Here is a 57,671-nt window from a genome sequence, read left to right on the forward strand (position 1 = left end):
TCCGAGGCCAGCATGCGGTCGAAGCGCGCGCGTTCCACGTTGAGGATCTTGCCGCGCAGCGGCAGCACCGCCTGGTTCTTGCGGTTGCGGCCCTGCTTGGCCGAGCCACCTGCCGAGTCACCCTCGACGATGAACAGTTCGGACAGCGCCGGATCCTTTTCCTGGCAGTCGGCCAGCTTGCCCGGCAGGCCGGCGATATCCAGCGCGCCCTTGCGGCGGGTCAGATCGCGCGCTTTGCGCGCCGCTTCACGGGCACGCGCGGCGTCCACGATCTTGCCGGCGATCGCCTTGGCTTCGTTCGGGTTTTCCTGCAGGAACTCTTCCAGGCGCTGGCCGAAGGCACTTTCCACGGCCGGGCGCACGTCCGAGCTGACCAGCTTTTCCTTGGTCTGGCTGGAGAAGCTCGGGTCCGGCACCTTCACCGACAGTACCGCGATCATGCCTTCGCGCATGTCATCGCCGGTCAGGTTGATCTTGGCCTGCTTGGCGATGCCGTTCTGCTCGATGTAGTTGTTGAGCACACGGGTCAGCGCACCACGGAAGCCGGCCAGGTGGGTACCGCCGTCCTTCTGCGGAATGTTGTTGGTGAAGCAGTACATCGTTTCCTGGTAGGAATCGGTCCACTGCAGCGCCACGTCCACGACGATGCCATTGGACTCGCCGGTGACCGAGATCACGTTCGGGTGCAGGGGCGTCTTCAACTGCGCCAGATGCTCCACGAAGCTGCGGATACCGCCTTCGTAATGGAAGTCGTCACGGCGGCCATCGCCGCGCTCGTCGACCAGCACGATCTTGACGCCGGAATTGAGGAAGGACAGTTCGCGCAGGCGACGGGCCAGGATGTCGTAGTGGAACTCCACGTTGTCGTGGAACGCCTTCACCGACGGCCAGAAGCGCAGGGTGGTGCCGCGCTTGCTGCTGGCTTCGACCTGCTTCAGCGAGTTGACCGCCGCACCGTCCGCGAATTCCTGCTGGTAGTGGAAGCCGCCCTGGTAGATGTCGAGCAGCAGCCTCTGGGACAGCGCGTTGACCACGCTGACGCCGACGCCGTGCAGGCCGCCTGAAACCTTGTAGCTGTTGTCGTCGAATTTGCCGCCGGCGTGCAGGACCGTCATCACGACTTCGGCCGCGGAGACTTCGCGATCGAGCTTCTTGCTCATCTGCTCGTGCTTGCCGGTCGGGATGCCGCGCCCGTTGTCCGACACCGAGACCGAGCCATCGGCATGGATGATGACCGAGACGTTGTCCGCGTGACCGGCCAAGGCTTCGTCGATGGAGTTGTCGACAACCTCGAACACCATGTGGTGCAGACCGGTGCCGTCATGGACGTCGCCGATGTACATACCAGGACGCTTGCGGACAGCCTCGAGGCCTTCCAGGGCGGTGATGCTGTTGGCGTCGTAGTTGCCGCTGTTTGCGGGGATGTTCTGTTCTTCAGTCATTGCGCTTGCCGTAGGCTCCGCAGGTCGGGCCACCGCGGTGAGGCGGGGCGCCGGGTAATAAGGGGTTGCAACAGCAATTATACCAGCCGGGCACCGTGGCCCCTGGGGGGACCACTATGGCACAGGCTGGACCTGTCCATGTTCCACGTGGAACCGGGTGATATCCGGTGCGTCCATCAGGGCCGCCGGGACTTCGGTGGCTGTGATGAAGATCTGCGCCGGGCCCGCCTTCAAGCGCTCCAGCACGCGCGCCTGGTGATGGCGATCCAGTTCGGAAGAAAGATCGTCCAGCGCGATGACCGGCCATTCCCCGCGCTGTTCCGCGTAGTCCTCGGCCTGGGCCAGCAGGCAGGTGAGGGCGGTCAGTTTGGCCTGTCCGCGCGAAAGCGCATCCCGCCCGGGGATGGTCTCGAACCCGACACTCCAGTCGGCCCGGTGCGGACCCACCGAGGTGTAGCCGGCCATCCGGTCGCGCTCGCGGGCCAGGAGCAGGGCGTCGGAGAGGGACAGCTCCTGTTTGCGCCAGCCAGGGCTGAGGTTCAACGACTGGATGCCCAGATTGGGCGCCAGTACGGCGGCCAGTTCCACGGTCCGCTCCTGCAGCCGCTCCAGGTAGTGCTGACGGCGGGCCGTCAGGGGTTCGCCCGCTTCGGCCAGCTCCCGATCCCATGCATCCAGGGCATGCGGGTGCCCGCCCTGCTTGAGCAGGGCATTGCGCTGCTTCAGGGCCCGTGAGTACCGCCGCCACAGTCCCATGAAGTCTGGTTCCACGTGGAACAAGCCCCAATCGAGGAATCGGCGGCGGGGTTCACCGCCGCCACTGACCAAGGCGTGGCTGCCAGGTTCAAAGGTCACCACGGCCAGGGCTGCACAGAGCGTGCCCAGCTGGGCGACGTCTTCCCCGTCCAGCCGCCCTTTCCACTCCTGGCCGCTGTGGCGAAGCCCCGCCTTTCGACGAGTCGGCGTATCGGCGCCCTCTCGCTGCTCGTCCCATTCGACGAACACATCCAGCGCCTCCCGCCCCTGGCGTACCAGGCCATCCCGCACCCGTCCGCGGAAACTGCGGCCATACGCCATCACATGCAGCGCCTCCAGGACACTGGTCTTGCCGGCGCCATTGTCACCGGTGATCAGATTGATGCCCGGTTTCGGCGCCAGTTCGACGGTGTCGAAGCGGCGGACCTGGTGCAGGGACAGACGGCGGATGTGCATGCGGACGATCAACGCCGCACGGGGCGGCAGACGGGTAGAGGAATCGATCAGCTTACTGCATTGTCCTGGTTCCACGTGGGACACCGCCTCCCGAAGAGTAGGCCGCGGTAAGGATGTCGGCTCTTCCAGAAGGATGTCTGGCGCCAAAGGCATCCATCCGAGGGCGCGAGCCACTATGCGAACCCGCTCGCTGCGGCACCGCCACCCAGGCCGGGACGGGCATACACGGTGCGCCACGTGGAACATGTCCCTGGATGAGCAGCAACGAGATCCAGAAACGCCTTGAATTTCTTCAAATCTGAGGCGTGCGCAGCAGGGAGGCCCTGCAGATTTCAAGAAATTCGCGCCGATCTCCACGCGTCAGGACGGCTCGATCCGAGCAGACCGTCCATTTCTTTCAATTCTGCGAACCAGCGGTGGAGACGGCTGTCCAGAATCCAACGGACGCCACGCAGACCCAAACGAGACTGTCCACATCCCCCATGTATGACTTATGCACAACCCATGGGCAATCTGTGGATAAAAAGCACCCCTCGGAGGGCCTTGAAAGATATCCACAGGATCACCCCCAGGCTTAGACCCTGTTTTACCGGGGGTTTCGAGGCTATATTTGCCTTTAAAACCAATCACTTAACCTACTTTTCAACCAAATCTGGCCCTACCACCACCACCTAGCTTTAGATTTATATACAGTTTTTAAAAGCATAGAGCTGTGATTCAGCCGTTCAAAAAGCAGGCTGTAACCGCGCTCCAGGGCAAGAGGTAAATCCCGCTCGTTCACGACCTTGGATCTTCGGGAATCGACATCGGCAGCAGCGGGCTACCGACCGGATCCGAGATCGCCCTTTGGTTGAACGCCAGCGCTGGATCTATGCTGGCGTGTGCGCGTCGCGCTAGGAGACGCACCGCTGCCAATGACCGCTTCGACCGAGCGCACTGCCGACAAGGCGTTGCCCTGGAGGTGCGAAGCTTCAAGCAGGCGGCACACCGGTATCGATATCCGCCCATTTGCTGAATGCTCCACGTGGAACATCGTTTCTTCCACCCAAAAAGAAACCCGGCATTGCCGGGCTTCTCTGAATCACTCGGTTCCACGTGGAACCTGCGTCTCAGGTCACAGACGCAGCGGCATCACCACATGACGCGACTTCTCGCTGCTGGCCTCACGGACCAGGGCGGAGGAGTTCGAATCGCGCAGCTGGATCACGACGTGCTCATCGCGCAGTGCCGACAGCGCGTCCAGCAGGTAGTTCACGTTGAAGCCGATGGCCAGATCGCTGACCGTGGTGTCGGCCTCGATTTCTTCCTGGGCTTCTTCCTGCTCCGGGTTGTGCGCGCTGATCTTCAGGTTGCCCGGCGAGACTTCCACGCGGATGCCGCGGTACTTCTCGTTGGACAGAATCGCAGCGCGCTGCAGCGAGGCACGCAGCGCTTCGCGATCGACCTTCACTTCGCGGTCGGCACCGATCGGGATGACAGCCTCGTAATCCGGGAAGCGGCCGTCGATCAGCTTCGAGGTGAAGGTCACATCGTCGCGCTTGACGCGGACATGGCTGCGGCCGACTTCCAGCTCGATCTCGCGATCGCCGCTTTCCAACAGACGCTGCAGTTCGGTCACGCCCTTGCGCGGCACGATGATCTGACGCTTGGCGCCGCTGGCTTTTTCCAGTTCGGTTTCGCACAGCGCCAGGCGGTGACCGTCGGTCGCCACAGTACGCAGGGCATCGCCGCGCAGGTCGAACAGCAGGCCGTTGAGGTAGTAGCGCACGTCCTGCTGGGCCATCGCGAACGCAGTGCGCTCGATCAATTCCTTCAGGGTCGCTTCGCCGATGGCCACGCGCTCGGTCGCTTCGACTTCGTCTACCGACGGGAAGTCGTTGGCCGGCAACGTTGCCAGGGTGAAGCGGCTGCGCCCGGCCTGGACGGTGATCTTGTCACCGGTCTGCGAGACGGTGATCCGGCTGCCATCGGGCAGGGCGCGGATGATCTCGAACAGCTTGCGGGCGGGGATGGTGGTCTCGCCGTCCTGGGCATCTTCCACCGCGATCCGCGACACCATTTCCACTTCCAGGTCCGTGCCGGTCAGCGACAGCTGTCCGTTCTGGACCTGAACCAGGAAATTAGCCAGAACCGGCAGGGTCTGGCGGCGTTCGACCACGTTGACGACTTGTGCCAACGGCTTGAGAAAGGCTTCGCGCTGCAGTGTGAAACGCATGTGGTTCCGTGCCCCTATGCTTTAAAAAAATGTGGAATAAATCAAAAGCTTGGTGGTGCTGGTAGGGCCAGAATCGCGGGAAAACACGACTAAGCCTTTGTAAACAAAAGGATTTCTGACCTCGAAACCCTCTGCATTACTAGCCCCCAAGGGGTGGGGAAAGCTGTGGATAACTTTACCGTCGAATCGACCGGGTTTCTTATCCACAACCTATCCCGCGCTTACTACCGGATTCTGCACCGTTTTATGCGATGACGCCTTAGCGGCGTACATGCATCATTCGCTCAACTTCCGGATCAGCTTGTCCCAGTCTTCCCGCAACTTGCCGTCCGCTTCCATCAACGTCCGGATCTGCCGGCAGGCATGCAGCACCGTGGTGTGGTCCCGCCCGGCAAAGGCGTCGCCGATTTCCGGCAGGCTGTGCTCGGTCAGTTCCTTGGTCAGGGCCATGGCGACCTGACGGGGACGGGCCAGCGACCGGGTCCGACGCTTGGACAGCAGATCCTTGATCTGCAGCCCGTAGTAGTCGGCCACGGTTTTCTGGATGTTGGGAATGCTGATCGCCTGCTGCTGGGCGCGAAGCAGGTCGCGCAGGGTTTCCTGGGCGAAATCAGTGGTGATCGCACGGCCGGTGAAATTGGCGCGGGCGGCCAGGGTATTCAACGCACCTTCGAGGTCGCGGACATTGGAGCGCATCTTCTTGGCAATCAGAAACGCCACATCGTCGGGGATATCGGTGCCACGCTCGCGGGCCTTGGCCAGCACGATCGCTGCACGCGTTTCGAAGTCCGGCGGCTCGATCGCCACCGACAGGCCCCAGGCCAGCCGCGACTTCAGCCGTGCTTCCAGGCCCTCGACTTCGCGCGGGTACCGGTCGCAGGTCAGGATGATCTGCTGCTTGCCGTCGAACAGGGCATTGAACGTATGGAAGAACTCTTCCTGGGTACGGTCCTTGCCGGCGAAGAACTGGATGTCATCGATCAGCAGCGCGTCCACCTGCTGGAACTGGCGCTTGAACTGGTCCATGGTTTTTTCCTGCAGCGCACGGATCATCGCGCTGAAGAACTGCTCCGAACGCAGGTACAGCACCTTGGCTGCCGGATTGGCCTGACGCATCGCATTGCCGGCCGCGAACATCAGGTGGGTCTTGCCCAGGCCGGTCCCGCCGTACAGCAGCAACGGGTTGTGGGCCCGGTCGCCCGGCTTCTGCGCCGCCTGGAACGCCGCGGCCAGACCCAGCTGGTTGCTGCGGCCTTCCACGAAGTTGGCGAAGGTGTAGTGCGAATCCATGTTGCCGGCGAACGGCACCAGCGGTTCCGCCGGGGCTGCGGGCGCCGACAGGCCCGGAATCGACGCGATCTGCGCCTCTACCGGACGCGGACGCGAGCCGATTTCAAGAAAAACGTCGCCGAAACCGGCGAAGTGCGCCACCAGCTCCTTGATGCGCGGCAGGTACAGCTCGCGCACCTGGTCGACGATGAAGGCGTTTGGCGCATAAAGCACCAGGCTGTCCGCGCGCAGATCTGCCTGCAGCGGCTTCAACCAGGTGTGAACATCTTCGGGCGGGAACTCCGCTTCGAGGCGTTCGAGGGAACGAGACCAGGCATCCATCGGCAATAATCGTCTGAGGCCAGCGGATAGGCGAACAAAAGCGCCGCACCGCAGGCCGGAAGGGGGGAAGAATGGATGGCGCAGACTACCACCGACGAGGGGGGCCGGGAATGGTTGTCCCAAAGTTATTCACAAAATGATCCACAGCTATTGCACAGCCCGGTGAATTCCCGTAGTGACAGACACTTGACGGGACCTCGATGAGGTCTATAGAATTTCCGGTTCTTTCCGTCCCCTTCATATAGAGGCCCGCATGGCCACCAAGCGCACTTTCCAACCCAGCAACCTCAAGCGTAAGCGCGACCATGGCTTCCGTGCCCGTATGAAGACCGCTGACGGCCGCAAGATCCTGTCGCGTCGCCGCGCCAAGGGCCGTAAAGTCCTGAGCGCTTGATTGCAATGCCGCTTTCCGCGGCAGACGCAATCCTGACTGTGAGCAGTTCCGACCCGCGCAAGCGATTTCCTCGCTCTGCGCGGGTTCGTACGCGTGCCGAATATACAACGGTCTTCAACGGCGCCCGCCGTGTGTCCGATCCGCTGATGACCCTGCACTGGCTGAAGAGCGATACGCCAGCCAGGTTGGGTCTTGCGGTGTCGCGCAAAGTCGATCCCCGAGCCGTGGGTCGCAACCGAGTGAAGCGTGTGCTGCGCGATGCCACACGCCATCTACGGCCGTGGATGAGTGCCGGCGATTACGTCGTCGTTGCCCGCAGCGCCGCCCGTACCGCCAGCAATCCCGAAATCCGCCAGGCCTTTGAACGCCTGCTGCGCCGCCTTGGCGCATTGCCCATGCCGGGCGCGGACGGCACAATGCCGCCGCCCCTGGGCGTTGCACCCCTTTCCCAGTCCGAGCCGGCATTGCGTGCCGGCCCCGCCGAGCCTGCACGCTGATGAACCAGACCCGCGTTTTCCTGATTTTTGCCTGGCTGATGGTGGCCGTGTTGCTGTGGATGGAGTGGGGCCGCGACAAAGCCGCGCCGCCGACCCCGGCCGTGGCCGCCCAGACCACCCAGGCCAGCGTGCCGGGTGCCGCTGCCGGCAGCATCCCCGGTGCCGCCGTGCCCCAGGCCGACGGCACGCTGCCGGCGGCCCAGCCGACCGCGCAGGCCGCGACGGGCCCGGCCCGCGTGACCATCACCACCGACGTGCTGCGCCTGGTGCTGGACGGTGGCACGGTGCTGGACGCCGAGCTGCTGCAGTTCCCGCAGACCAAGGAAGAAGGCAGCCCGCCGGTCCGCCTGCTGACCGAAGAGGCGACCCACCCGTACCGCGCGGTGAGTGGCTGGATCAGCGAAGACAAGACCATGCCGGTGCCGGCCGCCAACGGCTTCAAGCTGGTCGGCGACAACCACGACTTCGAGCTGGCCAAGGGCCAGGACGAGGTCACGGTGCCCTTCGAATGGACCGGCCCGAACGGCGTGACCATCCGCCGTACCTATTCGCTGGGTCGCAACGAGTACGCGATCACGGTGAAGGATGAAGTGGTCAACGGCGGCAGCGCTCCGTGGAGCGGCTACGTGTTCCGCACCCTGGACCGCACCCCGACCATCCTTTCGCGCAGCATGACCAACCCGGACTCGTTCAGCTTCAACGGCGCGACCTGGTTCAGCCCGCAGGACGGTTACGAGCGTCGCGCGTTCAAGGATTACCTGGACGACGGCCACCTCAACCGCACCATCACCGGCGGCTGGCTGGCGATGCTGCAGCACCACTTCTTCACCGCGTGGATTCCGCAGGCCGACCAGGCCGCGCAGTACTCGCTGGCGCAGAACAACGGCCGCGACCAGATCGAAGCGCGTGGCCCGGCCTTCACCGTGGCCCCGGGCCAGCAGGTCAGCACCGAGGCCCGCCTGTGGGTCGGCCCGAAGCTGGTCAACCTGATCGCCAAGGAAGACGTGAAGGGCCTGGACCGCGTGGTCGACTACAGCCGCTTCTCGCTGATGGCGATCATCGGCCAGGGCCTGTTCTGGGTGCTCAACCAGGTCCACAAGGTCGTCAACAACTGGGGCTGGGCGATTGTCGGTCTGGTGGTGCTGCTGAAGCTGGTGCTGTATCCGCTCTCGGCCGTGCAGTACAAGTCCGGCGCCAAGATGCGTCGCTTCCAGCCGCGCATCGCGCAGCTCAAGGAACGCTATGGCGATGACCGCCAGAAGTTCCAGACCGCGATGATGGAGCTGTACAAGAAAGAGAAGATCAACCCGATGGGCGGCTGTCTGCCGATCCTCATCCAGATGCCGATCTTCTTCGCGCTGTACTGGGTGCTGGTGGAATCGGTGGAACTGCGCCAGGCCCCGTGGCTGGGCTGGATCCAGGATCTGACCGCGCGTGACCCGTACTTCATCCTGCCGGTGATCAACGTGGCGGTGATGTGGGCCACCCAGAAGCTGACCCCGGCGCCGGGCATGGACCCGATGCAGGCCAAGATGATGCAGCTGATGCCGCTGGTGTTCGGCGTCATGATGGCCTTCATGCCGTCCGGTCTGGTGCTGTACTGGGTCGTCAACGGTGGCCTGGGCCTGCTCCAGCAGTGGTGGATGACCAAGCGTCATGGCAGCGATCCGCTGCCGGTCGTCACCGCCAAGAAGTAAGCCGCACAGGAAACCCGCCGCAAGGCGGGTTTCCTGCATCTGCGGCCGCGCAGCCGCGTGGTCCGTAGAATGCCCCCTGATTCCCCGCACGCTGCAGTGAGCCCGACATGACCCATGCCCCCGACACCATCGTGGCCATCGCCACCGCGCCCGGCGCTGGCGGCGTCGGCATGCTGCGGCTGTCCGGCCCGCAGGCGCGCACCATTGCCGAAGCCATCGGCGTGCGCGCGATGCAGCCGCGGCACGCGCACTACGCGCGCTTCCGCGATGCGGGCGGCGAGGTGATCGACGACGGCATCGCGCTGTGGTTCCCGGCCCCGAACAGCTTCACCGGCGAGGAAGTGGTGGAACTGCAGGGGCATGGCAGCCCGGTGGTGCTGCAGCAGCTGGTCGCGCGCTGCATCGCCTTGGGCGCACGCCAGGCACGGCCCGGTGAGTTCAGCGAGCGCGCCTTCCTCAACGGCAAGCTCGACCTGGCCCAGGCCGAGGCCATCGCCGACCTGATCGCCGCCAGCGACACCCGCGCGGCGCGCGCGGCCCGCCGCTCGCTGGACGGCGTGTTCTCGCGCCGCGTCGATGAGGTCGCGGAACAGCTTGTTCTGCTGCGGATCCACGTGGAGGCGGCGATCGACTTCGCCGACGAACCGCTCGATACCCTCGGCGGGGCGCAGGTGCGCAGTGGCCTGGTCACCGCGCTGCAGGCGCTGCTCCGGCTGCGCGACGATGCCGAGCGCGGCCGCAAGCTGCGCGACGGCCTGCATGCGGTGCTGGTGGGCCCGCCGAACGCCGGCAAGAGTTCACTGCTCAATGCGCTGGCCGGCAGTGAGCGGGCGATCGTCACTGACATCGCTGGCACCACCCGCGACACCCTGCGCGAAACCATCCGTATCGACGGCCTGGAACTGACCCTGGTCGACACCGCCGGTCTGCGCGAAGGCGGCGATGCGATCGAGCGGGAAGGCATGCGCCGGGCGCGCGCGGAGATGCAGCGCACCGACCTGGCCATCGTGGTGGTCGATGCGCGCGATCCGCAGGCCGGCCGCGCCGCGGTGGGCGACAGCATCGCCGAGGTGCCGCAGCAGCTGTGGATCCACAACAAGAGCGACCTGCTGGACGCGATCCCGTCCGATGTCCCGGCGGACGTGGTGCATGTCTCGGCCGCGACCGGCCTCGGCCTGGATCAGCTGCACGCGCGCCTGCGCGCGCTGGCCAGTGGCAGCGCCGGCGACAGCGTGGACGGCGAGTTCTCCGCGCGTGCCCGCCATGTGGAGGCGATCAGCCAGGCCGTCGGCCATGCCGAGCGCGCCGAATCGGAGCTGGTCCACGAGCACCTGGAGCTGGCCGCCGAGGAACTGCGCCTGGCCCATGAGGCGCTGGGCGAGATCACCGGGCGGATGAGCGCCGATGACCTGCTGGGGCGGATCTTCTCGAGCTTCTGCATCGGGAAGTAGGGGACGCCTTTCTTCGCGCTGTCACAGCCTTGCAGCAGACTGACCGGGTTCTTTATCGACAGGGGTTTGCAGTGTCCAAGCAGTTGTGGGGAGGTGTGTTGCTGGTGTCGCTGGCCGTGGCACCATCGGTGGCCATGAGCGCTGAATCGTCTTCCTCCACGCCGGCCAAGGCCGCCGTCTACGGCCACCGCGGTGCCAGTGCGCTGCTGCCCGAGCACACGCTCGCCGCCTATGCCCAGGCCATCGCCGACGGCGCCGACTACATCGAGCCGGACCTGGTGATGACCAAGGACGGTGTGCTGGTGTCGCGCCACGAGAACGAGATCGGCGGCACCACCGATGTGGCCGCGCATCCGGAGTTCGCCAGCCGCAAGGCGGTCAAGACCATCGATGGCGAACGCATCGAAGGCTGGTTCACCGAAGACTTCACCCTGGCCGAGCTGAAGACGCTGTACGCCCGCGAGCGCCTGCCGCAGCTGCGCAGCACCGCGTTCGACGGCCAGTTCCGCATCGCCACGCTGGACGAGATCATCGCCTTCCTGGTGCAGCAGGCCGGCCGCGCCAACCGCGGCATCGGGCTGGTACCGGAGATCAAGCACGGCACCTACTTCACGCGCATCGGCCTGCCGATGGAAGACAAGGTGGTCGCCGCGCTGCAGGGCAACGCCTACACGCGCGTGGCGCCGGTGACGATCCAGTCGTTCGAGGTGGGCAACCTGCGTTACCTGCGCGGCAAGCTCGGTCGCGACAGCAACATCCGCCTGCTGCAGCTGCTCGGTGACCCGAAGCAGCAGCCCGGTGACGTGCTGGCCGCCCAGGGCAGCCAGCGCTATGCCGACCTGATCACCCCGGCCGGGCTGCGCGAGGTGGCCACCTACGCCGATGGCATCGGCCCGAGCCTGCGCATGGTCATTCCGCTGGACGCGCAGGGAAAACTGGGCACCCCGACGTCGCTGGTGCGTGATGCGCATGCGGCCGGCCTGATGGTGGTGCCGTATACGTTCCGGCCGGAAAACTACTTCCAGGCCGCGGAGTTCCGCAGCGGCGAGCCGAATGCCCGCAATGCGGAAGGTTCGGTCGCCGAGATGCGGGCCTACCTGGCCACCGGCATCGATGCGTTCTTCACCGATGACCCGGCGCTGGGCCGGCGTGCGGTGGATGGGGATGGGACACCGGCGACCCGGTAGGTACCGACCGTTGGTCGGTACGATCGTGATCGGTGCTGCGCGCATCGACCTTGGTCGGTAGACGCGATATCGGAATGTCCGGCGCACGGCAGCCACGCATGGCGTGGCTGTACCTCGGCATGCCATCAGATGGCGTTGCGGTCAGTCCAGCGATGACCCTTCATCGCGCCGCCGGAACGGGAGCACCACGAAGTCGCGGCCCTCGCGCGGTTGCCACAGCACCGGGACGCGGGTCGGGGAGGGCGGTTCCAGATCGGCGTCGCGCGCTGCCTCGATGTCGTCCTCTTCCTCGTCCTCCCAGCTGTAGCGCTTGCGCGGCGCCATCGGGTCGGAGAGGCGGAACAGCAGTGCGCTGATGATGCCGGCGAAGGCACCGCCCATATGCGACTGCCAGGACACGCCCGGTTCGTGCGGGAGGATGGTGAGCAGCATGCTGCCGTAGAACAGGAAGGCGATCAGTCCGGCCGCGATCGCCGGCCGGTCGCGGCGCAGCAGGCCGAGCACGAACACCAAGAACATCAGGCCGTGGGTGATGCCACTGGCGCCCAGATGGTGGCTGCCCAGATCGCCGAGCAGCCAGGCGCCCAGCCCCGAGCCGACCCACAACAGGGGCAGCGCGCGCAGGGTGGCCTTGGGATAGACGCTGCCGGCCAGCGTGCCGAGGATCAGCAGGGCCGCCGCATTGGCACCGAGATGCTGGATTGAGCCATGCAGCAGCGGTGCACCGAGAATGCCGAGCAGGCCGGCCTTGTCCAGCGGGGCAACCGCCCACGGACGCCAGTCGAAGTGGCCTTGGGCGGTATAGACCGCCACCAGCAGCAGCACGAAGGCTAGGCTCAGGTTGAACGCCCGCAGCACACCACCACGGTCGTTGCGGGACGGGACCGGCGGCGCGCCGGCGGGCTGGGGCAGGTTGGCGTTCATAGCCTTAGGGATGGCGTCGCCCCGGATGAACACAAGGGCAACGCCGTGGGAGAGAGAGGTACCGCCTGCGGGACAATCCCGCAGGCGGCACGGTCGGTCAGGCGTGGCCGCCTTCCTTCGGCGGGTTCTTCAGGCTCAGCACCACGGTCGCGGCGATGATCACCGCCACCACGCCCAGCGAGATCGGGGTGGGGATCTTGAAGATGTCGATCAGCATCATCTTGATGCCGATGAAGGCCAGCACCAGGGCCAGGCCGTACGGCAGCAGGTGGAAGCGATCGGCCATGCCGGCCAGCAGGAAGAACATCGCACGCAGGCCCAGCACCGCGAAGACGTTGGAGGTCAGCACGATGAACGGGTCGGTGGTGATCGCGAAGATCGCCGGGATGCTGTCCACCGCGAAGATCACGTCGGTCACCGCGATCAGGATCAGCACCACGAACAGCGGCGTGAACCAGCGCTTGCCATCGCGCATGACGCTCATCGCGTTGCCGGCATAGTCCGGCAGCAGGCGCAGGTGCTTGCGCATCCAGCGCAGGGCGGGGTTGGTCTCGAGATCCGGCTCGCTACCGGCCGAGAACCACATCTTCCAGCCGGTGAAGAGCAGGAACGCGCCGAACACGTAGAGCAGCCAGTGGAACTTGGTCAGCAGCACGCTGCCGGCGAAGATCATGATCGTACGCAGCACGATCGCGCCCAGGATGCCGATGATCAGCACCTTCTGGCGCTGTTCCTCGGGCACCGCGAAGTAGCCCATGATCATCAGGAACACGAAGATGTTGTCCACGGCCAGGGCTTTCTCGACCAGGTAACCGGTCAGGAACTCCAGGCCGACCTTGTTGGCCACCACCTGGCCAGCGGTCTCGTTCAGGTAGTACCAGAGGCCACCGTTGAAGGCCAGGGCCAGCGCGACCCAGCCGATGGACCACCACAGGGCCTCCTTGAAGGTGACCTTGTGCGGCCCGCCGTGTCGCATCAAAACGAGATCGACCAGCAGCGCGATGATCACCACCGCGCCGAAGCCGCCCCACAACCACACATTACCGATCGTCTGCATTGGGTTTGTCCGTTGGAAAAATAGAATGCCTCAAGCCGGACGGCGAGGATCTGCAACGGAGGATCGGGGGGATCCGGGGACAGAGCTTCGCCATACGGCGAAGGTCTCGCTCGCAGTCCCGATGGGTGGGACTGCCGTTGCACCGGAGCCTGCGGGCTCGAATTGACGGCGACAACGTCTGGGAGCTACTCCCCTTCTGGGGCCGATTCTGCGGGGTGCCGGGGCCGGCGTCAAATGGCGGCCTGCCGGCCGGGGCCGGGGGCCGTTTACAATACGCATATGAATACCCCCCTTCCCGTTGTCCGCCTCAAGAACGCCTGGCGCTCCAGCCACCCGTGGATCTTCCAGAAACTGGTCGAAAAGCCGGCCGTCCGTCCCAAACCCGGTGCCATCGTCGACGTCGTCGGCGTGGATGGGGAGTGGATCGGGCGTGGCTTCTACAACGGTCACTCGCGCATCGCCGTGCGCATCCTGGAGACCGATCAGGCCATCCCGGTCGACGCCGGCTGGTTCTCGCGCAAGATCGCCCAGGCGGTGTCGCTGCGTCGTGAGGTGCTCAAGCTGGACGAGATCTCCGATGCGTGGCGCGTGGTCCACAGCGAAGGCGACGGTCTGTCCGGCCTGGTCGTGGACCGCTATGGCGATCTGGTCGTGGTCGAGTTCTTCGCCGCCGGCATGTTCCGCCACCGCGAGTGGGTCTACGAGGCCCTGCGCGAGCAGTTCCCGGGTTGCCGTTTCCACAGCTTCGCTGACGAACACGTGCAGAAGCAGGAAAGCTTCGACTTCCACGGCAACACCACCACCGAAGCCTCGGTGATCACCGAGTATGGCGTGAAGTTCCGCGCCGACCCGGCCGGTGCGCACAAGACCGGCTTCTTCGCCGACCAGCGCGAGAACCGCCAGTGGCTGAGCCAGCAGGTGGAAGGCAAGACCGTGCTGGACCTGTGCTGCAACACCGGCGGTTTTGCGGTGTATGCCGCCGCGCGCGGTGCGGCCGAGGTGGTCGGCATCGACATCGATGAAGACGTGATCGCCATCGCCAAGGGCAACGCCAAGCTCAACAACGTGCGTCCGAAGTTCATCCAGTCCGACATCTTCCCGTGGCTGCGCGATGCGTCCAACCGCGGCGAGCAGTTCGACGTGGTGATCCTCGACCCGGCCAAGATGACCCGCGACCGCGACCAGGTCATCACCGCGCTGAAGAAGTACCTGGACATGAACAAGCTGGCGCTGGGCGTGGTCAAGCCCGGTGGCCTGCTCGCCACGTTCTCGTGCACCGGCCTGGTGGCCGAGGACCAGTTCCTGGACATGCTGCGCCGCGCCGCGTTCTACGCCGGCCGCACCATCCAGATCCTGAAGGTGGCCGGCGCCGGTCCGGACCACCCGTTCATGGCCCACGTGCAGGAATCGCGCTACCTCAAGGCCGTGTTCTGCCGCGTGGTGGACTGATCCGCACCGGGATCCGGGCCACGTTAGGCATCGGTAGTGCCGGCCGCTGGCCGGCTCCTCCTGGTGTCCGATTGTCGCGGGGAGCCGGCCAGCGGCCGGCACTACCGCTTGTTGTCCTCTCGGCGCTATGGTCTGACGCTTCCCATCCAAGGTGAGGTGTCATGACGTTGCGCAGTCTGTCTTTGCTGGTTTCGCTGGCGTTGTGCACGCCACTGGCCGCCCACGCGATCGAATTCACCCCGCAGGAACTGGCCAGGGCGTCCACGCTGCAGCACCGGCTGCTGACCCTGGACAGCCACCTCGACACGCCCGCCAATTTCCACCGCGACGGCTTCGACATCACCCAACGGCACGATCACAACGCGCTGTCGCAGGTGGACTACCCGCGCATGGTCGAAGGCGCGCTCGATGGCGGCTTCTGGGCGATCTACACCGACCAGGGCGACCGCAGCGCGCAGGCGCACCAGCATGACCGCGATGCCGGCCTGCTGCGCCTGACCGAGATCCGCGAGATGCTCGCCGCGCACCCGGACACCTTCCAGCTTGCGCTGACCGCCGCCGATGCCGCGCGCATCAAGGCCGCCGGCAAGCGTGTGGTCTACATCAGCATGGAGAACGCCAGCCCCCTGGTCGACGACCCCACGCTGCTCAGCTATTACCACCTGGCCGGCCTGCGCCTGCTCAGCACGGTGCACTTCGCCAACAACGAGTTCGCCGATTCGGCCACCGATCCCAAGGGCGCCGAGTGGAAGGGCCTGAGCCCGGCCGGCAAGGCGCTGGTCGATGAAGCGGTGCGGCTGGGCATCGTCATCGACCAGTCGCATGCCTCCGATGCGGTGTTCGATGATCTGATCGAACGCATGCCGGTGCCGTTCGTGCTCTCGCACAGCTCGGCCAAGGCGATCTACAACCATCCGCGCAATCTCGACGATGTGCGCCTGAAGCGGCTGGCCAAGGCCGGCGGCGTCATCCAGGTCAACGCGTATGGCGGTTACCTGATCGATACCGGCAAGAGCGAGGCGCGCAAGACGGCCGAGACGGCCCTGATGGAACAGCTCGGTACCGATTACGACGGCATGAGCATCCAGCAGGGCGTCGCGCTGAAGAAGGGGCTGGAAGAGATCGACCAGCGCATCCCGCTGCGCAAGGCCACGCTCGACGATTTCTTCGCCCACTTCGAGCACATCCTGAAGGTGGTCGGCCCTGAGCACGTGGGCATCGGGCTGGACTGGGACGGCGGCGGTGGCCTGGCCGACCTGCCCGACGTGAGCCAGTTGCCCAAGATCACCGCGTGGCTGCTGCGCAAGGGCTACAGCGAGCAGCAGATCGCCGGTATCTGGGGCGGCAACCTGCTGAGGGTGATGGCGCAGGCCCAGGCGCATGCCCAACAGGCAGCTAAACCCTGATCCCGGAGCGGTAGTGCCGAGCCATGCTCGGCAACGCGCAATCGCGCAATCACGCAATGCGGCCGAGCATGGCTCGGCTCTACCAGACCATGGCGGCGGTAGGTGCCGACCGTGGGTCGGCACACACCCGGATCACGCCTTGCCCAGCACCGCATTGCGACGCCCATAGGCGAAGTAGGCGATCAGGCCCAGAACGTTCCACGCCAGGAAGTACAGCTGGGTCGTGCTCGGCAGGCTGAAGAACAGGTACACGCAGCCGATCACCGCCAGCGGGCCGACCACGTAGGCCAGCGGCGTGCGGAACTTGCGCACCCGGTTCGGCTCGCGCTTGCGCAGCACCACCAGGCACAGGCCCACCGCGGTGAACGCGGCGAGCGTGCCGGCGTTGGCCAGTGCGGCGATCTCATCCAGCCGTGCCACACCGGCCAGCGCCGCGACCAGCACGGCGGTGAACAGCGTGGTGGCGATCGGGGTGCCGGTGCGCGCGCTGACCTTGGACAGGCCACGCGGCAGCAGGCCATCGCGCGACATGACGAAGAAGATGCGGCTCTGGCCATACAGGAAGGCCAGCAGCACGGTCGGCAGCGCGATCACCGCCGCTGCGCCGATCCACTTGGCCGCGCCCGGGCTGCCCAGCTCGCGCAGGATCAGCGCCAGCGGCTCGGCGCTCTGGCCGAAGATCGTGTAGCTCATCGCACCCACGGCGGCCAGCGCCACCAGCACGTAGATGATGGTGCAGCCGACCATCGAGCCGATGATGCCGATCGCCAGGTCGCGCTCGGGCTTCTTGGTTTCTTCGGCCGCGGTGGAGATCGCATCGAAGCCGTAGAACGCGAAGAAGATGATCGCTGCGGCCGCCATCACCCCGCGTTCCACGCCATCGGCGCCCAGCGACTTGACGAAGCCGAACGGCATGAACGGCTCCATGTGGCCGGTATCGAAATGGGGCAGGGCGATCGCCACGAACACGGTCAGCGCGATGATCTTGATCACCACCAGGACCGCGTTGAGGGTGGCGCTCTCCTTGGTGCCGGCCATCAGCATGCCGGCCACCAGGAAGGTGATCAGCACCGCGGGCAGGTTGATGAAGCCGCCTTCCACGTGGGGACCGGCGGTCAGCATCAGAGGCAGGTCGATGCCAAAGCCCTGCAGGAAGCCGACGGCGTAGCCGGACCACCCGACCGCCACCGTACTGACCACCAGCGAGTACTCCAGGATCAGGCTCCAGCCGACCACCCAGGCCACCACCTCGCCGAGCGCGGTGTAGCTGTAGGTGTAGGCGCTGCCGGCGGCCGGCATCATCGTCGACAGCTCGGCGTAGGACAGGGCCGCACAGGCGCAGACCGCACCGGCGATGGCAAAGGAGATCAGCACCGCGGGGCCGGCCAGGTTCGCGCCGACACCGATCAGGGTGTAGATGCCGGTGCCGACGATCGCGCCGATGCCCAGCGCGATCAGGTGCGGCCAACTCAGGGTCGGGATCAGTTGCCTGCCGGCTTCATGGACGGTGACGGTGTCTAGGGACTTGCGCCGGAGCAATGACATGGGGCCTCGCGGTGGATGACTGTTAACGACAAGTCTGCGAGTTTTACCGAACGCGGCGCAGCATTACTACTGCCAAGCGTCGTAAGCAGCTGCGCGGCCCGCATGACCGGGGCGAAGGTGACGAAACCGGCACAAAGGCCGGACACTCATTCCCAGTGGCAGCCGGTGTCGGTGATCGCCTCGACGTCTTCGCCGAACGCGGTCTGCTGGCCGGTGCGGGCGTTGGTGTACGAGAAGCCATAGATGCGCGCGCCCTGCGAGCTGATCGCATAGTGGCCGATGACCTTGCCGTCCAGGTGCTCGTCCCACACCGTGTCGAACTGCCAGGGGCGGTCCTCGGCCAGCACCGTGCTCTCCTGCGATGCCAGGGTCAGCCGCAGCCACTGGGTCTTGCCGGCATAACGCACATGGCTGACCCGTTCGCCGTCCGCGGTGCCCTTGGCGAGTTTCCATTCGAGGTGGATCTGCTGGCGGCTGCCGCCGGTCAGGCAGCGGATTTCATCGGCGTGGGCCGGCGCGATGGCCAGCAGCAGCAACAACGGGGTGAGCCAACGCATGGGCCAGGGTCCATCCAGACAGAGAGGGGGCTATTGTCCTCCCGGCGCACCCGTAGGGGGCATCGGCCGGATCGCGCCTGCCGATCCGGCCGATGAAGCTCAGCGGTTCAACGTCGCCATCGCCGCGGGGGCATAACGCGCGCCGGCGGCGGCCTCGGCCGGGAAGATCGCATTGATGCGCGACACGTCATCGGGACTGAGCTCGACCTGCAGCGCGCCGAGGTTCTCCTCCAGGTAGGCCAGTCGCTTGGTGCCCGGGATCGGCACCAGATCGTCGCCCTGCGCCAGCACCCAGGCCAGGGCCAGCTGCGCGGGCGTCACGCCCTTGTCGCTGGCCATCGCGGTGACCGCGTCGACCAGGGCCAGGTTGCGGTCGAAGTTCTCGCCCTGGAAGCGCGGCGACTGGCGGCGGTAGTCATCGACCTCGAAATCGGCCGGGTTGCGGATCGCGCCGGTCAGGAAGCCGCGGCCCAGCGGCGAGTAGGGCACGAAGCCGATGCCGAGCTCGCGCACCGTCGCCAGCACACCGTTTTCCTCCGGATCGCGCGACCACAGCGAATACTCGGTCTGCACCGCGGTGATCGGGTGCACCGCATGGGCGCGGCGGATCGTGCCGGCCGAGGCTTCGGACAGGCCGAGGAAGCGCACCTTGCCCTGCTCGACCAGCCGCGCCATCGCCCCCACGGTGTCTTCGATCGGCACCGTGCCGTCCACGCGGTGCTGGTAGTACAGGTCGATGTGGTCCACGCCCAGCCGCTGCAGGCTGGCCTCGCAGGCGGCGATCACGTACTCGGGGCGGCCATCGACGCTGCGCGCGGCGGTGTCGCTCGGCTCCAGCCGGATCCCGAACTTGGTCGCGAGGAACACGTGGTCGCGGCGGTCGGCGATCGCCTTGCCGACCAGCACCTCGTTGGTGTGCGGGCCGTACATGTCGGCGGTGTCGAGCAGGGTGACACCGCGCTCCAGCGCGCGGTGGATGACCGCGATCGATTCGGCATCGCTGCCGCGGCCGCCGTAGAAGGCGCTCATGCCCATGCAGCCCAGGCCAAGCGCGGAGACGGTGGGGCCAGTGCGGCCAAGGGTACGGGTCTGCATCGGGTACTCCGGGGGGAAGAGAGGGAACACCCCCAGCATCCTCCTGCGGACTATGTGGATAAACTGGCTGCTCCTGCATCGTCCTTGAAGCCAGCCTTCACAATGAGTGCCCAGCACCCGCTGCCCGCCGTGGCCGCCTTCGCCCGCGTCGCGCACCATGCCAGCTTCACCCGCGCCGCCGACGAGCTGGGCGTGTCGCCCTCGGCGCTGTCGCAGACCGTGCGCGCGCTGGAAGCCCATCTCGGCGTGCGGCTGCTGCAGCGGACCACGCGCCGGGTCGGGCTGACCGAGCAGGGCGCGCGCTTCCTGGCACAGGTGCGCGAGGGCCTGGCCCGGATCGACGCCGCCTTCGAGGAACTGGACCAGGTGCGCGATGTGCCCGCGGGCAAGCTGCGCATCAACGTGCCACGGATCGCCGCCGAACTGCTGGTGCTGCCGCACCTGCCGGGCTTCCTGGCGCGGTATCCACAAATCGAGGTGGAGCTGTTCGTGGAAACCGCGCTGAGCGACCTGGTCGCCGGCGGCTTCGACGCCGGGGTCCGGCTGGGCGAAAGCCTGGCCCGTGGCATGATCGCGGTACCGATCGGGCCGCTGGAGCGCCAAGTGGTGGTGGCCACGCCGGACTATCTGGCCACGCACGGCGTGCCCGCGACCCCGGCCGAACTGGTCACGCACGAGTGCATCGTGCATCGGCTCAGCACCGGCCGGCGCATGGCATGGGAGTTCACCCGCGACGGCCGCGATCTCGAGGTCGAGGTGGCCGGCCGGCTGGTATTCAACGACGCCGGCCTGATCCGTGCCGCGGTGATCGGCGGCATGGGCCTGGCGCAGGGGTTCGAGGCGCTCTACGCCGGCGATGTGGCGGCCGGCCGCCTGCAGTGCGTGCTGCAGGACTGGCAGCAGCCGTTCGCCGGGTTCCATCTGTACTACCCGGCCCGCGAGCAGATGGCGCCCAAGCTGCGGGTGTTCATCGACTACCTGCGCGACGCGATGCGGCGCTGACGAACGGGGCGCGCGCGGTGGCCGCCCTTCCCGCGGCGGGCCGGCCTCAGCCGCTGACGCCCAGCCGCACGCCGAACCCGACCAGGAACACGCCCGCCACGCGCCTCAGCCAGAGCCCGACCCGCGGGTGCTGGAGAATCCGACGGCGCAACAGATTGCCGACCCCGATCAGCACCGAGCAGTACGCCAGTCCCATGGCGAAGATGATCAGCGCCATGGTCGCAAACGTCACCACGCCCTGGTGACGCGCCGGATCGATGAACAGTGGCAGGAAGGCCATGTAGAAGATGATCGCCTTCGGGTTGAGCAGGTTGATCAGCACCGCCTGGCGGAAGTAGTGGCCCGGGGTGAGCCGGATACCGCCTTCCTCGCCCTGGGCGCGTGGCTGGCGCAGCAGGCCGATGCCGATCCACACCAGGTAGGCCGCCCCCAGGTACTGCACGGCGTGGAACACCAGCGGGTTGGCCTTGAGCAGTGCGGCCACGCCGGCCACCGCCAGCCACATCAGGATCTGGTCGCCCAGCAACAGGCCGAACAGCGCCGTATAGCCGCCGCGCACCCCACCGCGACCGGTGGCGGTGAGCAGGGTGAAGGTGCCCGGTCCCGGCAACGCCAGGAACACCAGCACGGCAGCGACATAGGTCCACAGATCCTGGATGCCCATCCACGGCATGGCGGCGACTCGACAACGGGGAGGGGCATTGTCCGGCAGCCGCGCGCCGGGCGATAGCGTCAGCGCGCGCTGCTGGGCAATCCGGCGAGCAGCGGCTGCAGGCGGTGCGCGAACATCGCATGCAGCTGCCGGATCGCCGGGGAGAACTGCTTGCGGTGCGGGCACACCAGGTTCAACGGCAGGCTGTCGCCCGCGCCGTCCAGCAGCACCTGCAGGCGCCCGGCCTGGACATCGGCGCAGACATCCAGCCACGACTTGAACACGATGCCTTGCCCGGCCACCGCCCAGCGGCGCACCACGTCGGCATCGTCGCAGACCATGTTGCCGCGCACCGGGATCACCGTCCGCCGGCCCTCGAGCTCGAAACTCCAGCGGTCATACGCGCGCCCGGCCAGCTGGTAGAGCAGGCAGTGGTGGTCCTTCAAGGCCTCCAGGCTGTCCGGCGTACCGTGCCGGGCCAGGTAGTCCGGCGAGGCGGCCAGCACCCGGCGATTGCCGGGCAGCAGCGGCAGGGCGACGTAGCTGGCGTTGTCGAAGCGGCCCAGGCGGAACGCGATGTCGACCGGATCGCGGAACACATCGGCGACCTGGTCGGACAACTGCAGGCGCAGCTGCAGCTTCGGGTGGGCGGCGCGGAACTCGGTCAGCCACGGCAGCAGCAGGTTGCGGCCCAGGTCCGACGGTGCGGCCACCTGCAGCGTGCCGCGCAGCTCGGCATCCTCGCCGCGCACCCGGGCTTCGCCCTCGCGCAGCGCCGCCAGCACCTCCTGCGCGTAGGGCAGGTACAGCGCGCCCTCGGCGGTCAGGCGCAGGCTGCGGGTGGAGCGCACGAACAGCCGCAGGTCCAGCTCGCGCTCCAGTCGCGCGACGGCCGCGGCCACCTGGCCCGGGAGCAGGTCGGCCTCGCGCGCGGCGTTGGAGAAACTGCCCAGCGCGGCGGTGCGGACGAACAGGGCGAGGTCGTCGAACCGGATCATTTTCATTCCTGCAGTGAAAGTGATGCCCGATTTTGCGCCTTTCTCCGCCGGGCCGTGAAGCGCACGCTGTCGGTCCTCCCCAACGGATCTCCCCACGATGAAAGCCGTCGCCTATACCCAGCATGGCCTGCCGATCAGCGACCCCGCCGCGCTGGTGGACATCAGCCTGCCGATCCCCACCCCCGGCCCGCGCGACCTGCGGGTCGAGGTCCGCGCGATCTCGGTGAACCCGGTCGATACCAAGGTCCGCAACGGCGTGGCGGTGACCGAGCCGCGCGTGCTGGGCTTCGACGCGGTCGGCATCGTGGATGCGGTGGGCGACGAGGTGACGCTGTTCCAGCCCGGCGACGCGGTCTTCTATGCCGGTGCGATCGGCCGCGCCGGCAGCAATGCCGAGTACCAGCTGGTGGACGAGCGCATCGTCGGCCACAAGCCGGCCAGCCTGGATGACGCCGCCGCGGCCGCGCTGCCGCTGACCGCGATCACCGCCTGGGAGCTGCTGTTCGACCGCCTGCGCATCCCCGAGAACGGCGGTGAAGGCCAGACCCTGCTGGTGATCGGCGCGGCCGGTGGCGTCGGCTCGATCCTGGTCCAGCTGGCCCGCCAGCTGACCCGCCTGACCGTGATCGGCACCGCCTCGCGCCCGGATACCCAGGACTGGGTCTACGCGCTGGGCGCGCACCATGTGATCGACCACACCCAGCCACTGAGCGAAGGCCTGCAGCGCCTGGGCATCGCCGAGGTCAGCCACGTCGCCAGCCTGACCCATACCGACCAGCACTACGACCAGATCGTCAGCGTGCTCGCCCCGCAGGGCCAGCTGGCGCTGATCGACGACCCCGGCCAGCTCGATGTGATGGCGCTCAAGCGCAAGAGCCTGTCGCTGCACTGGGAATCGATGTTCACCCGCTCCAGCTTCAACACCCCCGACGTCCAGCGCCAGCACGAGCTGCTTGAACGCGTGGCAGCGCTGATCGATGCCGGCGTCCTGCGCACCACGCTGGGCGAGCACTACGGCCGGATCAACGCCGCCAACCTGCGCCAGGCGCACGCCCTGATCGAGAGCCACCGCGCACGCGGCAAGCTCGTCCTCGAAGGGTTCTGACCCTCACCGCCCCCATGGATTACCCGCACATGACCCTCGCTCCAGTGGCCCGTCGCCGCCACACCGCCAAGGCTTACGATTCCGCCCGCACGCTGCCGCCGGCGGTACTGCACGACCTGCTCGACGTGCTGCACCACGCGCCGTCCTCGGTGAACGCGCAGCCCTGGCATTTCCTGGTTGCCGGCAGTGACGAGGCGCGCGCCCGCATCGCGCGCGCGACCCAGCCCAACCAGCCCTACAACACGGCCAAGATCACCGATGCCTCGCACGTGATCGTGTTCGCCACCCGCACCGGCATCGATGATGCCTACCTGGCGCAGGTGATCGAGCAGGAAACCGCGGATGGCCGTTATCCCACGCCGGAAGCGCGCGAAGGCCAGCGCGGCGCGCTGCACCACTACGTGGACCTGCACCGCCACACGCTGGGCGACGTGCAGCACTGGATGCAGAAGCAGACCTACCTCGCCCTCGGCACGCTGCTGCTGGCTGCCGGCGTCCACGGCATCGACGCCACCCCGATGGAAGGCTTCGACGCGGAGGTGCTGGATGCCGAACTGGGTCTGGGCGAACGTGGGTTGACCAGCGTGGTACTGGTCGCGCTCGGCTATGGCAGCCAGGCCAACTTCAATGCCGACCTGCCAAAGTCGCGGCTGCCCAAGGACCAGGTGTTCACCCACCTGTAAGCCGCACCCGCCAGCACGTCGGCGCAGCCAATGAGACCGGCGCGGCCTACACTTGCCGCATGCAAACCGAATTCCTCATCCTCGGCGGCCTGGTGTGTGCCGTCCTCGTGCTGCAGCTGCTCGCGCTGTTGCGGCGTTCCGGCCATGGCGACCTCGAACAGACCCTGCGCGAGGAAGCGCGGGTCGGCCGCAGCGAACTGCGCGAGCAGCTCGAAGGGCTGGGCCGCCAGCAGGACGCGCGGCTGGAGAGCTTCGCCCGCGCGCTGACCGATCTGTCCACCCGCACCGACCAGCGCCTGGACCTGCTGCGCGATGCGCTCGGCGAAGACGCGCGCAAGGCCCGCGAGGAAAGCACGCTCAGCCAGCAGCGCACCGGCGATCTGCTGGCGCTGCGCATGCAGGAAGTGCGCGCGCAGCTGGAAGCGTTCGGGCAACAGCAGCAGGCCCGCATCGAAGCGTTCGGCCAGCAGCTGGTGGAACTGACCACGCGCACCGACAGCCACATGGCCGCGCTGCGCCAGGCCCTGGCCGACGATGCGCGCCTGGGCCGCGAGGAAACCGGGCAGTCGCAGCAGCGCCTGGCGGAATCGCTGGGCCTGCGCCTGCAGGAGATGACCCAGCGCAACGAACAGCGGATCGGCGAGATGCGGGCCACGCTCGAGCAGCAGCTCAAGAGCCTGCAGAGCGACAACGCCGAGAAGCTCGACCAGATGCGCGTGACCGTCGACGAGAAGCTGCAGACCACGCTGGAAACCCGCCTGGGCGCCTCCTTCCAGCTGGTCTCCGAGCGGCTGGAGCAGGTCCAGCGTGGCCTCGGTGAAATGCAGCAGCTGGCCACCGGCGTGGGCGACCTCAAGCGCGTGCTGACCAACGTCAAGAACCGCGGCAGCTGGGGCGAAGTGCAGCTGGACAACATCCTCGAGCAGACGCTCACCCAGGAGCAGTACGCGCGCGGCGTCAAAGTGCGCCCGGACAGCAACGAGATCGTCGACATCGCGGTGCGCCTGCCGGGCCGCGGCCATGAAGACACCCCGGTGTGGCTGCCGATCGATTCCAAGTTCCCGCGCGAGGATTACGAGCGCCTGCTCGATGCGCAGGAACAGGGCGATGTCGAGGGAGTACGCCTGCAGGGCGCCCAGCTGGAGCGCGCGATCCGCGTCCAGGCCAAGTCGATCTGCGACAAGTACATCGCCCCGCCGCACACCACCGATTTCGCGGTGATGTTCCTGCCCACCGAAAGCCTGTACGCCGAAGTGATCCGCCGCCCCGGCCTGATCGACCTGCTGCAGCGCGACCACCGCGTCGTGGTGGCGGGCCCGACCACCGTCACCGCGCTGCTCAACAGCCTGCAGATGGGCTTCCGCACGCTGGCCATCGAACAGCGCTCCAGCGAAGTGTGGGGCCTGCTCGGCGCGGTCAAGAGTGAGTTCGGCAAGTTCGCCGGCATCCTGGAAAAAGCCGAGAAGCAGATCACCACGGTCGGCCGCAGTCTCGGCGAAGCCAGCCGCAAGACGCGCACCATCGAACGCCGCCTGCGCAGCGTGGAAACGCTGGGCGGTGAACAGACCCAGGACCTGCTCGGCGACATGAGCGGCGAGGACGAGGACATGCCCGGCGACGAAGCCAGCACCCCGCAGGACTGAGTCCCGACGCGACGCATGCATGCGATCGCGCATGCTGCGTGGCACGTCCTTTCCCTGCCGTCTTCCACCTTTCAAGGAACCGCCCATGCGTCTGACCCTGATGCTGTCCCTCCTGCTCGCCCTGGCCGGGTGCAGCAGCACGCCCTCCGCCGACACCACGGCGGCGACACCCGCCACGCCGGGCGCCGCTGAATGCACCGCCGCCGGTGGCAGCCTGCAGCCGCTGGGCCGCCTGCAGCGCGTGCAGTGCGTGGTGCCCTACGCCGATGCCGGCAAGGTCTGCAGCGCCAAGGCCGACTGCAGTGGCCAGTGCCTGGCCACCAGCGATGTCGCGCCGGGAACGGCCGCGCGTGGCGTCTGCCAGCGCGATGTCAGCCAGAACTTCGGCTGCCGCCAGCGCATCGATGGCGGCGTGGCGCTCGGCACGATCTGCGTCGACTGATCTCCCCACGGCACGGCTATGCTGTGCCTCCCCCGATGCAACGCAAGGAATCTGCAGTGAGCCAGACCGTCTACGACATCCCCGTCACCACCATCGAAGGCCAGCCGACCTCGCTGGCCGACTACCGCGGCAAGGTGCTGCTGGTGGTCAACGTCGCCTCCAAGTGCGGCCTGACCCCGCAGTACGAAGGCCTGCAGGCGCTGTACGCCGAGAAGCAGGCCGCCGGCCTGGAAGTGCTGGGGTTCCCGGCCAACAACTTCCTGGCCCAGGAGCCGGGCAGCGAAGCGGACATCCAGCAGTTCTGCCAGCTGGAATACAACGTCAGCTTCCCGATGTTCGCCAAGATCAGCGTGGCCGGTGAAGACACCCATCCGCTGTACCAGCAGCTGACCGCCGCCCAGCCGGCCGCCACCGGCGAAGGCCCGATGCGCGAGAAGCTGCAGGGCGCCGTGGCCAAGTACCCGGAGCTGGTCGTCAACGCCGCCCCGGGCGTGCTGTGGAACTTCGAGAAGTTCCTGATCGGCCGCGACGGCCAGGTCATCGCGCGCTTCGCACCGGACGTGCCGGCCGACGATGCCCGCCTGGTGGCCGCGATCGACGCCGCGCTGGCGGCCTGATCCAGGCGCAGTGCATCGCGTGGCGCTTGTGCGCGCCACGCGATGCAGCGAGGATGAGCCACGCCGCCCTGCCTGCGGTGCACTGATCGGGGACAGGTCACATGGAATTGTTGACGCTTGAACACTTTGCCGGCTGCGTGAACGAGACATTCGCTGCCGAGTTCGATGGCATGCAGATGGAGTTCGTGCTGGTCGAGGCGCGGCCGCTTGCGGGTCGTCCGGACGCAGCGCGCGCGCCGTTCTCGCTGTTGTTCCGCAATGGCGCGCCGATCGTGTTCCCGCAGCAGATCTACCCGATGCGGCACGCACGGGTGGGCGAGGTCGGCATCTTCCTGGTGCCGATTGCGCAGGAACGTGCCGGCTTCCTGTACCAGGCCGTGTTCAACTGAGGGGACGGTGCGTGGGCTCCCAGCGCATGGGCAGGTAAAGCTCGCCCGCCGCCGCCGAGGTGGCGACAAACCCCATACGCTGGTACAACCGCAACGCACCGTGATTGTGCTGCATGACATGCAGCCGCAGCGCGCGACCCCGCGCCGCACAGGCCTGTTGTTGGCAACCGATCACCGCCGTGCCGATACCGGTACCGCGCGATGAAGGCGACAGGCTGATGTCCACGATGAGATCTTCCTCACCGTCTTCATCGACATAGAAGCGGCCCACCGGCTGTTCCTCGCGCAGGATAGCCAGGTAATGCGCGCGCGGGTGCCGGGCCAGGTAGTGCTGGTGCTGGGCCACGAACTGCTGCGACAGGAACTGCCGCTTGGCAGCCTCCGGCCAGGGTACTGACCGGAGTTCCTCTTCGCGCGTGCTCGCATACAGCTGCACCAGCCAGGGCAGGTCATCGTCGAGCAGCGCGCGCCATTGCCAGCCGGTGCCGCCGGCGACCCCGGCCAGCGCTGGGCGCCGGCCCGGAGGGAACGGCGCCAGCGTCCCGGGCAGCATCAGTCGAACGCAGGGAAAACGCCCTGCAGGGCAACGCAGAAGTTCACCGCCAGGTAGGGCTGCTGGTTGTTGTGTGGCTGGTTGCCACCGCTGCTGGGCAGCAGCATGGACGGGGACAGCGGCGTATCCGGCGTTGCATTGCTGAAGGGCTTGACGGCGTTGGACCCGGGCTGGGAAAGACCACCACCGGCAACCGGTACGCCGCTGCGCTTGCTGGTGTCGGTCTGCGCGAACGCGGTCAGCGTGTGCGCATGGGCGGGCATCTCCAGTGTGCTCAACGCCACCTGGGAGACGCCGAACGTGTCGCCGATCATGCGGGGGGTCAGGCCGTTGCCGGTGCCCGTCCCTCCGGCAGCGCGGGCGCTGAAGTTGGGCAGCTGGAAGGTGCTGGTGCCGTTGCCGCCGTACTGGATGCCGAGCAGCGAAAACAGGGCGGTATTCTGCTGGATCGCCAGCGTAGCGCCGTTGCAGAACGCCCACCCGTTCGGGGCGAAGTTGAAGCCGAACGGCTGGATCTGTCCGATGTAAGGTTCGGTCATGTCGGTTCTCTGCGCGTAACGAAGGAAGGATCAGGCCTGCTGCGGGAAGATGCCGGCCCAGGCGATGCAGTACTGCACGGTCAGGGTGGGCATGCAGTTCTCGTGCGCCTGGTTGCCACCGCTGCTGGTCACGGCCAATGCCTCCATCGCCAGTGCGGTGGCCCCGTTGGTGTCGGTGACATAGAAGGTCTCGCCACTGACGGCGCCCGGCAATGCGGTGGCGACGGGCGCCTCCAGCGTGGCCACCGCGCTGGCGAGCGACAGCGCATGGGTGTGGGCCGGCATCTGTGGCAGGGTCAGCGTGACCGATTCGGATCCGGACACCGCGCCAAGCGCGCGATTGCTGAGCCCCGGGCCCTGGCCCATGTGCAGCGGCAGGCGGCCCCGCAGGTCCGGCACGGCGAAGGTGTTCTGGCCGTCACCGCCGTAGGTCGTGCCGATCAGCACGAAGAGCACTTCGTACTCTGCGATCGATACCAGTGCACCGTTGCAGGCAAGCCATCCACTGGGAACGCGGTTGAATCCGAACATGCGGATTTCGCCGACGAAAGGTTCGCTCATCTGATCATGCTCCGTGTGAGTAACGCATGGCCGGCAACGGCCGGCCCCGTGATCAAGCGCGGGAGGGGAAGATTCCCTGCAGCGCGATGCAGAAGTTGAGCGTGGTGTAGGGCTGCATGTTCGGATGGGGCTGGGTGCTGCCTGCCGGGGCGACCGACTGCGGTGCCTGTGCCACCAGCGCGCCGCCCTGGGCTGCATACAGCTTGGTCGTGCCGCCGCCGGCGAACGTGCGCCCGGTGGGGTTGCGGTTGTCGCCGACGGCGGCCACGCCCACGACCTGGTGGCCATGCGCAGGCAACTGCGTGGGCAGCAGGGTCACGTTCTCGTTCCCGGCCTGCTGACCGATCTGCATGGCCGGCGGCTGCCATGCCCCATCGACCGAGGGCGAATACGCGACGGGTGTGCGCCCGCGCAGGTCCGGCAGGGCGAAGGTGGTGACGCCATTGCCGCCGTACTGCACGCCCAACAGCGAAAACAAGGCCTGGTTCTGGTTGATGGGCAGCAATTGCCCGTTGCACTGCGCGAAATACTTGGGTGCAAAATTGAACCCGGCCATCATGATCTGGCCGACGAAGAATTCGCTCATCTGATCCCCCTTGGATGCTGAGCGCGGCGCCGGACTGGCGCGCAACTACTCTGAACGCCATTCAGGCTGTTCACAAGTCCCGCCGCTGGGGCCCTTTCTTCGCCACGGGGACTCTGTTCCAATGGCGCCAAAGGGGGGAGGCGTGGAATGCCTGCCGCTGGCGACGTCAGGGAACGACGGGGGCACCATGCTCCCGGGGCAGCCGGCACGGGACGCGCACCTCGATGTTGTTCTGCATCCAGGTGGATTCTTTCCAAGGGGGAAAGATCATGGCACTCCGTACCCGATACGCGCGTACCGCGCGTGTTTTCTCGACCGTGTTCGTCCTGTTCTGCGCCGCCCTGTGCTGGTCCAGCGTCGCCTGGGCCGCGCATACCTCGTTGATCTGTCCGGCCCAGTCGGCAACCGTGGGCAACGGCGGCACGGTGGCGATCAACGTCACCGCCTGCGCCAATCCGATCGCCCTTGCCGGTGATGGGGCTGTGGACGGCCCGCAGCAGCCGCAGCACGGCACCGCCAACCTGCGCATCACCGGCGGCAGCTGGTTCGTCGACTACGGTCACAACGGCGACACCGCCACCAGTGATGTCTTCGAATTCTCCGACACCGATGGCGACACCGTCCGGGTCACGGTGACCATCACCCCGGCCAACTCCACGATCGTGGTCGCACCGGCCGCGCTCACCCTGACCGCCGGTACGGCGGTATCGCAGACGCTCAGCGCCAGCGGCGGCACTGCGCCGTATACCTTCACGCTGCAAGCCGGTACCCCGCCACCTGGCATCACCGTCAACGCCGGTGTGATGAGTGGCACGCCCACCCAGCGCGGTGCATACAGCTTCACCGTACGCGCCACCGATGCCACCTCAGCCACCGCCGACAAGACCTACAGCGGCACGGTGCAGAATCCCAGCCTGAGCCTGTCACCGACCGCCGCCACGGCCATCCAGGGCGTGGCGTTCTCGCAGACGCTGACCACCATCGGCGGTGTTGCGCCCTACATCTATGCGATGGAAGCCAGCAGCCTTCCCGCCGGCCTGTCGCTCAATGCAGGCGTGATCAGCGGTACCGCCACGGCGGCCCCCGGCACCTATCCGGTCACCCTCCGCGTCACCGACAGCAGCAGCGGCACCGGCACCTATTTCGAAGTGGAGAACTTCACCCTGACGGTGAGCGCGGCGCCCAGCGTCAGCATCGCCGTGACGCCGGCCAGCGTCAACGAGGACGGGGGGACCAACCTGGTCTACACCGTCACCCGCAGCCTCAACCTGTCCTCGCCGACCGTGGTCAACCTGACCACCAGCGGCACCGCGACCAGTGGCGTGGATTACACCGGCGGCGTCGCCACGGTGTCCATTCCCTCGGGCGCCACCACCGCCACAGTCACCCTCAGCCCGACCGCCGACGCTGCCGTGGAAGCCGACGAAACGGTGATCCTCACCGTCGCGGCCGGCAGCGGCTACACCGTCGGCGCCCCGGCCAGCGCCACCGGCACGATCCTCAATGACGACGTGCCCATTGCATCGATCACGGTGGCCCCGGCCACGGTCAACGAAGACAGCGGCACCCCGCTGGTCTACACCGTCACCCTGGACCAACCGAGCCTGGTGCCGCTGTCGATCGCCTACACCGTGGGCGGTACCGCCACCAGCGGCACCGACTACGCGGCGGTGTCCTCGCCGCTGTCGATCGCAGCCGGGGCCACCACCGGCACGATCACCGTCACGCCCACGGCCGACAGCACCGTGGAAGCCAATGAGACCGTGGTGCTGACGCTGGCTGCAGGCACCGGCTATGGCGTCGGCGCACCGACAAGTGCGACCGGCACGATCCTGGATGACGACCAGCCGGCATTGAGCATCAATGATGTCAGCCTCACTGAAGGCGACGGCGGCACCACGGCGTTCACCTTCACCGTGTCGCTCAACGCGCCGGCGGGCCCGGGCGGGGTCAGTTTCGACCTCGCCACCGCCAACGGCACCGCCACCGCCGGCAGCGACTATGTCGCCCAGACACTGACCGGGCAGACCATTGCGGCGGGCAGCAGCAGCGTGACCTTCAGCGTGCTGGTCAACGGCGACACCTTCAACGAGCCCAACGAAACCTTCTTCGTCGATGTCAGCAACGTCACCGGTGCCACCGTCGCGGACGCGCAGGGCCTGGGCACGATCATCAATGACGATGCGCTGCCATCGCTGTCGATCAATGACACCTCGGTGACCGAGGGCAACACCGGCACGGTCGCCGCCACGTTGACGGTGACGTTGTCGGCGGCCAGCGGGCAGACGGTCACGGTCAACTACGCCACCGCCGATGCCAGTGCCGTCGCGCCCACCGACTATGTCAGCGCCAGCGGGACGCTGACCTTCGCACCCGGCACGACCACCCAGACCATCGCGCTCACCGTCAACGGCGATACCACGCCGGAGGCCGACGAGACCTTCGCGGTCACTCTGACCGGACCCACCAACGCCACCCTCGCCGATGCGCAGGGCACCGTCACCGTGGTCAACGATGACCAGCCGGTCACCGTCGCGCCGACGGCTCTGCCGCCTCCGGCGATCGCCGTTGCCTACAGCCAGACCCTCGTCGCCAGCGGCGGCAGTGGCAGCTACAGCTATGCGGTCACCACCGGCTCGCTGCCGCCGGGCCTGACCCTCAGCGCGGGCGGCCTCCTGGCCGGTACGCCCACCGCCGGTGGTTCGTACGCCTTCAGTGTTACCGCCACAGATACCAGTGCGGCACCTGGACCCTACACCGGTACGCAGGCCTACGTGCTCACCGTGGGCGCACCCACGCTGGTGCTGCCGGGTGGCCCACTGCCGGGGGCGACGCTCGCCCAGCCGTATACCGCCACGGTCGGCCCGGCCAGCGGCGGTACCGCGCCGTACGTCTATACGATCACCGCCGGCAGCGTGCCGCAGGGATTGAGCATGGCGGCCAGCGGTGTCTTCAGCGGCACCCCGACCGCATTGGGCACGTTCAACTTCACCGTGACCGCTACCGACAGCAGCACCGGCGTGGGTGCGCCATATTCGACCAGCACCCCGATGTCGATCACCGTGGCCGACGGCCTGCCGGTGGCCGGCAACGTCAGCACCTCGGTGGCCTACGGTGCGCCGTCCACACCGGTGACGCTCGCGCTGTCGGGCGGGGCGGCCAGTTCGGTGGCGATCGGTACCGCACCGCTGCACGGCACCGCCACGGTGACCGGACCGACCTCGATCAGCTATCAGCCGGCGGCAGGTTTCGCCGGCAGCGACAGCTTCACCTATACCGCCAGCAACGGTACCGGTACTTCAGCGCCGGGCACGGTGACGGTCAGCGTGGGCACCCCGACCATCACCGTCAGCGCCACCAGCGTGTTCTCGGCGGTGGCCGGCATGCCCTACAGCCAGACCTTTACCTGGTCCGGTGGCGCCGCTCCTTACAGCAGCTACCAAGTGAGCAACCTGCCGGCCGGTCTGTCGATCACCGCGAGCACCGTCGACAGCGTCACCGTCAGCGGTACTCCGACCCAGGCCGGCAGTTTCAACCTGCAGGCTTCGGCGACTGACAGCAGCACCGGCAACGGTCCGTTCACCACCGCCCAGGGCTTCACCCTGATCGTGGCCAGCCCGACCCTCACCGTGACCCCGGCGACCCTGCCGGCGGCCACGGCCGGCACCGCTTACCAGCAGGCGGTCACCAGCAGCGGGGGCGTGGCGCCTTACAGCTACGTGTTGACCGGCGCGCTGCCCAGCGGCGTGGCCTTCGACGCCGGCACCGGCGTGCTGTCCGGCATCCCGACCCAGTCGGGCAGCTTCGCGCTGACCCTCACTGTCACCGACAGCACGACCGGTACGCCGGCCAGCGTGGTGCAGAACTACACACTGCAGGTGGCTACTCCGGCACTGACGCTGACCCCCGCCGCCGGCACCCTGACCCCGACCACGGCGGGCAGCGCCTACCAGGTGCCCTTCGCCGCCGGCGGCGGCGTGGCGCCGTATGCCTTCGCCATCACCACCGGCACCCTGCCGGCGGGGCTGGCGCTGGATGCCGCCACCGGTCGCCTGTCGGGCACGCCCACGGCCGTGGGAACGGTCGCCTTCAGCGTGACCGCCACCGACAGCACGACCGGCACCCCGGCCACCGTGACCCAGGCCTATACGCTCAGCGTGGCCGCGCCGGTGCTGACCCTGACCCCGGCAACCCTGCCGGCCGGGTTGTTCGCCAACGCCTACCAGCAACAGCTCTCCACAAGCGGTGGCACCGCCCCGTACACCTACGCGGTGACCACCGGCGCGCTGCCCGGTGGCCTGGCGCTGGCCGCATCCGGCGCGCTTACCGGCACCCCAACCGCAGCGGGTGCGTTCGCCTTCACCGTGACCGCCACCGATGTGCTGGGCTTCACCGGCACGCGCGACTACACCGTGCAGGTCACCCAGCGGCCGGACCCGACCCGCGACCCGGAAGTGCGTGGGTTGCTGTCGGCGCAGGCCGATGCCGCGCGGCGCTTTGCCACCTCGCAGATCGAGAACTTCCAGCAGCGCATGCAACGCCTGCACGGTGCCAGCCGCAGCAACGGCTTCAGCAACAACCTGGGCCTGGCCTATGGGCCGCAGCGCTGCGATCCGGCGGTGGGCAGCCTGCCCGGCAGTGATTGCGATGCCCAGCGTCGCCAGCCGTTCGATCGGGAGCCGGGGCTGGATGCGCCGGCCGCGGCCGGCACTGGCTCGCAGGCACCGCTGGGCCTGTGGGTGGGCGGTACGATCCGCACTGGCCGGACCAACGGACGTGGCAGTGCCGGCGGTGACTTCAACACCGACGGCGTCACCCTGGGCAGCGACCTGCAGGTGGGCGAAGACCTCGCCCTCGGCGTCGGCCTGGGCTACGGACGCGACCGCACCGATGTGGGCGAGAACGGCAGCCGCAGCGACGGCCAGGCCTTCACCCTGGCGTTGTACGGCAGCTACAGCCCCGGCCAGCATCTGTTCGTGGATGCGCTGCTGGGCCACCAGTTGCTGGACTACGACCTGCGCCGCTACGTGACCAGCGACGGCAGCTTCGTGCATGCCCGTCGCGATGGCAGCCAGTGGTTCGGTTCGCTCTCGGTCGGTGCCGATCTGGCGCGTGGCACCTGGCAGTTCACCCCGTATGCGCGACTGGATGCGTCGCGCGGCACGCTCGACCGCTACGTCGAGCAGGGCAGCGACCTGTTCGCCCTGCGCTACGGCGACCAGGACGTGGACACCAGCACCGGCAATGCCGGCCTGCGCATCGAGACGCGCAAGACCGCCGCCTGGGGTGCCTGGACGCCACAGCTGCGGGTGGAATACCAGCACGACTTCAGCGGCAGTGGCACCGCCACGATGCAGTACGCCGATCTGGTCGGGGTGCCGTTCTACCGGACCTCGCTGGATGGCTTCGACCGCAACCGATGGATGCTGGGCGCCGGGGTGATGTTCGACTTCGGTCGCACCTGGGGCCTGCGGGTGGACTACCGCGGATTGGTCGGCAGTGGCGATGACCGCGACCACGGTGTGCAGATCAGCCTGGACAAGGAACTGTAAACCAGCAGCAGCTGCCTCCGTCTGGCGTTGGATGCAACGCCAGGCAACAAAAAACCCCGCCGAGGCGGGGTCTTTTGTTTGTCTTCAATTACCCCAGTTCGGCATCGGCATCGCATCGACCGGGATCGGCGCGTCCGGATCGTCCTTGCCGCGCGCATGCTTGCCGCGCAGGTCGTTCTCGATCTGGTAGTTGCGGCGCTGCAGCCACGCATCGCGGACCAGCGAGTACTCGTCCACCGCGTTGTCGCGCATGTCGTCCACCGCCAGCAGCTGCGAACGCATGTCCACCAGCTGCAGGCCCTGCAGGCCGATGCGGATCTTGTCCTCTTCGATCGTGCGGATCGGCGAGAGCGGCATGTCGCCGGCCAGGCCGAACACATCGCGCACGGTACGCGGGCCGAAGAACGGCAGTTCGACGTAACGCGAACGGCGCCAGCCCCAGGTGCCCAGGGTCTGGCCGAAGTCTTCCTTGCGGCGCGGCACCATGGCCTTGCTGGCCGGGTCGAACAGACCGCCGATACCCAGCGTGGAGTTCATCAGGAAGCGGCCCAGGCTGTCCCAGGCGTCATCCGGACGGCCCTGCAGCAGCTGGTTGGTGATCGTCACCGGGGCGCGCAGGTTGCTGAAGAAGTTGCTCACGCCGGTCCGTGCGAAGCGCGGGACGACGTTGGTATAGGCCACCGCCAGCGGACGTGCGACCGCGCGGTCGACCACGTTGTTGAAGCTGTGCACCCTGCGGTTGAACGGTTCCCACGGATCGTACGGCGCGCCGGTGGGCTCGGTGCCGTCCGCGGTCGGGGCCGGGCCGCCGTACAGGGCGGCGAAGTCGTCTTCGGCATTGGTCGGCGCGGTGCCGCCGGTGACCGGTGCGGCGGCCGGATCGCTGGCCTGCGGTGCCTGGGCGGCCGTGTCGGCGACGGCCTCGGCCGGTACCGCATCGGTGCTGGCCACATCGGCCGCCGGTGCCGCCGCAGGGGCGACCTCGACGCTGACCGGTGCGCTGTCGCGTGCGGGCTTGCCGGCACAGGCGCTCAGGGCCAGCGCCAGCACAAGGAGGGGGAGGGTGCGTATGACGTTCATGTCAGCTCGCCGCAGAAAGGGCATGGAAATCCAGGGAAGGTGCCAGCCGGTAGGCGGCACGGAGGTCGGTGAAACCGTCCGGGCTGCCGACGATCGTCGGCGTCGTCCCGGTTGCGCGCAGGCGTGCGGCCAGCTCGGCCAGCAGCGCCAGACCGGCGCTGTCGAGCCGGCTCACCGCCGCCAGATCCAACTGCTGCACGCCGTCCAACGCGGTCAGCGAGGGCCACAGGGCCGTCACCGCCGCGCGGTCGAGCAGCCCGCTGAAGACCAGCGAGGTGCCGTTGCGCTGCACGGTGGCGCTGTTACTTGCCACGCGGGGCCTGCCCGGCCTGCATGCTGCCGTTGCGCAGCTCGGTGGCCACCTGCTGGATCGACTTCTGGCGCAGCGGGGCATCGAACTGGGTCTTGAAGGTCTGCACGTAGGAGATGCCTTCGATCATCACATCGAAGATCTTCCAGTGGCCGTTGACGTTGCGCATCAGGTAGTCGACCGGGGTCGGCTCGTTGCCGGCCCGGATCAGCTCGGTGGATACGCGCACGCCGCGGTTGCCCGGCAGCGGCGACTCGCTCTTCAGGCGGAAGGTCGGCTTGCCCTGGATCTCGAGCAGGGCCGAACCGTAGCGCTGCATCAGGTTGTCGGCCATGGCATCGGCGAACAGCTTGACGTCGGCATCGGCGGCGCCGCGGCCGTGCACGCCCAGCACCAGGCGGGCCGCGTAGTCACGGTCGAAGGTCTTGTTGAGCTCGCTGTTGATGAAGTCACGCAGCACGGCCGGGTTGGCCCGGAACTCGGTGCGGCGCTGCTGCAGCGAGGTCAGGATGCGGGTGCTGGCGTCCATCACGGCCTTGCCGGCCTGGCCCTGCTGGGCGGCAGCGGCTGCCGGGGCGGCCTGGGCGAAGGAGAGCGAAGGCGTGGCGGCGAGCAGGGCCGAGGCCAGCAGGGCCGGGATCAGGGTCTTTTTCATGGTTGCGGTTCCGTTGCAGGCGCGGGCGCGCCGTTGCCATCGTGGGAGTCAGCGCCACCGGTATTGGCCGGACCGCTGAACATGTACTTGCCGACCAGCTGGAGCAGGTCCACCGCCGGCTGGGTGAAGACGATCTCGTCGCCGGACTTGAGTACGTCCGGATCTCCGCCCGGCTGCAGTCCGATATAGCTCTCACCGAGCAAACCGCTGGTGAAGATGCCGGCCGAGGTGTCGGCCGGCAGGTCCTTGAACTTGCCGTCGAGCTTGAGGGTCACGATCGAATCGAACTTCTGGGGATCCAGTTCGATGGCCGAGACCTGGCCGATGGTCACGCCGCCGATCTTGACCGGGGCCTGCTTGCGCAGCTGGCCGATCTGGGTGAAGCGCGCCTTGAGTTCGTAGCCGCTGCCGCCGGTACCCCACCGTTGGTTGGTGGAGGCCACGGCCAGCACCAGCAGCGAGGCCAGCGCCAGCAGCAGGAAGGCGCCGACGGAAAATTCGAGTCTGGGACCGCGGATGGCCATGGGATATCTCACTGTTCTTTGTCAGGTGCCTGGACAGGTGTCCGGGCGGGAAGTCTTTGCGTACTCAAGCGGGGTACTGGCCAGGTCTACGGCCGTACCGACCAACGGTCGGTACCTACTGGAACATCATGGCGGACAGCACGAAGTTGAAGACCAGCACCAGCAGCGAGGCGTTGACCACCGCACGCGTGGTGGCGACCGAGGTGCCTTCGATGGTGGGCTCGGCATGGAAGCCGACATAGGACGCGACCAGGGCAGCCGTGCCGCCGAAGATCGCCGACTTCAGCATCGCCACGCCGAAGTCATCCCAGAAGTCCACGCTGTTGCTCAGCGCCGACCAGAACACGCCATTGTCCAGGCCGAGCACGTGCACGGCCTCGAAGTAGCTGGCACTGATCGCCAGCGAACAGAAGATGCCGGTCAGCAGCGGCACGGTCAGCACCGCCGCCCAGAAGCGCGGTGCGACGACCTTGGCGACCGGGTCGATCGCCATCAGCTCCAGGGCCTTGATCTGGTCGGTGGCGCGCATCAGGCCCAGTTCGGCGGCGATCGAACTGCCGGCGCGGCCGATGAACAGCAGCGCGGTCAGCACCGGCGCCAGTTCGCGGTACAGCGACAGGCCGAGCAGGGTCGACAAGGCATCCGCGGCACCGAAGGTGGTCAGCGTGCGGTAGCCCTGCAGGGTCAGCACCAGGCCCACGAAGGCACCGCCCACGGCGATGATCGGCAGCGAACGTGCGCCGATCTTGTAGATCTCGCGGGTCAGCTCGGCCAGGAAATCGGCGGTCGGCAGTGAGCCGCGCAGCACCGTCAGCGAGAACAGGCCGGCGCGACCGAGCGAGCGGGTGGCGTCTACGAACGGCATCAGGCAACCCTCGCACGCGGTGCGGCATCGAAGGGGATCGGGCCGTCCGGCTCGCCATGCAGGAACTGCCGCAGCAGCGGGTCCTGGCTGGATTCGAGCGCGGCGGGGCTGCCCTGGAACACGATGCCGCCGTTGGCGATCGCGATCACCTGGTCGCAGATCGGCAGGGTCTCGTGCACGTGGTGGCTGACGATGATGCTGGTCAGCCCCAGGCTGTGGTTGAGGCGCTGGATCAGGCTCATGATCACGCCCGAGGCGATCGGATCCAGCCCGGTCAGCGGCTCGTCGTAGATCATCAGTGGCGGGTCCAGGGCCAGCGCGCGGGCCAGGGCCACGCGGCGCGCCATGCCGCCGGACAGCTCACGCGGCCAGGCGTCGGCAGCGGCCAGCAGGCCGACCGCGTGCAGCTTCATCTGCACCAGGCGGCGCAGCACGGGCTTGGGCAGGCGGGTGTGGGTGCGCAGCGGCAGCGCCACGTTCTCGGCCACGGTCAGATCGGTCAGCAGGCCGTTGCCCTGCAGCAGCACGCCCACGCTCTTGCGCATCTCCAACAGCGCGCGTGCGCCGGTCGGGATGGGCTGGCCGAACAGGGTGATGTCACCGGCGGCCGGGCGCAGCTCACCGGTCAGCGCGGCCAGCAGGGTGGACTTGCCACTGCCCGACGGGCCGAGCACGGCGGTGATGCTGCCGCGCGGAACGGTCAGCGAAACGTCGCGCAGGATCGTGCGTCCGCCGCGGTCGATGCGGACGTTGGACAACTGCACCAGACTCTCTTCGGAAACCGTCATGAGCGCCATTAACAAAATTCCAACGTTGTAAGATCGTGGTGAACGGCTGAACATAACCGAACTGCACCGTGCAGTATTGTCGCACGGGCAGGTGAGTGCAGCGCCGACGCTGCGTTCGTGCGCGGGCTGCGGCACACTCCTGCGATGACCGACGCTGCTTCAGACTTCCGCCTGTACCACTCCAACTCGCTCGATGTGCTGGCCGCCCTGCTGGCCACGACGCTGCGCACGCCGGTGCCGGGCCAATCGATCCTGGTGCCGGAGGTGGTCCTGATCCCGCAGGTCGCGATGCGCCGCTGGCTGCAGTCGACCCTGGCGGCCGAGTATGGCATTGCCGCCAATCTTGAGTTCCTCACCCCCGGTGAGCTGGTCGCCCGCGCCCTCAACGCCAACGTGCCCGGCGAACATGACGATCTCAATGCCGAGGGCCTGCGCTGGCGGTTGTACGCCGCCCTGCGCGACCCGGCCTTGATGGCGCAGCCGCCGATGGCGGCCCTGCAGGCCTACCTGTCCGCGGCCGATCCGCTCAAGCCGTGGGCGCTGGCCGCCGAGCTGGCCTCGGTGTTCGAGAAGTACCAGGCCTGGCGTCGTGATTGGCTGCTGCGCTGGGAGGCCGGCGCGGCACCGAACGACCCGCAGGCGATCCTGTGGCGGCGCATTGCCGGTGGCGAGCAGTACCGTGCGCGCCGCATCGATGCCTATCTGGCCCGCTTCGAGGGCGCCGGGCAGCCGCTGCCGCAGGGCCTGCCGGCGCGCGTGTTCGCCTTCGCCACGCTCAACATCTCCCCGGACGTGCTGCGGGTGATGGCGACCCAGGCGCGGGTCGGCACGATCCACTTCTATCTGCCTACGCCGACCCAGGCCTACTGGGGCGATCTGCAGACCCTGGGCGAGAAGCTGCGCAGCGGCGCGCCCGATCCGTTCGGCGAGGCGGCGGGCGAGAACCGCCTGCTGCAGGCCTGGGGCGCGGCCGGTCGCGACTTCATGGCGGTGCTGGGCAGCTACGAGGTCGTGCATCCCTCCGGCGAGATCGCCGCCTACGACGATCCCGAAGACGATGCGCGTCCGGACATGGACGACGGTGGCTTGTCCGACAGCCTGCTGCACCGCCTGCAGCGCGACCTGTTCCACCGTCGCGGGCAGCCGGCCGGCGCGCTGCGCGACGGGCTGCGCCATGACGATCCCAGCCTGCAGGTACATGCCTGCCACACCCGGCTGCGCGAACTGCAGGTGCTGCACGACCAGCTGCGCGGCCTGCTCCAGGACCCGCGCTTCGATCCGCCACTGCAGGCACGCGACATCGCGGTGCTGGCGCCGGACATCGATCCCTACGTGCCGTATCTGGAAGCGGTGTTCGGCGGACGCAGCGGGGGCGACGAGCACATTCCATACGCGCTGGCCGACACCAGCCCACTGGCCGGCGAGCCGCTGGCCGATGTGTTCGTGCATCTGCTCGGGCTCCCGGTGTCGCGCTTCGGATTGAACGAAGTGCTCGACCTGCTCGCCAGCGCGCCGCTGGCCGAGGCGGCCGGTCTCGATGCCGCAGCGTTCGACCGCCTGCACGATTGGCTGCAGGCCGCCGGCGCACGCTGGGGGCTGGATGCGACCCATCGCGGCCAACACCAGGCCCCGGTCGACGATGCCTTTACCTGGCAGTTCGCGCTCGATCGCCTGCTGCTCGGGCATGCCAGCGGCAGCGACGGCGATATCGCCGGGGTCGCGCCGTGGCCGGAGCTGGAAGGCAGTGCGCTGGATGCGCTGGACCGCCTGCTCGGCCTGCTGCGCGTGCTGGCCCGCTACCAGAAAGTACTCGGCGAGACGATGTCGCCCGGGCAGTGGCGACAGCGCCTGCTGGCCCTGCTCGATGCACTGCTGCCCGAGCCGCCGCAGGCCGCCAACAGCCAGCGCGCACTGGAGCGCCTGCGCAAATTGATCAACGAGTTCGCCCGCGACGCCGACACCGCCGGCTTCGAGGGCGAGGTGCCGCCGGAGGTGCTGCGTGCCCATTTCGCCGGCGTCCTCGCCCAGGCCGATACGCGTGCACCGCTGCTGACCGGCGGCGTCAGCTTTGGCCGGATGGTGCCGATGCGGCTGCTGCCGTTCCGGGTGATCTGCGTGCTGGGCCTGAACGACGGCGATTTCCCGCGCCGCGACCCGGCGGCCGGGCTCAACCAGCTCACCGCCGAGCTGGGCACCGACAAGCGCCGGCACGGCGACCGCTCGCTGCGCGAGGATGACCGCTTCCTGTTCCTGCAGTTGTTCGCCTCGGCGCAGGACGTGTTCTACCTGAGCTATCTGGGTGCCGACCCGCGCGATGGCAGCGTGCGCGAGCCCTCGGTACTGGTCAGCGAGCTGATCGACGCGGCGGCTGACTACCATATGGATCCGCCCGCGGCCGCCAGGCAGATGACGGTGCGGCATTCGCTGCAGCCGTTCGCGCCGGCCGCGTTCGGTGGCGGTGAAGAGCCGCGCCGCTTCAGCTACCGCCAGCAGTGGCACCCGGCCGCCGGCTCGCTCGGCGGTGCTCGCCGCGCGCTGGCGCCGTGGTTCGCGCGGCCCCTGCCGCCGATGGAGAGCGGCAGCGGTGAGACCGACCTGAGCGTGGACGCGCTGCGTCGCTTCCTCACCGATCCAGCCAGTCAGTTCCTCTCGCAACGGCTCGGCCTGCGCCTGCCCGACGACGTGGACAACGCCGAGGACGTCGAGCCGCTGGTGATGGCCGCACGCGGCAGCGACACCGCGCTGCTGCAGCAGGCGGTGATCGAGGCCACCCTCGACGAGGATGCCGCGCCGCTGTATCCCCGGCTGCGCGCACGTGCGCTGCTGCCCTCCGGTGCGCTGGGCGAGCGCCAGTTCGCGCTGCTGCAGGCGCAGACCGAGCCGTACGCGCAGGCCCTGGCCCAGTGGCAGGCCGGTACCGCGGCCGACAGTCGCCGCTACGAGGTGGAGATCGATGGCGTGCGCCTGCACGGCCGGGTCGACGGCCTGCATCCGCACGGCCTGGTGCGCCTGCGCCCGGGCCCGCTCAACGGCCGTGCCGCGATCCGCCAGGGTCTGGACTGGTTGCTGGCCAACGCGGCCGGCGATGCGCGGTCGCTGGTCCAGTTCCACGAGGCGGGCGATGACGGGCTGGGGCCGCACACGCTGCCGCCGCTGGACGCCGAGCGCGCACGCCAGGTCCTGCGTCGCCTGCTGCAGCTGCGCAGCGAAGGCCTGCGCGCGCCGCTGTTGTATGGCCCGTCCACCGGCTGGGTGCTGTATACCGCCGCCGAGGCCAAGCGCGAGGCCGAGGGCCGCGCCAAGTGGCATGGCAGCGACCGCAGCTGGGGCGAATCCACCGGCGCCGGCTACCAGCTCGCGCTGCGCGGCCACGATCCATTCGCCAGCGCGGACAGTTACCGTCACCTGCTGCACAACAGCTTCGTGGTGTTCACCGCGGTGCGCGAAGGCCGGGTGTTCCCGGGCTTCGACGAGGAAGGAGCCCTGCGATGATCGACCACGACCTGCTCGACGATCCCTACCTGGCGCTGCCGCTGGATGGCGTGCGCCTGATCGAGGCCAGCGCGGGAACCGGCAAGACCTTTACCCTGGCCACGCTGTTCACCCGGCTGGTGGTGGAGAAAGGCTGGCGCATCGGCCAGATCCTGGCCGTCACCTTCACCGATGCCGCCACGCAGGAACTGCGCAAGCGCATCCGCGAGCGCCTGGCGTTGGCCGCACAGCTGGTGGAGCGCGTGCCCGGCGAACAGGACAGCCCGGAGGTCGCCCTGACCCGGGTGATCCTGCAACGCCAGCTCGCGCTCGGCGAAGAAACCCCGGCTGCGCTGGCGCGCCGGCTGCAGACCGCGGCCGATGAAATCGATCTCGCCTCGATCTTCACCATCCATGGCTTCTGCACCCGCGTGCTGCGTGAGCATGCATTGGAAAGCGGGCATACCTTCGATCCGCCAACCCTGCTGCCCAGCGAGCGCGAGCTGCACGAGGAACTCGCCGCCGACCTCTGGCGCGTGCATGCCAACGACCCGGCCACGGTCGATGCGCTGACCTGGCTGTGGCCGTCTCCCGAGGCGCTGGCCGGCGATCTCTCCACGCTGATCAAGCCCTTGCCGCTGCTGCCGCCGCGCCCCACCCACAGCGTCGACGACCCGGCGTCGCAGCTGCGGCTCGCCGCTGCGGCCCTCGCCGACGCGATCGAGGCGCACGCCGAGGACGCGCAGGCACGGATCGCCACCGCCTTCGACCGCAAGGTCTTCGACGGCCGCCGAGCCAAACGGCCGAGTTTCGACAAGGCCTTCGGCGAGCTGTCTGCCGGCCGCAGCGCGCAGCACTGGCCGCGCGGCGACAAGAGCCACCTGGGCAAGCTGCTGCCGGTGCAGCTGCTGGCCTTCTGCAAGGACGGCATGGAGGGACAGTGCCCGGTCTCGCCGCTGTTCGATGCGCTGCAGTGCTGGTGGCATGCCGCCGACGCGCGTGAGCAGTGGCTGCGCCAGCAGGCCACCGCGTTCCTGCATGACCTGCGCGACGAAGCGCGTGCGCGCCTGGCCGAGCTCAAGCGGATCGGCCGCGTGCAGACCTACGATGACCTGATCGACGGTGTCGCCGATGCACTGGAGGGCCCGCACCGGGCGACCCTGGTGCAGCAGCTGCGTGCGCAGTATGCGATCGCGCTGGTGGACGAGTTCCAGGACACCGACGACCGTCAGTGGGGCATCTTCCAGCGCGTGTTCGGCGATTCGGAGGAGACCCGCGAGGCCGGCCTGGCACCGGCGCTGTTCCTGATCGGCGATCCCAAGCAGGCGATCTACGGCTTCCGCGGCGGCGACATCCACACCTACCTGAAGGCCAAGCGCCAGGCCGACGCAGCGCCCGCGCTGGACCGCAACTTCCGCTCGCGTCCGGCGGTGCTGCACGCGATCGAAGCGCTGTACGCCAATGCCGGTGAACGTGCCTTCCTCGAGGTCGACATCGCCTTCGAGCCGGTGCATCCCGGCAGCACCCGGGTGGATGCGGATTTCCTGCGCGACGGGATGCCCGCGCCGGGCCTGACCGTGCGCGTGCTGCACAACACCGAGGGCGGCGACCTCAAGGCCGATCCCTCCCGGCAGCAGGCCAGCGACGCCTGCGTGGCCGCGATCCACCAGATCCTCAGCGAGGCCCGCCAAGGGCGCGCGCTGCTGCGCGGTGCGCCCGTGCAGCCCGGCGACATCGCGGTGCTGGTGCGTTCGCACAAGGAGGCCACGCGCATCCAGCAGGCGCTCGGTGGGGTGGGTATTCCTGCGGTCGCCGCAGGCAAGCAGAGCCTGTACGCCACGCCCGAAGCGCACGACCTGCGCCTGCTGTTGCTGGCCCTGCTGCAGCCGGCCGATGAAGGGCGCCTGCGCGCCGCGCTGTCGACCGTGCTGCTCGGCGAAGATGCCGAGGCGATCGACGCGCTGGAACGCGAAGGCGATGCGCAGCGCTCGTTCCAGGTGCGGTTGCTGGAATGGCGCGAGCGCTGGCAGCGCGGCGGTCCGTTCGCGGTGATCGCCGATCTCTGCGCCGAACATGCCGAGCGCCTGCTCGGTCTGCTGGATGGCGAGCGCCGCCTGACCAACTACCTGCAGCTGGGCGAGCTGCTGCAGCAGGCGGCCGGGCAGACCCTGGGCATGCATGGCCTGCTCGACTGGCTGCAGGTGCAGATGGCGCATGCCGACCAGGACGACGAGCAGCAGCTGCTGCGCCTGGAATCGGATGCGCGCCGTGTGCAGATCATCACCCTGCACAAGAGCAAGGGTCTGGAGTATCCGCTGGTGTTCCTGCCGTTCGTCGGCATCGGCGGCGGCGCGCCCAACACCGAGGCCAACTGCACGGTGTACGCCAACGGCCGCCGTGAGCTGCACTGGAAGCTGGACAAGGACGACAGCTGGAGTGCGGCCAGCACCCGCAGCGCGCAGGAACAGGAAGCCGAAGACGCGCGCCTGCTCTACGTCGGGCTGACCCGTGCCGAGCACGCGCTGTGGATCGCTGCCGGCGATCTCGCCGGGCTGGCCAGAACCCGCCTGGCACCGATGCTGTCGGACCTGGAGGCGCTGCGTGCGCATCCGGACATCGCCGTGATCGACGGCGCGGTGGAGCCCCGTCCGGCGCAGCTCGCGTTCGAGCGCGAGGGCGAACTGCCGCCGGTACGCGCGCTGACCCGCCGCGTGCCGCACGACTGGTGGGTGTACAGCTTCACCCAGCTGGCGCATGCCGATGCGGGCCATGACACCGATGCGGCCGCGACCGAAGTACCGGCCCCCGCCGCCGACGAACCGGCCGTTGCGGACCTCACGCTGGAGACCGAACAACCGGCCGTGCCCCTGGAAGAGATCGACCCGCGCTTCATGGGCAGCCGCTTTGGCAACGTGCTGCACGATGCGCTGGAAAACACCGACTTCGCGCAATGGGGCGGATGGCAGGCCGGGCAGCCGGCACCCGGCGAGGAAGCCGAGGTCCTGCGTGCTTCGCTGCGCGCGGAAGGCTATGCCGAGGAAGACCTGGACGATGGCGTGGCCATGTTGACCGCGCTGGTCGGCCAGACCCTGACCGTGCCGCTGCCGGAAGGCGGTGCACTGCACGAGCTGCCGGCCGAGGCACGGCGCGCCGAAATCGAGTTCCACTTCGCGATGCAGCCGACCGCGGTCCCGGCATTGCTGACCCTGCTGCACGCGCACGGGCTGGTCCGCGACCGCCATGGCTTCGGCACGCGGCGGCGGCTGGAGGGCCTGATGACCGGCAAGATCGATCTCACCTACGTGCGCGCGGACCGCTGGTACGTGCTCGACTACAAATCCAACCGCCTGCCCGGCTACGACGCGGCCCGGCTGACCAGTGCGATGCAGCACAGCGAATACGACCTGCAGGCGCTGATCTACACCGTGGCGCTGCACCGCTGGCTGCGCTTCCGGCTGGGCGCGCAGTACGACTACACGCGCGACATGGGCGGCATCCGCTACCTGTTCTGCCGTGGCCTGGATGCCCGCCGCGAGGACAGCCCCGGCCTGTACGCACACCGCTTCGATCCGGCCCTGGTCGATGCACTGGATGCGCTGTTCGCCGGTGGCGAACACGCCCAGGCCCGCATGGCCGCGCGCGCACGGGGGGAGGCATGAGCCTGCTCACCACGCTGTACCGCGGCAACGCGCTGCGCACGCTGGACCACGCGCTGGCGCAGAGCCTGCGCCGGCTGCGCCCGGAGACGCCCGATGCAGTGCTGCTGGCTGCCGCACTGGCATCGCTGGCGGTCTCGGACGGGCACGCCGGCCTGGACCCGCACCAACCGCAGCGGCTGATCGACGCCGAGATCGAATGGCCTGCGCCGGACGTGTGGCTGGCGCAGCTGCGCGCTTCGCCGTGGGTGGATGTGCCCGAGGCGGATGACGCGGTCGCCGGGGATGCGCCGCTGGTACTGGAGAACGGACTGCTCTATCTGCGCCGTTACCGCGAGTACGAGCGCCGCCTCGCCGTTGGCCTGCAGCGCATCGCCACGCATCCGCTGGCCGAGGCCGATCCCGGCACCCTGGCCACGCTGTTCGGCCAGCTGTTCCCGCAGGCGCGCGACGGCATCGATCACCAGGCGCGTGCCGCCGCCGTCGCGCTGCGCCATCCGCTGGTGCTGGTGACCGGTGGCCCCGGTACCGGCAAGACCACCACCATCGCGCGGCTGCTGGTGCTGCTGGCCGCACAGGCGGTGCAGGCTGACCAGGCACTGCCACGGGTCGCGCTGGCCGCGCCCACCGGCCGCGCCGCCGAACGCATGGCCGAGAGCCTGCGCCTGGCCGTGCAGCGGCTGCGCCTGGTCGGAATCGCGCCGGCGCTGTGCGATGCGATGCCGAGCACCGGCACCACCCTGCATCGCCTGCTCGGGGTAATCCCGGATTCGCCGCGCTTCCGCCATCACGCCGACAACCCGCTGCCGTATGACGTGGTGGTGGTGGACGAAGCCTCGATGATCGACCTGCCGCTGATGACCAAGCTGGTCGAGGCGGTCGCCGATGGCAGCCGGCTGGTGCTGCTCGGCGATCCCGATCAGCTGCCCTCGGTGGAAGCCGGTGATGTGCTCAGTGCGATCCTGCGCGCCAGTGGCGATGGCCTGGGCACCCAGGCCGATGATGCGCAGGCATTGCGCGCGCTGCTCGCGCCCGGTGCGCTGCAACCGCTGGCACCGCCACGCCGGTTCGGTGGCCGGCGCGTGCAGCTGCAGCGGGGCTACCGGCAGACCGACGCGCTCGATCTGGCGCCGCTGGCGCATGCCGTGCGCGACGGCAACAGTGCCACCGCGCTTGCCCTGCTACGCGTAGGCACGCTGGCTGGCGTGCATTTCCACGAGGACCAGAGCGATCCGCTGCAGCACCACCGCGAGCAGCTGCTCGGGCATTGGCGTGGCCTCGGTGAGGCAGCCGATCCCGGCGTGGCGCTGGCCAATGCCGGCCGCATCCGCCTGCTCACCGCCGTGCGCGAGGGCCCACAGGGTGCACGCGGACTCAATGCCCGCATCGAAGCGCTGCTGGCCGGTGTGCCGCGGCCGGGCATGGCGCCGGGCTACTTCCACGGACGGTTGCTGCTGATCACCGAGAACAGCTACCGGCACCGCCTGTTCAACGGCGACATCGGCATCTGCCTGATCGATCGACAGGGCAGCGTGACCGCCTGGTTCCCTGGCGAGACGCCGGACCAACCGCGCGGCTTCCACCCGGGTGCGTTGCCGGCACATGAAAGCGCGTTCGCGATGACCGTGCACAAGGCGCAGGGCTCGGAGTTCGATGAGGTCTGGCTGCAGCTGCCGCGACGCGACAACCGCGTGCTCTCGCGCGAGCTGATCTACACCGGCATGACCCGCGCGCGGCAGTCGTTGCACGTGCTCGGCAGTGCGGAAGTAGTGGAGGCCGCGTTGGCGCGGCATGCCAGCCGTCTGTCCGGCCTGGCCGCACGCCTGCAGGGCGGCGGGGGGGAAACGCTGGCCGACGCCGTCGTGACGGCGCCGGCCCAGGGGCAGTTGTTCTAGCCCCGTGTCCGGATTTACTCCGGGATCACCACGGTGCCGTCGGGGAACACGATGGCGCCGTCACCGCTGACATCGAAGAAGCCCAGCTGGTGGGTGTTGGCCAGCACCTGCACCAGGCCGTGCGCGTTCTCGGCCACCTCGTCATCGAACGAGGCGTAGACCACGTGCTGGCCGATGCTGTAGTCGGTCACTTCCGGGCGGTCGTCTTCCTCATCGGACAGCGGGCCGTCCATCGGCGGGTAATGCTCGGCGAGCGCGGCGAAGAACGCCTGCAGCGCCGGTACCGACACCTTCGGGTCGTCGTAGTCGTGCGTCTCGTTCCACTCGGTCTGCGCGTCATACCACTGCAGGAAAGCCTCGGCCTCGCGCGGGGCGACGGCGGGGTCGAACACCATCAGGTCGTAACTCATCGGGAATCACCTTGATCCATGCGCAAATGCATGCGTCAGGATAGCCCTGATCGGCGCGGACCGGCCGGCCCGCGCCCGGCCGGTTCAGCGCGGCGCGGGCAGGCCGGGTGGCGTTGCGGTGGTCTCGGCCGGCGCGGCGACCACCGGTGCCTCGGGGAACAGCGCATAGCGCAGCCCGATCATGCCCATCAGGGCCTCATCGCGGGCCTTGCCGGCTTCCACGGTCTGCACGCGCTTGAGCGAGGCCTCCAGCCGGGCCTGCAGCCCGGTGGGGGCGGGCAGGGGGCGCCGACGCGCCGCCTGCGCGCGGTAATGGGCCGCCACTTCGTCCAGGATCGCGTCGATCGCAGCCACGCTGGGCGCCGGCAGGCCGTGCCGCGAGCGGCGCAGCTGCAGGATGTTCAGGCCGATCCGCGCTTCGGTGAGCATGTCCACCGAGGCGATGTCGCTGCCTTCCGGCGTGGCCGCCAGCCGCGGTGCCAGCAGGCCGAGCAGATCGAGCATGCGCGCGGCGAACTGCTGGCGGTCCTGCTGGCCGCGGCCCTCGGCCGCATCGGCCAGCGTGTTCCAGCCCTGGCGCACCAGCCGGCGCGCGGTCCACTCGGCACCCACCGAGCGGAACAGCCGCGTCATCACCACTGCAAAGCCGATCCCGATGAACATCGCCACGGCCGAGTTGATGAAGCTCTGGATGTTGGCGCTGTAAGTGTTCTGCACGTTCAGCAGCGCCACCAGGTTCACCGTCAGCGGCAGGCCGATCAGCGCGGTCTTGGGCCGGTGCAGCAGCAGGCCCAGCGGCAGGAAGATCACCGCCAGGACCAGCACCAGGCTGCCGAAGTCGTGCACCGCCGGGAAGATCCCGAACAGGTACACACCGGCCACCAGGCTGGCCACGATGGCCCACAGCAGGAAGGACAGCATGCTCGGTGCGGGATCGTCCTGCGCGGCGAAGAACGCGGCGGCCACCGCGGCCATCATCGCGCCGTTGCCACCGCCTTCCCAGCCGAGCCCGATCCACAGCACGCAGTAGGTCATCAGGGCGACACCGGCACTGGCCGCGGAGAACAGTGCCATGCCGTAGTCCACGTGGCGTACGTGGTCCACGCGCTGGGTGCACACGCGGTAGTGCGCGGTATCGCTCGGCGCGGTGCCTTCGTCGATGGCCGCGTGCAGGGTGGTGCAGTCCTGCCAGAGGTCGACCAGTTCTTCCAGGCGCAGCAGCAGGGTGACCAGCAGCAGGTGATCCAGCTCGCCGTCCACCGCCGGCTTGAGCGCGACGATGCGCGCGCGCAGCGTGGCGTAGGCGCTCGCACTTGATCGGCCCGGCTGCTCCAGCCAGTGCGCCAGATCGGCGATCAACGGCTCCAGCCCGGGCGGCAGCGCGCGGCCACCCGCACGCAGTGCACCCAGCCGGTCAGCGATCGAAGAGAGCACCGGCAGCATCAGCAGCATGCGCTCGCGCAGTCGCTCCATCGAGACCGCCGCACCGGCATGGCGCGGGTCGTCACGACGCATGAATTCGATCAACGCTTCGAACTGCACCAGGTCGGCGGCCAGGCGGTTGCGCGGGCCGTGCGCATGGCCGCGCGTCAGGATCTGCCGGCACCAGTCGGCGGCATCGCCCATCCAGCTGCCGATCCGCGAGCGCAGCATTGGCCGCACCGAGGCGGGGAAGAACAGCGAGGCGAACAGCACGGCCACTACAGTCCCAAGGATGATCTCCTCGCTGCGTGCCACCACGGTGTCGAAGATGGTGTCCGGCGAGGTCACCGCCGGGAAACCGATGAAGGCGGTGGTGTAACCGGCCAGCAGGAAGGCATAGCCGCGCGGGCCGCGGTTGAGCAGGGCGATGAACAGGCACGCGGACAGCCACAGCGACATCGCCGCGCTGAGCAGCAGGGGCGTTTCCACCAGGTGCGGCAGCATCCACAGCGTGGCCGCGCCGGCGATCAGCGTGCCCAGGATGCGGTAGGCACCCTTGGCGCGGGTCGGGCCGAGCATCGGCTGGGTCACGATGTAGACCGTGGCCATCGCCCAGTACGGGCGCGAGAGGTTGCCGGCCAGCCCGATGTACAGCGCCGCGATCGCCGCCAGGAAGGTCTTGACCGAGAACAACCAGGCCTGTCTGTCCAGCAGCAGCATGGCTTACCTCGCGGCCGTGCCGGTGGCGACGGCGTCGGCATTCCAGCCGCCGCCGAGCACCAGGAACAGCTGGATCTGGTCGCGCGAGACCTGCGCCTGCGCCTCGGCCAGGGTCGCATCGGCGCTGGCCAGGCTGCGGTCCGCATCCAGGCTGGCCAGGTAGGGCGTGCGTCCGCCCTGGTACAGACGGCGGTTCTGGCTGGCGGCCAGGTCGGCCTGCTGCTGCGCCTGCTGCAGGAACTGCAGGCGTTGCAGATCCTGGGCATAGCGGCTCAGCGCGGTCTGGGTTTCGCGCAGCGCCTGCAGCACGCTGTGGTCGAACTCGGCCAGCGCGGCGTCGGCACCGGCTTCAGTGGCGTGGATGCGGGCGTGCGTGCCGGAGGAGGGCAGCGTCCAGGAGATCAGCGGACCGATCGACCATTGCTGGGTCAGCGGCGTGCCGAAATCTTCCAGCAGGCCGGCCGCACCGACCGAGGCGCCCAGGCGGATGTCCGGGTAGAGCTCGGCGGTGGCCACGCCGATCCGCGCGGTGGCGGCGGCCAGCTTGCGCTCGGCCTGGCGGATGTCCGGGCGGCGTTGCAGCAGCGCGCGGCCATCGCCGATCGGCAGCGCCTGGGCCAGGGTCGGGGCCTGGCTGCAGTCGCTCACGCCCTCGGGCAGCTGGCCCGGGGTGCGGCCGAGCAGGGCGGCCAGCTGGTATTCGGAGGCCTGGCGGTGTGCACGCAGCGGCGGCAGCGCGGCCTGCAGCATCGCGACCTGGGCATTGGCGCGGGCCAGCTCCGGCGGCGTACCGCGACCGGCCGTGATCAAGCGCTGGGTGACCTCGCGGCTGCGCTGCTGCAGCTGCAGCGAGTGCTCGGCCACGTGCAGCTCATGGTTGGCGTGGCAGATGTCGACATAGCTGCCGGCCACCTGTGCGACCAGCGACACGCGTGCCAGGTCCATCGCGGCGGCAGTGGCCTGCTCGTCGGCATGCGCGGCCTCGGAGGCGCGCTTGAGCTTGCCGAACAGATCGAACTGATAGGACACCGCGAACTTGCCGTCGGCCAGGTTGATCGGCGGCAGTTCGTGTTCGAGCAGGAACGATTCGGCCGAGAGCTGCGCGCGGCTGACCCCGGCCTCGGCCTCGTACTCGAAGCCACCTGCGTCAAGCGCCTGCTCATACACGGCGGCGGCACGGCGCAGGTTGGCATCGGCGACCTTCAGTTCGACGTTGTCGCGCAGCGCCTGCTGCACCAGCGTATTGAGGGTGTCGTCCTGGTACAGCTCCCACCAGCGCGCGGGCAGCGCGGCGCCAGCGGCGACCTGCGGGTTGCCGGTCTCGAGGAAGGCGGCATTCGCCTCCGGCCGCTGGAAGGCGGACCCGGCCGGCACCGCGTAGTCCGGGCCGAAGGTGCGGCACGCGGCCAGCGTGGTCAGCGCCAGCCCCAGCGCAATGCGGTGCAGCGCCGGGCGGTTCACAGCGCCGTCCGTGCCGGTTGCGCCGGCGTGGCCGGGGCGGTGTCCGGCTGGATGGTGACGGTGGCGGTACGGCCGGCGATCAGGTTCACCCCGGCCGGCACGCGGTCGATATGGATGCGCACCGGGATGCGCTGGGCCAGCCGCACCCAGTCGAAGGCCGGGGTCACGTTCGGCAGCAGGCTGCTGCCCTCGCTGCGGTAACGGTCTTCGATGCCGGCGGCGATGCTCTGCACGTGGCCCTGCAGCGGCTGCGCTTCGCCCATCAGGCGGATGTCGACCTTCTGGCCGGCATGCACGCCCTGCAGGCGGGTTTCCTCGAAGTAGCCGTCCACGCGGAACGAGCCGGTATCGAGCACGGCCATCACCGGGCGCCCGGCGGTCACGTAGTCGCCCGCGCGCACGGTGCGGTCGTTGAGGTGGCCATCGCTGGGGCTGCGCACTTCGGTACGCGCCAGGTTGAGCTTGGCCAGATCGACGGCGGCCTGTGCGGTGGCCATCGAGGCCTGCGCGGCGAGCAGCTTGGCGCGGCGCACTTCGGCGTCCTCGGCGGCGACCAGATCCTGCAGGCTGCGGTCGCGCGCGATCTCGCGGCGCAGCTGGTCCAGCGTGGCACGGCGTTCGCCGAGCGCGGCCTGGGCCTGTTCCAGCGCGATCTCATAGCGCGCGCGGTCGACCACGAACAGCACCTCACCGCGCTTGACCGGCTGGTTGTCGGCGACCTTCACCGCCTCCACCAGCCCGGACACGTCCGGCGCGACCTGCACCACGTCGGCGCTGACGTGCGCATCGCGCGTCCACGGCTCGTCCATGTAGTACGCCCACAGGTGGCGCAGCACCAGCACGGCGGCCACCACGGCCACGACGGTCAACACGACCGGGAATGTCTGCTTGAGGATCTTGTTCACGATTGCATCCAACGCATCAGGGAAAACAACCCGCCGAGCACGATCACGTACACGGCCAGGTTGAACAGGGCGGGGTGCCAGATGTGGCGGTAGGCGCCGGTGCGCTGCAGGACCACGCGCAACCCGCTCTTGAGCAGGTAGGCAAGCAGCATCAGCCCGAGCAGGGTCGGGACGAACACACCATAGAGACTGAATTCACCGTACATCGAGGCAAAGGGTCCACTGGAAAAAGGTAGGCGACGACCGTGGGTCGTCGTACGTCATGCCGTCGCAGTACGACACCGGGCGGTACAACGGGGGAACAGGCTTACGTCACGCGGTCGGCCGCATCGGCCAGCAGCTGCCACAGCTTCAGGACGGTGCGCAGTTCATCCAGGGTCAGCTCGCCGAACACGTCCTGGCGCAGGCCGATCAACTGGGTTTCCAGCTCGCTGACCAGGGCCTCGCCCTTGTCGGTCAGCCACAGCAGGTTCGCGCGGCGGTCGCTGGCGTCGCATTCGCGGCGGACCAGGTCGCTGGCGGCCAGCTTGTCCAGCAGGCGTACCAGCGAGGGGCCTTCCATGCCCAGCTGGTGAGCCAAGGCCACCTGGCGGATACCCCCGCCGGCGCGCCCGATCATCAGCAGCGGCATGGTGCAGGCGGCCGAGATGCCGTAGCTGCCCAGGGCCTGGTCGGCCAGGCGCTGCCACTGCCGCCCTGCATAGAGCAGGCCGGAACTGAGCTGCATCTGCAGCTGGGTACGTTCGTCGAGGGATCGGTTCATCAGAATAGATAGGATACTACTAATTCGCGTCCTATCAATACCCGTGGCACAACCGCGGCCCAATGAGCGCCTACCAGGGCGGGGCGGGGGGGGCGCCGCGCAGGACGCCCGAGGGGTCTGTCGGGTACGATGCTCGCCCCCCTTCGGGTGCTGTATGTAATGAGCAAGCAAGACAACGACGCCAACCCCGTCACCCAGGCCGAGGCCGAATCGGCGGTGCGCACCCTGCTGCGCTGGGCCGGTGAAGATCCGACCCGTGAAGGCCTGCTGGATACCCCGCGCCGCGTTGCCGAAGCCTATGGCGACTGGTTCAGCGGCTACCGCGACGACCCGCGCGCCTACATGGAGCGGACCTTCGAGGAAGTGGCCGGCTACGACGAACTGATCGTGCTGCGCGACATCGAGTACGAAAGCCACTGCGAACACCACATGGCGCCGATCATCGGCCGCGTGCACGTCGGCTACCTGCCGGCCGGCAAGGTGGTGGGCATCAGCAAGCTGGCCCGCGTGGTCGAGGCGTATGCACGCCGCTTCCAGGTCCAGGAAAAGATGACCGCGCAGATCGCCCAGTGCATCCAGGACGTGCTGCAGCCGGTCGGCGTGGGCGTGGTGGTGGAAGGTGCGCACGAGTGCATGACCACCCGCGGCATCCACAAGCGTGGCGTCAGCATGGTCACCTCGAAGATGCTGGGCAGCTTCCGCGAGGACGCGCGCACCCGCGCCGAGTTCCTGCGTTTCATCGAAGTGGGCGGCAAGCGCTGATTCTCCGCGCTGTCGCGCGCGACCGGCAGGCGCTGGGCTTCGGCCCGGCCCTGCGGGTGCGTGCGCGTCCCGTTTCCCTCCCGGTCGCCGCGATCCGCACGGCCCGTCTTCCTGTCCCCGGTCTCGAATGAAACATCGCGAGCGCATTACCCGTTACCGCCACCTGCGCGAACAGTCGCAGTGGAAGCTGCTGGCGGCCGATCACGCGCCGGAAATCATCGGCCTGCTGCAGAGCCTGCTGATGCAGGACGAACGCACCCTGTCCACCGCGGTGCTGCACGAACGCCTGCAACGCGCGCTGGATGATCTCAAGGCCGATGAGCTGTCGCGCGACCTGCCGCGCACCGCACAGGCCTACATCGCGCACTGGCTGGCCCAGGGCTGGCTGGAACGCCGCTTGCCCGAAGGCGCCGACCAGGAACAGTACGAACTGTCCACCCAGGCCGCGCAGGCGATCCGCTTCGCCGACAGCCTGGAGCAGGCACGCGCTGCCGCCACTGAGAGCCGGCTGGCGCTGGTGATCGAGCAGCTCTCGCAGCTGGCCGCGCTGACCGAATCCAACCCGGATGCGCGCCTGTCCGCGCTGCGCGACGAGCGCGACCGCATCGATGCCGAGATCGCCCGTGTCAGCGGCGGCAAGGTGTCCTCGCTGGACGGCAAGCGCGCGCTGGAGCGGACCCGCCAGATCATCGGCTTGGCCGACGAGCTGACCGAAGACTTCCGCCGCGTGCGCGACGACTTCGAACGCCTCAACCGTGAATTCCGCGAACGCATCATCGATGACGAGGGCGAGCGCGGCGACGTGCTGTCCAAGCTGTTCGAAGGCGTGGACGTGATCGGCGACAGTGACGCCGGGCGCAGCTTCGAGGCGTTCTGGCGCCTGCTCAATGATGCCGAACAGAGCGCCCAGCTCGATGCCGCGCTGGAGACCGTGCTCGCACGTGGTTTCGCACGCAAGCTGGACCGCAACGAGCGCACCTTCCTGCGCGGCTTCACCACCACCATGCTCGAGCGTGGTGGCCAGGTCCACGACGTGCTGCAGCACTTCGCGCGCAGCCTGCGCGGCTTCGTGCAGAGCCGTGGCTACCTGGAACAGCGCCGCCTCAACCAGCTGCTCAAGCAGGCCCAGGGCGAGGCGCTGGGCCTGCGCGATCACATCCCGGCGCAGCGCTCCATCGGCCGCGACCTGCAGCTGACCACCAGCCGGCTGCGCTCGCTCTCGCAATGGAAGCTGCACGATCCGCGCCAGGCGCAGGTCGATGGCAGCGTGCAGCGCAACGACACCGCCGCGATCTCGCTGGAGAGCGTCGGCGATCTGGTGGCGGCCTCGGAAATCGACTTCCGCACCCTGCGTCGCGACCTGCATGACCTGCTCGGCGGGCAGCCGCGGCTGTCGATCGCACAGGTGCTTGAACACCGCGAGGCCCCGCAGGGCCTTGGCAGCATCATCGGTTACCTCTCCCTTGGCACCCGCCATGGCGAGGTCGCCACCGACCAACAGGAGATCGCGCAATGGCGCGGCGGCGATGGCCACTGGCGTCGCGCCCGCATTCCGTTGATCTGGTTCACCCAGGAGAAACGCCATGAGCTGGCATGACCAATCCACCGACGCCCCGATCGACGGCGGCGCAGACGAGCACGACGACGAGCCAGTCGTGGTGACGCCCGTCCTGCGGCGTAACAATGACGTGTTCTACATGGGCGACACCGGCCGGCTGCCGCTCGATGGCCGCCGCGCGTTGTGCCAGCTGCTGATCGGCCCGAGCATCGACCAGCTGCGCCACGCCAAGCTGTGGCCGGCGCTGATCCGCAGCGAAGCGGCGATCCGCTCGGCGCTCTCGGACCTGTTCCTGGAACTGGTGCTGGACCGCGAGAGCGGGGTGGCCTTCACCCGCCAGGCCGATACCGAAGATATCGACGCGCCGGTGCTGCTGCGCACCTCGCCGCTGACCTTCATCGACTCGGTGCTGCTGCTGCACCTGCGCCAGCAGTTGGCCGAAGCCGATGCGCGCGGCGTGCGCGCGGTGGTCGAGGATGCCGAACTGGCCGAAGCACTGGCCGTGTACGAGCGCCACCTGTCCACCGACCGCGCCGGCTTCAACCGCCGCGTCGCCAGTGCCGTGCAGAAGATGAAGGACAACCACATCCTCACCCGCCTCGGCGGTGACGATGCGCGTCATGAAGTCTCGCCGGCACTGAAACTGATGTTCTCCGCCGAAGATGTCGCCGCCCTGGCGCAGGTGTACCGCCGCCTGCGCGAAGCGCCGGCCGACCTCGACGCCTGAGCGCGCGCCCGCGCGCCGCTGCCCTGCCTGGATTGCTAGCCCTGCCATGACCGTCCACATTCCCGCACCCGCTCTGTTTCCCGGCGACCAGCCCGACCCGCGCGCGCAGCAGTTCCGCATGCGCCGCCTGCAGGTCCACAACTGGGGCACCTTCTCCGGCCTGACCGAAGTGCCGATCGCCGAACGCGGCTTCCTGTTCGTCGGCCGCTCCGGCTCGGGCAAGTCGACCCTGCTCGATGCGATGTCCGCGCTGCTGGTACCGCCGGCCCTGGTCGACTTCAACGCCGCCGCGCGCGAAGCCGAACGCAGTGGCCGCGACCGCAACCTGGTCTCCTACGTGCGTGGCGCCTGGGCCGACCAGCAGGACAGCGGCACCGGCGAGATCGCCACCCAGTACCTGCGCAAGGGCGCCACCTGGACTGCGCTGGTGCTGGAATACCGCAGCAACGACGGCCGCATCGTCAGCCTGGTGCGCCTGTTCTGGATCGCCGGCAACGGCGCCGCCGCGGCCGATGTGCGCAAGCACTACATGGTCGCCGAGCGCAGCTTCGACATCGCACGCGACCTCGGTGGTTTCGACCTGGACCTGCGCAAGCTCAAGCAGCGCCTGGGCGATGTGCATCACTTCGACAGCTTCG

General features: G+C 68.3%; 49 protein-coding genes (2 of these 49 cut by a window edge). 22 read left to right on the plus strand and 27 right to left on the minus strand.

The window, feature by feature from the left end; genetic code table 11:
* The 4 genes from gyrB to dnaA form a co-directional block, all read right to left on the minus strand.
* Positions 1-1,442, minus strand: partial view of a DNA topoisomerase (ATP-hydrolyzing) subunit B gene (gyrB, locus tag HDC96_RS14760; protein WP_179460658.1) — the 5' portion only. The gene continues 1,018 nt to the left of window position 1, outside the view; 1,442 of the gene's 2,460 nt are visible here — the first part of the coding sequence; it begins with the start codon at positions 1,440-1,442; the stop codon falls past the left edge of the window.
* A gap of 114 nt (positions 1,443-1,556) precedes the next feature.
* Positions 1,557-2,654: a DNA replication/repair protein RecF gene (gene recF / locus HDC96_RS14765; protein ID WP_179460714.1), complete on the minus strand. Its 1,098-nt coding sequence runs from the start codon at positions 2,652-2,654 to the stop codon at positions 1,557-1,559.
* 1,114 nt (positions 2,655-3,768) lie between these two features.
* A complete protein-coding gene (gene dnaN / locus HDC96_RS14770; protein WP_019184048.1) occupies positions 3,769-4,869 on the minus strand; it encodes a DNA polymerase III subunit beta in 1,101 nt (366 codons plus the stop codon).
* 276 nt (positions 4,870-5,145) lie between these two features.
* Positions 5,146-6,480 (minus strand): chromosomal replication initiator protein DnaA, encoded by a 1,335-nt coding sequence (gene dnaA / locus HDC96_RS14775; RefSeq protein ID WP_176990746.1) that lies wholly within the window; start codon positions 6,478-6,480, stop codon positions 5,146-5,148.
* 253 nt (positions 6,481-6,733) lie between these two features.
* Here dnaA and rpmH point away from each other — a divergent pair, with 253 nt between their 5' ends.
* The 5 genes from rpmH (at position 6,734) to HDC96_RS14800 (ending at position 11,706) form a co-directional block, all read left to right on the plus strand.
* The gene (gene rpmH / locus HDC96_RS14780; protein ID WP_006404565.1) at positions 6,734-6,874 is read left to right on the plus strand and encodes a 50S ribosomal protein L34; all 141 of its coding nucleotides are present in this window, start codon (positions 6,734-6,736) and stop codon (positions 6,872-6,874) included.
* 5 nt (positions 6,875-6,879) lie between these two features.
* Entirely contained in the window at positions 6,880-7,371 is a 492-nt protein-coding gene (gene rnpA, locus HDC96_RS14785) for a ribonuclease P protein component (protein WP_176990745.1), read from the plus strand.
* Complete coding sequence (gene yidC, locus HDC96_RS14790) at positions 7,371-9,068, plus strand: membrane protein insertase YidC (protein WP_179460659.1); 1,698 nt, start codon at positions 7,371-7,373, stop codon at positions 9,066-9,068. Before rnpA ends, yidC begins: the two co-directional genes overlap by 1 nt.
* A gap of 107 nt (positions 9,069-9,175) precedes the next feature.
* Positions 9,176-10,519: a tRNA uridine-5-carboxymethylaminomethyl(34) synthesis GTPase MnmE gene (mnmE, locus tag HDC96_RS14795; protein ID WP_179460660.1), complete on the plus strand. Its 1,344-nt coding sequence runs from the start codon at positions 9,176-9,178 to the stop codon at positions 10,517-10,519.
* Between the two features lie 134 nt (positions 10,520-10,653).
* Positions 10,654-11,706, plus strand: coding sequence for a glycerophosphodiester phosphodiesterase (locus HDC96_RS14800; RefSeq protein WP_179460715.1), 1,053 nt, complete (start codon positions 10,654-10,656; stop codon positions 11,704-11,706).
* A 141-nt stretch (positions 11,707-11,847) separates the two neighbouring features.
* Here HDC96_RS14800 and HDC96_RS14805 read toward each other — a convergent pair whose 3' ends face one another.
* Positions 11,848-12,630, minus strand: a complete 783-nt coding sequence (locus HDC96_RS14805) for a rhomboid family intramembrane serine protease (RefSeq protein ID WP_179460661.1) — start codon at positions 12,628-12,630, stop codon at positions 11,848-11,850.
* Between the two features lie 97 nt (positions 12,631-12,727).
* Positions 12,728-13,687, minus strand: coding sequence for a TerC family protein (locus HDC96_RS14810; protein WP_123730941.1), 960 nt, complete (start codon positions 13,685-13,687; stop codon positions 12,728-12,730).
* Between the two features lie 279 nt (positions 13,688-13,966).
* Between HDC96_RS14810 and HDC96_RS14815 the strand changes: the two genes are divergently transcribed.
* Together HDC96_RS14815 and HDC96_RS14820 are read left to right on the plus strand one after the other, a co-directional pair.
* Positions 13,967-15,136 (plus strand): class I SAM-dependent rRNA methyltransferase, encoded by a 1,170-nt coding sequence (locus tag HDC96_RS14815; protein ID WP_179460662.1) that lies wholly within the window; start codon positions 13,967-13,969, stop codon positions 15,134-15,136.
* Between the two features lie 161 nt (positions 15,137-15,297).
* A complete protein-coding gene (locus tag HDC96_RS14820) occupies positions 15,298-16,542 on the plus strand; it encodes a dipeptidase (RefSeq protein ID WP_179460663.1) in 1,245 nt (414 codons plus the stop codon).
* Positions 16,543-16,674: 132 nt separating this feature from the next.
* On the opposite strand, the gene HDC96_RS14825 is transcribed toward HDC96_RS14820, so the two are convergent.
* From HDC96_RS14825 to HDC96_RS14835, 3 genes are all read right to left on the minus strand, one after another.
* Positions 16,675-18,087 (minus strand): amino acid permease, encoded by a 1,413-nt coding sequence (locus tag HDC96_RS14825; protein WP_179460664.1) that lies wholly within the window; start codon positions 18,085-18,087, stop codon positions 16,675-16,677.
* Positions 18,088-18,233: 146 nt separating this feature from the next.
* On the minus strand, positions 18,234-18,644 hold the full coding sequence (locus tag HDC96_RS14830) for a hypothetical protein (RefSeq protein WP_179460665.1): 411 nt from the start codon (positions 18,642-18,644) through the stop codon (positions 18,234-18,236).
* A 99-nt stretch (positions 18,645-18,743) separates the two neighbouring features.
* Positions 18,744-19,739, minus strand: coding sequence for an aldo/keto reductase (locus tag HDC96_RS14835; protein ID WP_179460666.1), 996 nt, complete (start codon positions 19,737-19,739; stop codon positions 18,744-18,746).
* A gap of 102 nt (positions 19,740-19,841) precedes the next feature.
* Here HDC96_RS14835 and HDC96_RS14840 point away from each other — a divergent pair, with 102 nt between their 5' ends.
* The gene (locus HDC96_RS14840; RefSeq protein ID WP_179460667.1) at positions 19,842-20,741 is read left to right on the plus strand and encodes a LysR family transcriptional regulator; all 900 of its coding nucleotides are present in this window, start codon (positions 19,842-19,844) and stop codon (positions 20,739-20,741) included.
* 46 nt (positions 20,742-20,787) lie between these two features.
* Here HDC96_RS14840 and leuE read toward each other — a convergent pair whose 3' ends face one another.
* Together leuE and HDC96_RS14850 are read right to left on the minus strand one after the other, a co-directional pair.
* Entirely contained in the window at positions 20,788-21,414 is a 627-nt protein-coding gene (leuE, locus tag HDC96_RS14845; RefSeq protein WP_179460668.1) for a leucine efflux protein LeuE, read from the minus strand.
* 59 nt (positions 21,415-21,473) lie between these two features.
* Positions 21,474-22,397, minus strand: a complete 924-nt coding sequence (locus HDC96_RS14850; RefSeq protein WP_179460669.1) for a LysR family transcriptional regulator — start codon at positions 22,395-22,397, stop codon at positions 21,474-21,476.
* 91 nt (positions 22,398-22,488) lie between these two features.
* Here HDC96_RS14850 and HDC96_RS14855 point away from each other — a divergent pair, with 91 nt between their 5' ends.
* The 6 genes from HDC96_RS14855 (at position 22,489) to HDC96_RS14880 (ending at position 27,270) form a co-directional block, all read left to right on the plus strand.
* Entirely contained in the window at positions 22,489-23,496 is a 1,008-nt protein-coding gene (locus HDC96_RS14855; RefSeq protein WP_179460670.1) for a zinc-binding alcohol dehydrogenase family protein, read from the plus strand.
* Positions 23,497-23,525: 29 nt separating this feature from the next.
* Positions 23,526-24,179 (plus strand): oxygen-insensitive NAD(P)H nitroreductase, encoded by a 654-nt coding sequence (gene nfsB, locus HDC96_RS14860; protein WP_179460671.1) that lies wholly within the window; start codon positions 23,526-23,528, stop codon positions 24,177-24,179.
* A 59-nt stretch (positions 24,180-24,238) separates the two neighbouring features.
* A complete protein-coding gene (gene rmuC, locus HDC96_RS14865) occupies positions 24,239-25,822 on the plus strand; it encodes a DNA recombination protein RmuC (protein WP_179460672.1) in 1,584 nt (527 codons plus the stop codon).
* An 85-nt stretch (positions 25,823-25,907) separates the two neighbouring features.
* Positions 25,908-26,264, plus strand: coding sequence for a hypothetical protein (locus tag HDC96_RS14870; RefSeq protein ID WP_179460673.1), 357 nt, complete (start codon positions 25,908-25,910; stop codon positions 26,262-26,264).
* 56 nt (positions 26,265-26,320) lie between these two features.
* Positions 26,321-26,881 (plus strand): glutathione peroxidase, encoded by a 561-nt coding sequence (locus tag HDC96_RS14875; protein ID WP_343203019.1) that lies wholly within the window; start codon positions 26,321-26,323, stop codon positions 26,879-26,881.
* Positions 26,882-26,982: 101 nt separating this feature from the next.
* Complete coding sequence (locus HDC96_RS14880; RefSeq protein WP_179460675.1) at positions 26,983-27,270, plus strand: hypothetical protein; 288 nt, start codon at positions 26,983-26,985, stop codon at positions 27,268-27,270.
* Here the strand turns inward: HDC96_RS14880 and HDC96_RS14885 are convergent.
* From HDC96_RS14885 to HDC96_RS14900, 4 genes are read right to left on the minus strand one after another with little or no spacing between them, the layout of a single operon-like run.
* Entirely contained in the window at positions 27,263-27,823 is a 561-nt protein-coding gene (locus tag HDC96_RS14885) for an N-acetyltransferase (protein ID WP_179460676.1), read from the minus strand. The genes HDC96_RS14880 and HDC96_RS14885 overlap by 8 nt on opposite strands.
* The gene (locus tag HDC96_RS14890) at positions 27,823-28,362 is read right to left on the minus strand and encodes a tail fiber protein (protein ID WP_179460677.1); all 540 of its coding nucleotides are present in this window, start codon (positions 28,360-28,362) and stop codon (positions 27,823-27,825) included. Before HDC96_RS14890 ends, HDC96_RS14885 begins: the two co-directional genes overlap by 1 nt.
* Before the next feature lie 30 nt (positions 28,363-28,392).
* Positions 28,393-28,923: a tail fiber protein gene (locus HDC96_RS14895; protein ID WP_179460678.1), complete on the minus strand. Its 531-nt coding sequence runs from the start codon at positions 28,921-28,923 to the stop codon at positions 28,393-28,395.
* 52 nt (positions 28,924-28,975) lie between these two features.
* Entirely contained in the window at positions 28,976-29,509 is a 534-nt protein-coding gene (locus tag HDC96_RS14900; RefSeq protein ID WP_179460679.1) for a tail fiber protein, read from the minus strand.
* A 269-nt stretch (positions 29,510-29,778) separates the two neighbouring features.
* On the opposite strand from HDC96_RS14900, the gene HDC96_RS14905 reads away from it, so the two are divergent.
* Positions 29,779-35,061 carry a putative Ig domain-containing protein gene (locus HDC96_RS14905; protein WP_179460680.1) on the plus strand — a complete coding sequence of 1,761 codons (5,283 nt, stop codon included), beginning with the start codon at positions 29,779-29,781 and terminating at the stop codon, positions 35,059-35,061.
* Positions 35,062-35,145: 84 nt separating this feature from the next.
* Here HDC96_RS14905 and HDC96_RS14910 read toward each other — a convergent pair whose 3' ends face one another.
* The 6 genes from HDC96_RS14910 to HDC96_RS14935 form a co-directional block, all read right to left on the minus strand.
* Positions 35,146-36,141 carry a VacJ family lipoprotein gene (locus HDC96_RS14910; protein ID WP_179460681.1) on the minus strand — a complete coding sequence of 332 codons (996 nt, stop codon included), beginning with the start codon at positions 36,139-36,141 and terminating at the stop codon, positions 35,146-35,148.
* Position 36,142: 1 nt separating this feature from the next.
* Complete coding sequence (locus HDC96_RS14915; RefSeq protein WP_179460682.1) at positions 36,143-36,454, minus strand: STAS domain-containing protein; 312 nt, start codon at positions 36,452-36,454, stop codon at positions 36,143-36,145.
* The gene (locus HDC96_RS14920) at positions 36,444-37,106 is read right to left on the minus strand and encodes an ABC transporter substrate-binding protein (RefSeq protein ID WP_179460683.1); all 663 of its coding nucleotides are present in this window, start codon (positions 37,104-37,106) and stop codon (positions 36,444-36,446) included. The genes HDC96_RS14915 and HDC96_RS14920 overlap by 11 nt, the downstream gene beginning before the upstream one ends.
* Entirely contained in the window at positions 37,103-37,630 is a 528-nt protein-coding gene (gene mlaD / locus HDC96_RS14925) for an outer membrane lipid asymmetry maintenance protein MlaD (RefSeq protein ID WP_179460684.1), read from the minus strand. The genes HDC96_RS14920 and mlaD overlap by 4 nt, the downstream gene beginning before the upstream one ends.
* A 115-nt stretch (positions 37,631-37,745) precedes the next feature.
* Positions 37,746-38,495 (minus strand): MlaE family lipid ABC transporter permease subunit, encoded by a 750-nt coding sequence (locus HDC96_RS14930; RefSeq protein WP_019183993.1) that lies wholly within the window; start codon positions 38,493-38,495, stop codon positions 37,746-37,748.
* Positions 38,495-39,283 carry an ATP-binding cassette domain-containing protein gene (locus HDC96_RS14935; protein WP_176991021.1) on the minus strand — a complete coding sequence of 263 codons (789 nt, stop codon included), beginning with the start codon at positions 39,281-39,283 and terminating at the stop codon, positions 38,495-38,497. Before HDC96_RS14935 ends, HDC96_RS14930 begins: the two co-directional genes overlap by 1 nt.
* 144 nt (positions 39,284-39,427) lie before the next feature.
* On the opposite strand from HDC96_RS14935, the gene recC reads away from it, so the two are divergent.
* From recC to recD, 3 genes are read left to right on the plus strand one after another with little or no spacing between them, the layout of a single operon-like run.
* The gene (gene recC / locus HDC96_RS14940) at positions 39,428-42,775 is read left to right on the plus strand and encodes an exodeoxyribonuclease V subunit gamma (protein WP_179460685.1); all 3,348 of its coding nucleotides are present in this window, start codon (positions 39,428-39,430) and stop codon (positions 42,773-42,775) included.
* Positions 42,772-46,413 carry an exodeoxyribonuclease V subunit beta gene (gene recB, locus HDC96_RS14945; protein WP_179460686.1) on the plus strand — a complete coding sequence of 1,214 codons (3,642 nt, stop codon included), beginning with the start codon at positions 42,772-42,774 and terminating at the stop codon, positions 46,411-46,413. The genes recC and recB overlap by 4 nt, the downstream gene beginning before the upstream one ends.
* Positions 46,410-48,305 (plus strand): exodeoxyribonuclease V subunit alpha, encoded by a 1,896-nt coding sequence (gene recD / locus HDC96_RS14950; protein ID WP_179460687.1) that lies wholly within the window; start codon positions 46,410-46,412, stop codon positions 48,303-48,305. The genes recB and recD overlap by 4 nt, the downstream gene beginning before the upstream one ends.
* A gap of 14 nt (positions 48,306-48,319) precedes the next feature.
* Here recD and HDC96_RS14955 read toward each other — a convergent pair whose 3' ends face one another.
* The 6 genes from HDC96_RS14955 to HDC96_RS14980 form a co-directional block, all read right to left on the minus strand.
* Positions 48,320-48,715 (minus strand): hypothetical protein, encoded by a 396-nt coding sequence (locus HDC96_RS14955; RefSeq protein ID WP_088435243.1) that lies wholly within the window; start codon positions 48,713-48,715, stop codon positions 48,320-48,322.
* Positions 48,716-48,799: 84 nt separating this feature from the next.
* Positions 48,800-50,857 (minus strand): FUSC family protein, encoded by a 2,058-nt coding sequence (locus HDC96_RS14960; RefSeq protein WP_179460688.1) that lies wholly within the window; start codon positions 50,855-50,857, stop codon positions 48,800-48,802.
* 3 nt (positions 50,858-50,860) lie between these two features.
* Positions 50,861-52,318 (minus strand): efflux transporter outer membrane subunit, encoded by a 1,458-nt coding sequence (locus HDC96_RS14965; RefSeq protein WP_179460689.1) that lies wholly within the window; start codon positions 52,316-52,318, stop codon positions 50,861-50,863.
* Positions 52,315-53,223: an HlyD family secretion protein gene (locus HDC96_RS14970; protein WP_179460690.1), complete on the minus strand. Its 909-nt coding sequence runs from the start codon at positions 53,221-53,223 to the stop codon at positions 52,315-52,317. The genes HDC96_RS14965 and HDC96_RS14970 overlap by 4 nt, the downstream gene beginning before the upstream one ends.
* Positions 53,220-53,429: a DUF1656 domain-containing protein gene (locus tag HDC96_RS14975; RefSeq protein WP_019183984.1), complete on the minus strand. Its 210-nt coding sequence runs from the start codon at positions 53,427-53,429 to the stop codon at positions 53,220-53,222. Before HDC96_RS14975 ends, HDC96_RS14970 begins: the two co-directional genes overlap by 4 nt.
* A gap of 101 nt (positions 53,430-53,530) precedes the next feature.
* Positions 53,531-53,986 (minus strand): MarR family transcriptional regulator, encoded by a 456-nt coding sequence (locus HDC96_RS14980; RefSeq protein WP_121043644.1) that lies wholly within the window; start codon positions 53,984-53,986, stop codon positions 53,531-53,533.
* 159 nt (positions 53,987-54,145) lie between these two features.
* Here HDC96_RS14980 and folE point away from each other — a divergent pair, with 159 nt between their 5' ends.
* From folE to HDC96_RS15000, 4 genes are all read left to right on the plus strand, one after another.
* A complete protein-coding gene (folE, locus tag HDC96_RS14985; RefSeq protein ID WP_019183982.1) occupies positions 54,146-54,748 on the plus strand; it encodes a GTP cyclohydrolase I FolE in 603 nt (200 codons plus the stop codon).
* Positions 54,749-54,875: 127 nt separating this feature from the next.
* Positions 54,876-56,345 (plus strand): DUF3375 domain-containing protein, encoded by a 1,470-nt coding sequence (locus HDC96_RS14990; RefSeq protein WP_179460691.1) that lies wholly within the window; start codon positions 54,876-54,878, stop codon positions 56,343-56,345.
* On the plus strand, positions 56,332-57,033 hold the full coding sequence (locus tag HDC96_RS14995) for a DUF4194 domain-containing protein (RefSeq protein ID WP_179460692.1): 702 nt from the start codon (positions 56,332-56,334) through the stop codon (positions 57,031-57,033). The genes HDC96_RS14990 and HDC96_RS14995 overlap by 14 nt, the downstream gene beginning before the upstream one ends.
* Before the next feature lie 46 nt (positions 57,034-57,079).
* Positions 57,080-57,671 carry the beginning of an SbcC/MukB-like Walker B domain-containing protein gene (locus HDC96_RS15000; RefSeq protein ID WP_179460693.1) on the plus strand. 3,029 nt of this gene lie beyond the right edge of the window, so the window shows 592 of its 3,621 coding nt (coding positions 1-592); its start codon is at positions 57,080-57,082; its stop codon lies beyond the right edge, outside the window.

The sequence above is a fragment of the Stenotrophomonas sp. JAI102 genome (genome assembly GCF_013409105.1).
Classification (GTDB): domain Bacteria; phylum Pseudomonadota; class Gammaproteobacteria; order Xanthomonadales; family Xanthomonadaceae; genus Stenotrophomonas; species Stenotrophomonas maltophilia_AA.

Bases quoted from the DNA above. Each gene is read 5' to 3' on its own strand.
- HDC96_RS14960 (WP_179460688.1), bottom strand. From the start codon at position 50,857: ATGCTGCTGCTGGACAGACAGGCCTGGTTGTTCTCGGTCAAGACCTTC.
- rpmH (WP_006404565.1), top strand. From the start codon at position 6,734: ATGGCCACCAAGCGCACTTTCCAACCCAGCAACCTCAAGCGTAAGCGC.
- HDC96_RS14820 (WP_179460663.1), top strand. From the start codon at position 15,298: ATGACGTTGCGCAGTCTGTCTTTGCTGGTTTCGCTGGCGTTGTGCACG.
- HDC96_RS14935 (WP_176991021.1), bottom strand. From the start codon at position 39,283: ATGACGGTTTCCGAAGAGAGTCTGGTGCAGTTGTCCAACGTCCGCATC.
- folE (WP_019183982.1), top strand. From the start codon at position 54,146: ATGAGCAAGCAAGACAACGACGCCAACCCCGTCACCCAGGCCGAGGCC.
- dnaN (WP_019184048.1), bottom strand. From the start codon at position 4,869: ATGCGTTTCACACTGCAGCGCGAAGCCTTTCTCAAGCCGTTGGCACAA.
- HDC96_RS14800 (WP_179460715.1), top strand. From the start codon at position 10,654: ATGAGCGCTGAATCGTCTTCCTCCACGCCGGCCAAGGCCGCCGTCTAC.
- HDC96_RS14840 (WP_179460667.1), top strand. From the start codon at position 19,842: ATGAGTGCCCAGCACCCGCTGCCCGCCGTGGCCGCCTTCGCCCGCGTC.
- nfsB (WP_179460671.1), top strand. From the start codon at position 23,526: ATGACCCTCGCTCCAGTGGCCCGTCGCCGCCACACCGCCAAGGCTTAC.
- rnpA (WP_176990745.1), top strand. From the start codon at position 6,880: ATGCCGCTTTCCGCGGCAGACGCAATCCTGACTGTGAGCAGTTCCGAC.
- HDC96_RS14895 (WP_179460678.1), bottom strand. From the start codon at position 28,923: ATGAGCGAACCTTTCGTCGGCGAAATCCGCATGTTCGGATTCAACCGC.
- HDC96_RS14930 (WP_019183993.1), bottom strand. From the start codon at position 38,495: ATGCCGTTCGTAGACGCCACCCGCTCGCTCGGTCGCGCCGGCCTGTTC.
- mlaD (WP_179460684.1), bottom strand. From the start codon at position 37,630: ATGGCCATCCGCGGTCCCAGACTCGAATTTTCCGTCGGCGCCTTCCTG.
- leuE (WP_179460668.1), bottom strand. From the start codon at position 21,414: ATGCCGTGGATGGGCATCCAGGATCTGTGGACCTATGTCGCTGCCGTG.
- HDC96_RS14810 (WP_123730941.1), bottom strand. From the start codon at position 13,687: ATGCAGACGATCGGTAATGTGTGGTTGTGGGGCGGCTTCGGCGCGGTG.
- HDC96_RS14920 (WP_179460683.1), bottom strand. From the start codon at position 37,106: ATGAAAAAGACCCTGATCCCGGCCCTGCTGGCCTCGGCCCTGCTCGCC.
- HDC96_RS14990 (WP_179460691.1), top strand. From the start codon at position 54,876: ATGAAACATCGCGAGCGCATTACCCGTTACCGCCACCTGCGCGAACAG.
- HDC96_RS14980 (WP_121043644.1), bottom strand. From the start codon at position 53,986: ATGAACCGATCCCTCGACGAACGTACCCAGCTGCAGATGCAGCTCAGT.
- HDC96_RS14825 (WP_179460664.1), bottom strand. From the start codon at position 18,087: ATGTCATTGCTCCGGCGCAAGTCCCTAGACACCGTCACCGTCCATGAA.
- HDC96_RS14905 (WP_179460680.1), top strand. From the start codon at position 29,779: ATGGCACTCCGTACCCGATACGCGCGTACCGCGCGTGTTTTCTCGACC.
- mnmE (WP_179460660.1), top strand. From the start codon at position 9,176: ATGACCCATGCCCCCGACACCATCGTGGCCATCGCCACCGCGCCCGGC.
- HDC96_RS14855 (WP_179460670.1), top strand. From the start codon at position 22,489: ATGAAAGCCGTCGCCTATACCCAGCATGGCCTGCCGATCAGCGACCCC.
- HDC96_RS14900 (WP_179460679.1), bottom strand. From the start codon at position 29,509: ATGAGCGAATTCTTCGTCGGCCAGATCATGATGGCCGGGTTCAATTTT.
- HDC96_RS14815 (WP_179460662.1), top strand. From the start codon at position 13,967: ATGAATACCCCCCTTCCCGTTGTCCGCCTCAAGAACGCCTGGCGCTCC.
- HDC96_RS14995 (WP_179460692.1), top strand. From the start codon at position 56,332: ATGAGCTGGCATGACCAATCCACCGACGCCCCGATCGACGGCGGCGCA.
- dnaA (WP_176990746.1), bottom strand. From the start codon at position 6,480: ATGGATGCCTGGTCTCGTTCCCTCGAACGCCTCGAAGCGGAGTTCCCG.
- yidC (WP_179460659.1), top strand. From the start codon at position 7,371: ATGAACCAGACCCGCGTTTTCCTGATTTTTGCCTGGCTGATGGTGGCC.
- HDC96_RS14870 (WP_179460673.1), top strand. From the start codon at position 25,908: ATGCGTCTGACCCTGATGCTGTCCCTCCTGCTCGCCCTGGCCGGGTGC.
- HDC96_RS14830 (WP_179460665.1), bottom strand. From the start codon at position 18,644: ATGCGTTGGCTCACCCCGTTGTTGCTGCTGCTGGCCATCGCGCCGGCC.
- HDC96_RS14955 (WP_088435243.1), bottom strand. From the start codon at position 48,715: ATGAGTTACGACCTGATGGTGTTCGACCCCGCCGTCGCCCCGCGCGAG.
- HDC96_RS14805 (WP_179460661.1), bottom strand. From the start codon at position 12,630: ATGAACGCCAACCTGCCCCAGCCCGCCGGCGCGCCGCCGGTCCCGTCC.
- HDC96_RS14880 (WP_179460675.1), top strand. From the start codon at position 26,983: ATGGAATTGTTGACGCTTGAACACTTTGCCGGCTGCGTGAACGAGACA.
- recB (WP_179460686.1), top strand. From the start codon at position 42,772: ATGATCGACCACGACCTGCTCGACGATCCCTACCTGGCGCTGCCGCTG.
- HDC96_RS14850 (WP_179460669.1), bottom strand. From the start codon at position 22,397: ATGAAAATGATCCGGTTCGACGACCTCGCCCTGTTCGTCCGCACCGCC.
- recD (WP_179460687.1), top strand. From the start codon at position 46,410: ATGAGCCTGCTCACCACGCTGTACCGCGGCAACGCGCTGCGCACGCTG.
- HDC96_RS14835 (WP_179460666.1), bottom strand. From the start codon at position 19,739: ATGCAGACCCGTACCCTTGGCCGCACTGGCCCCACCGTCTCCGCGCTT.
- HDC96_RS14910 (WP_179460681.1), bottom strand. From the start codon at position 36,141: ATGAACGTCATACGCACCCTCCCCCTCCTTGTGCTGGCGCTGGCCCTG.
- rmuC (WP_179460672.1), top strand. From the start codon at position 24,239: ATGCAAACCGAATTCCTCATCCTCGGCGGCCTGGTGTGTGCCGTCCTC.
- recF (WP_179460714.1), bottom strand. From the start codon at position 2,654: ATGCACATCCGCCGTCTGTCCCTGCACCAGGTCCGCCGCTTCGACACC.
- HDC96_RS14885 (WP_179460676.1), bottom strand. From the start codon at position 27,823: ATGCTGCCCGGGACGCTGGCGCCGTTCCCTCCGGGCCGGCGCCCAGCG.
- HDC96_RS14890 (WP_179460677.1), bottom strand. From the start codon at position 28,362: ATGACCGAACCTTACATCGGACAGATCCAGCCGTTCGGCTTCAACTTC.
- HDC96_RS14975 (WP_019183984.1), bottom strand. From the start codon at position 53,429: ATGTACGGTGAATTCAGTCTCTATGGTGTGTTCGTCCCGACCCTGCTC.
- recC (WP_179460685.1), top strand. From the start codon at position 39,428: ATGACCGACGCTGCTTCAGACTTCCGCCTGTACCACTCCAACTCGCTC.